This window comes from Curtobacterium flaccumfaciens pv. betae (assembly GCF_026241855.1).
Classification (GTDB): domain Bacteria; phylum Actinomycetota; class Actinomycetes; order Actinomycetales; family Microbacteriaceae; genus Curtobacterium; species Curtobacterium flaccumfaciens.
Map to the genome: position 1 here is coordinate 909,606 of NZ_JAPJDC010000001.1, position 57,671 is coordinate 967,276.

Below are 57,671 nucleotides of genomic sequence, written 5' to 3' on the forward strand. Positions count from 1 at the left end.
CGCAGCGGCACGGACAGCGGCACGCTGCCGAGCACCGGGACGGGGTCGTCCTGCCCGCGGGAGAGCCGTGCGGCGGTCTCGGCGCCGCCACCCTCACCGAACAGGTGCAGCACCGAGCCGTCGGGCTGCACGAGCCCGGCCATGTTCTCGACCACGCCGATGACCCGCTGCCCGGTCTGCCGGGCGACGATCCCGCTGCGCTCGGCGACGTCGGCCGCGGCGGCCTGCGGGGTCGTGACGACCAGGACCTCGGCGTGCGGCAGCAGCTGCCCCACCGAGATCGCGACGTCGCCGGTGCCCGGGGGCAGGTCGAGCAGCAGGACGTCGAGGTCGCCGAAGAACACGTCGGTCAGGAACTGGTTCACGGTGCGGTGCAGCATCGGTCCGCGCCACGACACCGCGGTCGAGACGTCGTCGACGAACATGCCGATCGACACGACCTTCACGTCGTGCGCCACCGGCGGCAGGATCATGCTGTCCACCCGGGTCGGGCGGGGTGCGACCCCGTGCTCGTCGGTCAGGCCCATCAAGCCGGGGACGCTGAAGCCGTGCACGTCGACGTCGACGACCCCGACCCGCAAGCCCCGGCGGGCGAGCGCGACGGCGAGGTTCACGGTGACGGTGGACTTGCCGACGCCGCCCTTGCCGCTCGTGACGGCGATGACGCGCGTGAGCGAGTCCGCGGGGAACTGGACGCCCTTGGGGCGGCCGGCTCGCAGCCGCTCGGTCAGTGCGGCGCGCGTGGCCGGGTCCATCACGGACACGTCGACGTCGACTGCGGCGACCCCCGGGACGGACCCGGCGGCGACGCGGACGTCGCGCTCGATGGTGTCGGCGGCGGGGCACCCAACGATCGTGAGCTGCAGGTCGACGCGCACCGCGCCTCCTGGCTGCACGTCCACGCCGCGGATCATGTCGAGCTCCGTGACGGGGCGGCGGATCTCGGGGTCGATGACGCGGCCGAGCGCGGCGAGGACCGCCGTGCCGAGCTGTTCGTCGGTGGGGACGGCGTCAGCCACGGGTGGAGCTGTCGTGTTCGTCCGCGTAGCCGGCCTCGTCCGCGTCGCGGCGGTCGAGCTCCTCGAGCAGGGAACGGAGCTCGGCGCGGATGAAGTCCTTCGACGCCATGTCCCGCATCGCCAGGCGCAGGGCCACGACCTCGCGGGCCAGGTACTCGGTGTCGGCCAGGTTGCGTTCGGCGCGCTGGCGGTCCTGCTCGAACTGCACGCGGTCGCGGTCGTCCTGCCGGTTCTGCGCGAGCAGGATCAGCGGGGCGGCGTACGAGGCCTGCAGCGAGAGCACGAGCGTCAGAGCCGTGAAGCCGATGGCCGCCGAGTCGAACTGCCACGGCTTCGGCGCGAGGGTGTTGTAGCCCATCCAGACCACGCAGAACAGCGTGAGCCCGATGAGGAACCAGGGCGTGCCCATGCCGCGGGCGATGCCCTCGGTCGCGCGACCGAAGGTGTCCCCGCGACCACGGCGGCGGCTGGGGAGCACACGCGTGCGCATGCCCTTCGGGGAGTCGAGCCGGACCTCTTGCCGGTCACGGTCGCGACGGTTGTCATCCGTTCGGGCCACGGGTGGTCCTCCTTCCCGTCGTCACGGGTGTCCTGCGCGGGCGTTGGCGTGGAAGCGGTGAGGGTTCCCCCTCGCCCTGACTTCGCCAGTCGTCCGGCAGGACGTGGTCGAGGACATCGTCGATCGTCACCACCCCGACGAGACGGTGGGCGTCGTCGACCACGGGGACGGACAGCAGGTTGTAGGTCGCCATGATGCGGGTGACCTCGGCGGCGCTCGCGTCGACCCGGACCGGTTCGGTCTGCTGGTCGATGAGCGTGCCGAGCCGCTCGTTCGGCGGGTAGCGGAGCATCCGCTGGAAGTGCACGAGCCCGAGGAACCGGCCGGTCGGCGGCTCGTACGGCGGCAGGGTGACGCAGACGGCGGCGCCGAGCACCGGCGCGAGCTCGTGGCGGCGGACCAGCGCGAGGCCCTCGGCCACGGTGGCGTCAGCCGAGACGATCACCGGTTCGGTGGTCATCAGACCACCGGCGGTGTCCGGCTCGTACTCCAGGAGCATGCGGACGTCCTGCGCCTCCTCCGGCTCCATGAGCTGCAGGAGGGCTTCACTCCGCTCGTCGGAGAACTGGGCGAGGACGTCGGCCGCGTCGTCCGGCTGCATCTGGTCGAGGACGTCGGCGGCGCGGGCGTCGACCAGCCGGGTGAGGATCTCGATGCGCTCCTGGTCGGGCATCTCCTCGAGCACGTCGGCGAGGCGGTCGTCCGGAAGTTCCTCGGCGACCTCGAACCGGCGCTCGGCGGGCAGGTCGAGCAGCGTCGACGCGAGGTCGGCGGGCAGCAGGTCGGAGTAGGCGGCGATGACGTGCTCGGCGGACTGGGCCTCGCCGGGGAGCTCGTCCTCGGTGACCTCGTTCCACGTCGCGAACGTCGTCGGGCCCTTGCCGAACGGCGACGGCGTGGTCTTCGGCTTGCGGAGGAAGAGCTGCGCGACCTCCCAGTCGCCCTGCCCGCGGTCCTCGATCGCGACGTCCTCGATGGTGGCGCGGATCCGCTGGTTCTTGATGAGCACCTTGCGGCCGAGCATCTCGGCGATGACGCGGACCTCGCCGCCGCGCTGCTCGAAGCGGCGCATGTTCACGAGGCCGGTCGTGATGACCTGCCCGGCACCGATGGAGGTGATGCGGCCGATGCTCACGAAGATGCGGCGCTTGCCGGGCACCTCGACGATGAGCCCGACGACGTGCGGGGGATCGGCCCGGCGGTAGACGACCAGGACGTCCCGGACCCTGCCGACGCGGTCGCCCGCGGGGTCGAAGACGGAGCACCCGGCGAGGCGGGCGACGAAGACCTTCGTGGCGCTCACCCGACCCAGCGTAGTCGCTCGGGTGTGGGCGTTCGCCCGCGCCGGTCGGCTGCTTCCCTGAGAGTGCACGTGCGATTGCAAGGTGTGCGGTGAATGATGGCTGTGTGAGCAATCAGAGCCCCTTCGCCGGCAGGACCGCCCAGGCGTTCCCGACGCTGCCCAAGGGCGACGTCCTGGGAACGTACGACAGCTACCCCGACGCGCAGCGCGTGGTGGCGAAGCTGGCCGAGGCCGACTTCCCCGTCAACCAGCTCTCGATCGTCGGCAACGACCTGAAGACGGTCGAACGGGTCACCGGCAAGATGACCTACGGCCGTGCCGCCATCGCCGGCGCGCTGTCCGGCCTGTGGCTCGGCATCTTCTTCGGCATCGTGCTCACGCTGTTCTCACCGAGCGCCGGCGGCCTGATCCTGGCGGCCGCGATCATCGGTGCCGCGTTCGGCATGCTCTACGGCATCGTCTCGTTCGCGATCACGAAGCGACAGCGTGACTTCACGAGCGTGCACCAGGTGCTCGCCACGAACTACCAGATCGTCGTCAACCCGCAGCTGACCGGGCAGGCGCAGCGGATCCTCGGCGAGCACGGGGCGACCCCGTCCACGCACTGGAACGACGCTCCCCAGCAGCAGCAGCAGCAGCAGCAGCAGTGGCGTCCGGGCCCCGGTGGGGTCCCGCCGCAGCAGCAGTCGCCGTACGGCGGGCACGCCACGCCGCACCAGCAGCCGGGAGGCCCGCAACACCCCGGCACGTCGGCCCCCGGCACGCAGATGGGTGCGCCTTCGGGCCCGCCGCGCTACGGCACGAACGACGGACCCCGGTACGGGGAGACCCCCGAAACGGCCGCCGCCCCCGCGGCCCCTCCGGTGCCGGAGCGTCGACCCGAGGAGCCGCCGCGCTACGGCGAGCGAGTCGTCGGTGCCACGCCGCCGGAGCCCTCGTCCTCGCCGGACGCCCAGCGTGACGGCGACGGGGACAGCGACCGCCGCTAGTCGCGCTCCGGCTGCTGCGCTCGGGCCCCGGCGCGTGTGCTCCTCGGTCGGTGATGCGGTGGGGCGCCAGGTCGTTCGACACGCCGCTCACGTCCGCCGAGGTCCCACGAAGTGTCGCCGCCGAGCACCGCGGGCGGCACTTCGGGCGACCGCAGCGGCAGAGTCCGGGCGGTGCGGGCGGTGCGGGCGGTCCGGGCGGTGCTGGCGGTGCGGGCGGTCCGGGTGGTCGCAACACCCCGCGCGCCCGGCGTCGAGCGGTCAGAGATCGTCGTTCGGCGCCGGCCCAGACGACGGTTCGTGACCGCTCGGCCTCGGGCAAACGGCACGTCGTGACCGGGAGCCGTGCGGGCTCCGGGGGCGGCGGCACGGCACGGCGCCGTGCGGCATCGCTCGGCAGCGCACGGCTCCGCACCGGACGGCAGCGCACGGCACCGCATGGCACGGCATGGCACGGCACGGCACCGCACGGCACCGCCCGGTCTCGCCGGGCAGGCTCGGTCCGGCTAGAGGACCTTCGAGTAGCAGACCGACAGGGGCGCCCCGACGTAGGGCCCGAAGTTCGCGATCCGCCGGAACCCCTCGCGCTGGTAGAAGCCGACGGCACGCTGCTGCGCTGTGCCCGTCTCGAGGACGAGCGCCGGGGACCCGAGGTCGAGCGCGGCCTCTTCCAGCCGTCGCAGCAACGCAGCCGCGACGCCGGACCCGCGGGACTCCGGTCGGACGTACATCCGCTTGATCTCCGCGATGCCGTCGTCGACGATGCGCAGGCCCCCGCAGCCCAGGGGAGTACCGGACTCGTCCCGCGCGACGAAGAACACCGCGATCGACTCGGCGGTCGGCTTCTCACCCGGCTCGGTGTCGCCGCCGTGCGCCCGGTCGATCTCCAGTCGCTGTGCGGCGCGGAGTCGCTGGGCGTCGGGGGAGTCGAAGTGCTCGACCTCGATCGCGAAGGTGTTCGGGGAGGCCTCGGGCATGGTCACCCGATCAGGCTAGCGGCCCGAGCGGGCGATCCACCCCTCCACTTCCGAGGGGGTCCGGGGGATGCCGACGGACAGGTTCTCGGCGCCGTCCTCGGTCACCAGGATGTCGTCCTCGATGCGGACACCGATGCCACGGAACTCCTCCGGCACGGTCAGGTCGTCCTGCTGGAAGTACAGCCCGGGCTCGATCGTGAAGACCATGCCGGCCTGCACGGTGCCGTCGAGGTACATCTCGCGGCGGGCCTTCGCGCAGTCGTGCACGTCGAGCCCGAGGTGGTGGCTCGTGCCGTGCACCATGTAGCGGCGGTGGAACTGGTTGTCCGGCTCGAGCGACTCGGCGGCCGAGACCGGCAGGAAGCCCCACTCGGCGGTCTTCCGCGCGATGACCTCCATCGCGGTGGCGTGCACCTGGCGGAACGTGATGCCCGGCTTGACGATCGCGAACGCGGCGTCGGCGGCTTCGAGCACGGCTTCGTAGACCATGCGCTGCACGGGCGAGAACGTGCCGCTCACCGGGAGCGTGCGGGTGATGTCGGCGGTGTAGAACGAGTCGACCTCGACCCCGGCGTCGATGAGGATGAGGTCGCCCGGCTGCACGGCGCCGTCGTTGCGGGTCCAGTGCAGGATGCAGGCGTGGTGGCCCGAGGCGGCGATGGTGTCGTAGCCCACGGTGTTGCCGTCCGCGCGCGCCCGGCGGTTGAACGTGCCCTCGACGATGCGCTCACCGCGCGGGTGCGCGAGCACGGCGTCGAAGTCGCCGATGACGTCGTCGAACCCGTGCTTCGTGGCGTCGACGGCCTTGCGGAGCTCACGGACCTCGTACGCGTCCTTGACGAGTCGCAGCTCGGACAGGTCACGGGAGAGCAGGTCGTCGGTGGCCGGCGACCCCTCGGTCTCGTCCGCGCCACCGATCGCCGCGCCGATGCGGGCGTCGAGGGAACGGGTCAGGTCGTCGTCGGCTTCACGCACGAGCAGCGCCGACGCGTCGAGTGCATCGGCGACGGCCGTGAACGCCCCGAGGTCGGCGGTGGCCAGCCCGAGGTCGGCGGCGACGGCGTCGAGCGAGGGGCGCGGACCGACCCAGAACTCCCCGATCTCGGGGTTGGCGTAGAACTCTTCCGAGTCGCGGCCTGCGGTGGCGCGGAAGTACAGCGTGGCGTCGTGCCCGGAGCCGTTCGGCGTCATCACGAGCACGGAGCCGACGACGGTGTCCGTGCCCCAACCGGTCAGGTGGGCGAAGGTGGAGTGCGGGCGGAACGGGTAGTCGCAGTCGTTCGAGCGGACCTTGGCCTGCCCGGCCGGCACCACGATCGTGCGGCCCGGGTGCAGCTCGGAGATGCGCGCGCGACGCTCGGCGGCGAACGCGGCCTGCTCGCGGGGCTCGGGCTGCGCCTCCGAGCGCTCGGCCCACTGCGACCCGATGAAGTCCTTGAAGGTCGAGGACCCGGGGGTCGTGGATCGGTTGCTCGTCGCGCGGGGAGTCGTGTCGGCCATGCGTCCATCATCGCACCGCCCGGGGACACCCGGCCTGTGCGGCCGCTCACCTGTGGATAGCATTGGCCACGTGCCCGACCCGTTCATCGACCTGCACGCGCACTCCAGTGTCTCCGACGGCACCGAGCGTCCCGCGGAGCTCGTCCGAGCGGCCGCGGCCGCCGGACTCGACGCCGTCGCGCTGACCGACCACGACACGACCGCGGGGTGGGCGGACGCCACGGCCGCGGCGCACGAGCTGCCCCTGACCCTGCTGCCGGGCCTCGAGCTGAGCACCCGGATCGGCTACCGCAGCGTGCACGTGCTCGGCTACCTGGTGGACCCCGAGCACCCCGGACTGGTCGAGGAGACGACCCGGATCCGCGACGGCCGGCTCTCCCGCGCGCACCGCATGGTCGACCGCATCGCCGAGGACCACCCCATCACCTGGGCGGACGTCCTGGCCCAGTCCAGCCCCGGGGCCACGATCGGCCGTCCGCACATCGCCGACGCCCTGGTCGCCCGGGGGCTCGAGTCCGACCGGTCCGCGGCGTTCCGCGGCATCCTGCACCCGGCGTCCGGCTACTACGAACCCCACGAGGCACCGTCGCCCCTGCGCGGCGTCGAACTCATCCGGCAGGCGGGCGGCGTGCCCGTCATCGCGCACCCCGCGGCGTCCTCGCGCGGGATCGTCATCGACGAGCCGATGCTCCGCGACCTGGTCGACGCCGGGCTCGGCGGGCTCGAGGTCGACCACCGCGAGAACCTGGCACACGGCAAGCGCACCCTGCTCGACTGGGCGACGCGCTACGGCCTGTTCGTCACCGGCTCGAGCGACTACCACGGCACCGGCAAGCCGAACCGGCTGGGGGAGCACCGCACCGCACGCGTCTCGTTCGACGCGATCGTGTCCGAGGCCACCGGCAGCGCCCCGGTCGTCGGCCCCGGTTCGCGTCTGGCCTGACGGCCGACCGAACGGCTGGCCACTGAGTCTTCGGCCTGGCCGACAGTCCACGCGTCGGCGTCCGCGTGAACTGTCGCTGCGCGCGTGACGCCGGTCCGCGGGTGGAGACGACGAAGGGCCCGTCGCGTCAGCGACGGACCCTTCGGTCTGGAGGCGCTACTCGCCGTCCGACGTACCCTGCGGTGCCGAGGCGGTCGCCGAGGCATCGCCGGTGCCGGCTCCGCGACGGCGGCGACGACGGCGACGCTTCGCGGCGCCGTCGGTGGTGGAACCACCTTCGACAGCCGAGCCGTCCTCGGTGCCCGCCGCGGCGGTGGGGGCGACCGACTCGGTGGCCGGAGCCTGCGGGGCGGACTGCTCCGAGCCTCCTGACCGGGTGCGGCTGCGCGACCGCGAACGCGACGCGTCACGCGAACCCGAGGCCGGGCGGTCGCTGCTGCGCTTCTCGACGGGAGCGCCGGCCGAGGCGGCGTGCGACGACGAGCCGGGCAGGCGGCCCTTGGTGCCCTTGGGGATGTCGAGTTCCTCGAACAGGTGGGGCGACGACGAGTAGGTCTCGACGGGCTCGGGGATGCCGAACTCGAGGGCCTTGTCGATCAGCGTCCACTTGTGCAGGTCGTCCCAGTCGACGAACGTGACCGCGATGCCGGTCTTGCCGGCGCGGCCCGTGCGTCCGGCACGGTGCAGGTACGTGTCCGGGTCGTCCGGGATCGTGTGGTTGATCACGTGCGTGACGTCGTCCACGTCGATGCCGCGGGCAGCGACGTCGGTGGCGATGAGCACGTCACGCTTGCCGGCCTTGAACGCCGCCATCGCGCGCTCGCGCTGCTCCTGGTTGAGGTCGCCGTGCACCGCTGCGGCGTTGAACCCGCGGTCCTTCAGCTCCTCGACGAGCTTCGCCGCGGCACGCTTGGTGCGGGTGAAGATCACGGTCTTGCCGCGGCCCTCGGCCTGGAGGATGCGGGCGATGACCTCGTCCTTGTCCAGGGAGTGCGCACGGTAGATGAGGTGCTTGATGTTGGCCTGCATGAGGCCCTCGTCAGGGTCGGTCGCCCGGATGTGCACCGGACGGCTCATGAACCGGCGGGCGAGGGCGACGATCGGCGCGGGCATCGTCGCCGAGAACAGCATCGTGTGACGCACCTCGGGGACGGCCTGGAAGATGCGCTCGATGTCCGACAGGAACCCGAGGTCGAGCATCCGGTCGGCCTCGTCGAGCACGACCTCTTGCACGTGGGAGAGGTCGAGCAGACGCTGCCGCTGCAAGTCGATGAGCCGCCCGGGCGTGCCGACGACGATCTGGGCACCGGCCTTGAGCTGCTCGACCTGGCCCTCGTAGGCCTTGCCGCCGTAGATCGAGACGACCGTGGTCGGACGGTTCGAGGCCGCGAGCTCGAGGTCCTCGGTGACCTGGACCGCGAGTTCACGGGTCGGGACGACGACGAGCGCCTTCACGCCGTGCGCCGGGTCGGCACCGAGTCGCTGGATCAGCGGCAGGCCGAAGCCGAGCGTCTTGCCGGTACCCGTCTTGGCCTGGCCGATGATGTCCTGGCCGGTCAGGCCGAGCGGGATGGTCTGTTCCTGGATCGGGAAGGGCTCGATGATGCCCTTGCCGGCCAGTGCATCGACGATGTCCTGGTCGATGTTGAGGTCTGAGAAAGTCAAAGAATCACCTTAGTTCTGGTGGAAGTCCCGGCCAGTCTACCGACGGGCGCGTGGTCCGGGGCGCTCCGGGGTGCGTCGGGGCGTCCGGGCGGGCGACCGGCGGGTGCCACGGGACTCGCCCTCTATGCTGGTCGGGTGGTCTCGTGGTGGAACCGGAAGCGCGCGGCGCAGCTCGCTGCAGCATGGCTCGCGTCGCGGAACCCGCGCGGAGCCGCGCAGGTCAAGCGGCTCGCGCTCGACGACGTCACCCCGGAGCTCGACGTCTACCTGGGGCAGGCCGCGTACCTGCAGCTCTCCGTCTACGAGACGATGGGACGAGCCGGTGCTTCGGCACCGACGCTCTCCGGCCGTCTGGTCACCGGGGTCCTCGCGACCACGGCGCTCGAGCGGCACCGCACGATCGTGGCCGAGATCGAACGCAGCGGCGGAGACCCGGCGGCGCTGATGGCCCCGCACCGCGAGGCGATCGACCTGTTCCTCGAACGGACGAGCGGTGCCGACTGGTACGAGTCGATGCTGACCGGCTACGTGACGGCCGGCATCCTGAACGACCTGTTCGGCAACCTGCTCCGCTCCCTGCCGACGGACGTGCGGCAGCGGCTGCGTTCGGTGTTCGACGCGCGCGAGGAAGCAGCGGTCGTCGAAGAACTGGCGGCCCACATCGAGAACGACCCGCGGATCGGTTCTCGCCTGGCGATGTGGGGACGGCGCCTGGTGGGCGACACCCTGCTGGTCGCCCGGTCGGCGCTGGCGTCGCACGCCCGCGAGGACCAGGAGCGGCTCGAGCCGGTCTGGACCGAACTCATCGCCGCGCACACCCGACGGATGGACGCGCTCGGTCTGACGGCCTGAGCGGTCGAGCTGCTCGAGCGTCAGGATTGCTCGAGGGTCAGGATTGCTCGTGGGTCAGGCGCCGCGCGTCTTGAGCTGCTCGTAGTACTCGGCGTCGCGCTTGTCGCGCTGCGTGCCGAGGAGCCACTCGACGACGAGGACGACCACGCCGGACCCCACGAGGGCCACGACCCAGATCCAGGTGCCGTCGTACCGCCACCCGGCCCAGGTCAGCGCCTCCCAGAGGACGGCTGCGGCGATGCCGCCGACCGCGGGGCCGACGAGCACGCCGCGGTTCGACCGCCACGGCAGGATCACGTGCGCGACCGCGCCGATGATGACGCCGCCGAGGACGGCGAAGAGCAGTTCCACGTCGTCAGGCGACGAAGCCGATGCGCCGTGCCTCTTCCGCGCCGACCTCGACGTACGCCAGAGCCGAGACGGGGACGATGAAGCGACGGCCCTTGTCGTCCTGCAGCGACAGGTGCGTCGACTGCGCGGTGAGCGCCTCGGACACGGCCTTCTCGACCTGGTCCGCGGTCTGGGCGGTCTCGAAGGCGATCTCGCGGGGGCTGTTGATGATGCCGATCTTGATGTCCACGAGCACAGCGTATCCGAGCGGTCCCGTGCGGTATCGGGCGTTCGCCGCGGGCGCACTCGACGGCGCGACGACCGGTGCCCCGCGCGTCCGCAGCGGTGCTGTCGGCGGTCCTGGGTACCGTACGAGCGTGCCGCAGACCACGCTGATGCCCGCTCCCGAGGACACCGGGTTCGCGCGCGCACTGGTCGACGACCCCTCGCAGGCCGCGGTGCTCGCGCTGCCGGACGGCCGTCACGCCGCGGTGATCGGTGCGCCGGGCAGCGGCAAGACGACCACGCTCGCACGGCTCGTCGCCGACCGGCTGGCCCGACCTGGCGCGATCACGCCCGACGGCCACGCGACGGTCCTCGCCCTGACCTCGGCGCGGACGGCTGCAACGGCGCTGCGTGACCGGCTCGCGCGGGTGGTCGACCGGGTCGTGCCGGGTGCCCTCGCACGCACCGTGAACTCACTGGCGTTCCAGATCGTCACCCACGCGGCGTCGGTGCAGGGGCAGGAACCCCCGACGCTGCTGACCGGTGGGGAGCAGGACCGGATCATCGCCGACCTGCTCGCCGGGCACGAACTCGACGGAGCCGGACCGGCCTGGCCCGACCCGATCACCTCCGTGGTCCGGGAGCGAGCCGGGTTCCGCACCGCCCTGCGCGACGTCATGATGCGTGCGGTGGCCGCCGGCGTCGAGCCCGACGACATGCGGGAACTCGGCGACGAGCTCGGACGGCCCGAGTGGCGGGCCGTCGGCGACTTCGTGGACGACTACCGGGCATCGGTCACCGCGTTCCGGCCGACCGGGCTCGACTCCGGTGAACTCGTGGCGTACGCCACCGCCGCGGTGCTGCGGCACGAGCTCCCCGCCGGCATCGCCGCCCTGCGCCTGGTCGTGGTCGACGACACACAGGAACTGGTGGAGGGCGAGATCGCCCTGCTCGGGGCGCTCGCGCGCTCCGGCGTGCAGGTGGTGGCCTTCGGCGACCCGGACATCGCCGCCTCGGCGTTCCGCGGCGCCGAACCGGACGTGCTCGGTCGACTGGCCGTGCGACTCGGGGTCGACCGGGTCGACGAACTGTTCCTCGGCGCGGTGCACCGGCACCCCGCCCCGATCCGCGCCCTGGTCACCGGGGTCACGGGTCGCATCGGCACCGCGGCGGCCGGTCGGCAGCGCAGCGCGTCGGCGGGCGACCAGGATGCTCGGTCCGACGCCGTCGTGCACCTCGAGGCCGCCAGCCGGTCCGCGCTCGTCGTGGCGATCGCCCGTCGACTGCGCGAACACCGCCTGCTCGACGGTGTGCCGTGGCACCGGATGGCCGTGGTCACCCGCAGCGGTGCTGCCATCCCCGAACTCGTCCGGGCACTCTCCGTGGCCGAGGTCCCGGCGACCGCCGGTGCCGCGCCCGTCCGTCCGCGCGACGACTCCGCGGCGCGGGCGCTGCTGGACGCGGCTGCGGTGGCGCTCGACGTCCTGCCGCTCGACGCCGCCCTGGCCACCGCGTTCGCCACGGGGCCCCTCGGTGGCCTGGACACCCTGGCGATGCGTCGGCTCCGGCTCGCCCTGCGGCGCGAGGAGCTCGCGGGCGACGGTAGCCGCACCGCCGACGAACTGCTGGTCGATGCCCTGGGCGCACCGGAGCGTCTGGCGACGGTGGACGCCGGGTTCGCGCGACGAGCGACCCGGCTGGCCCGGAGCCTGGTGCAGGCGCGTGCCGACGCCCAGGCGGGATCGAGCATCGAGGAGATCCTCTGGGGCCTCTGGGAACGCAGCGGTCTCGCGAAGTCGTGGGGTGCCCAGTCCGCCGCCGGTGGGGTCGGCGCCGGGGAAGCCGACCGGCACCTGGACGCCGTCGTCGGCCTGTTCACCGCCGCCAAGCGCTTCGTCGAGCGCACGCCGGACGCCCCTGCGCGGGTCTTCGTCGACGACCTGCTCGGCGCCGACCTGCCAGAGGACTCGATCGGCCCCGACCGGACCGCCGGCCGGGTGCGGGTGCTGACGCCGTCGGCGACGATCGGACTCGAGTGCGACGTGGTCGTGGTGCTCGGTCTGCAGGACGGCGTCTGGCCCAACACCCGGGTGCGCGGCAGTCTGCTCGACCCGGACGGACTGGTCCGCGCTGCTGCCGGGGTCGAGCGTTCGCCCATCGACGACCGTGCCGCCGTGGTCGCCGACGAACTCCGGCTGTTCGCCCGGGCCGTCTCGCGCGCCACCACCCAGGTCGTCATCGGCACGGTCGCGAACGACGACGAGTCGCCGTCACCCTTCGTCCGACTCGTCCCGGTGCCGCCGGACCGTCAGCCGACCGTCCACCCGCTGTCCCTGCGTGGGCTCGCCGGGTCGTTGCGCCGCCGAGTGGTGGGCTCGGGCGATCACGAGGCCGCGTCCGCGCTGGCCCGCCTGGCCGAGGCCGAGGTACCCGGTGCGGCTCCGGACGAGTGGTACGGGCTCGCCGAACCGACCACGGACGACCCCCTGGTCGACCTCGACGCCGAGCCCGCGCCCGAGGTCGAGGGCGGCGAGCCGGTCGCTCCGGCCGTGTCGGTGTCGCCGTCGCGCATCGGCACCTTCGAGGAGTGCCCGGTGCACTGGTTCGCGCAGACCTTCGGCGGCGGTGCCCCGAGCCCGGCGATGGGCATCGGCACGATCGTGCACGAAGCGATGGAGCACGCCACCGAGATCGACGTCGAGTCGCTGTGGGAGCGGGTCGAGGCGCGGTGGGACGAGCTCACCTTCGAGTCGCCCTGGGTCGCCGACCGCGAACGCGCCCGGACCCGGCGGATGATCGAGGGGCTGAGCGACTACCTCCGCACCTTCGCCAGTGCCGGCCGTCGACTGCTCGGCGCCGAGACCTCGTTCGCGCTCGTGACCGGCCCCGCCCGCATCCGGGGGAGCATCGACCGCATCGAGGTCGACCCCGAGGGCCGTGTCAGCGTCGTCGACCTGAAGACGGGCCGTTCGATGCCCAGCGAGAAGAACGACATGCCGGAACACCCGCAGCTCGGCGCCTACCAACTCGCGGTCGAGGACGGCGCGGTCGAGGGCGTGCCGGCGGGGTCTCCGATGACGGACGCCCGGCTGGTGTTCGTCCAGAACCCTCGCGGCGGACAGGCGTACTCCGAGCGGACGCAGCACGCGTTCGACGCCGAGGCGCGGGAGGCCTACCGCGAGCGGCTGCACGGGGTGGCACGGGGCATGGCCGGCCGGACGTTCGTGGCGAACGTGGACGACCACTGCGAGAAGGCCCGGACCGGGGTCGAGTGCCGGATCCACGTGGTGGCGGAGGTGACCTGGTGAGCGACACCGCGGACACGACCGACACGACCGGCACAGCTACTGCGGCCGACACGGCTGCCGCTGCTCCGCCCGTCATCCGGCACGGCGCCGACGCCATCGCCGACGCCCTCGGTCGCCCCCGTCCCACCGCCCAGCAGCGTGCCGTCATCGAGTCGCCGCTCGTGCCGGCGCTGGTCGTCGCCGGTGCCGGCAGCGGGAAGACCGAGACGATGGCCTCGCGCGTCGTCTGGCTGCTGGCCAACGGGCTCGTCCGACCCGACGAGGTCCTCGGGCTGACCTTCACCCGCAAGGCCGCCGGCGAACTCTCCGTCCGCATCAACGACCGCATCCGCGCGCTCGAGGACGTCGGGCTGATCACCCCCGGGGACGCCTTCGAAGCGCCCACCGTCTCGACGTACAACGCCTTCGCCAACGCGGTCTTCCGCGAGAACGCCCTGCTCGTCGGGCGTGACGGCGAGTCCCAGGTGCTGACCGAACCCTCGGCCTGGCAGCTCGCCCGTCGGGTCGTGGTGGCCGCCCGCGACGACCGGCTCGCGGGACTCGACCGCGACGTCGACACCCTGACCGCAGCCGTGGTGGCGCTCGCCGGTGCTACCTCCGAACACCTCGTCGAGCCGGAGGACCTCCGCCGGTTCGCGATCGAGTTCTCGGAGCTGCTCGAACTCCCCGGCAACCGCGGCAAGCCGTACAAGGCGATCACCGACGCGGTCACCGCGATCGGCGCCCTCGAACCCCTGGCCGACCTGGTCGCCGAGTTCCGGCGGCAGAAGGTCGACCGCGGGTTCGTGGAGTTCTCCGACCAGATCGCCCTCGCGCTCGCCGCGGCCGAGTCGGCCCCTCGCGTCGTCACGGACCTGCGGAGCCGGTACGGGGTGGTGCTCCTCGACGAGTACCAGGACACCTCGGTGGTGCAGACCCGGTTCCTCGCCCGGCTGTTCCGCGGGCACTCGGTGATGGCGGTCGGCGACCCGCACCAGTCGATCTACGGGTTCCGCGGTGCGAGTGCCGCGAACCTCGCCCGGTTCCCGCACGACTTCGGCGGCGACGAACCCGGGGTGGCCGAACCCGTGACCTTCGCGCTGTCGACCAGCTGGCGGAACCCGGTGGACGTGCTCGCGGGGGCGAACGCGATCGTGGCACCGCTGTCCGAGGCGTCCGAGGTCGACGTCGAACGGCTCTCGCCCCGGCCGGGCGCGGACACCGGCACCGTACGGGTGGTGTTCCCCGAGACCCTGCCGGAAGAGGCCGACGAGGTCGCGGCGTGGTTCCAGGACCACCGCCGTCAGGACCCGACGGGCTCGATGGCGCTGCTGCTGCGCGCGCGGAAGGACCTCGCGGCGTTCACGGCGGCGCTCGGTGCCCGCGGGGTGCCGTACCACGTGCTCGGCACCGGCGGACTGCTCCAGCGCCCGGAGATCGTCGACCTGGTGGCGTGCCTGCGGGTGCTGCACGACCCGGCGGCCGGCAACGACCTGATCCGGCTGCTCGCGGGTGCACGGTGGCGGGTCGGTGCGGCGGACATCGTCGCCCTGCACCAGCTCGCCCGGTGGCTGTTCCAGCGCGACCACACCCAGCAGCGGCTCGACGACGACCTGACCGCGGCGTTCCGGGCCTCCGTTGCCGCCGGGGAGCACGGGTCGATCGTCGATGCGCTCGACTTCGTGGCGACCGCGCCCGACGAGCACGGCGCGCTCGAGGGCATCACCGCCGCGGGTCGCAGCCGGATGCGTGCGCTCGGCGGCCAGCTCGCGATGCTCCGGTCACGCGCGGGGAGCGACCTGGTCGACTTCGTGACGCTCGTCGTGCAGGAGATGCGGCTCGACATCGAGGTCGCCGCGCACGAACAGGGGAGCGGCGCCTACCTCGACGCCTTCATCGACGAACTCGCCGGCTTCGTCTCGACCGACGACCGCGCCGACCTCGGTTCGTTCCTCGGGTGGATCGACGCCGCAGCCCGGCGTGACGACATGGGTCCGCGTTCCGAGGAGCCCGAGGCCGGCACCGTGCAGATCCTGACGATCCACGGGTCCAAGGGACTGGAGTGGGACGCCGTCGCGGTGCCCCGGATGGTCGAGGGCGGCCTGCCGGCACGCCCGCAGGAGGGCTCGTCCGGCTGGCTGGGGTTCGGCCGGCTGCCGTACGAGTTCCGCGGGGACGCCGCCGAGCTGCCACGACTCGCATGGCGCGGGCAGGAGACCCAGAAGGACGTCACCACTGCGATCGACGCCTTCAAGGAACAGGTGAAGGCCCGCAACGAGGACGAGGAACGCCGGCTCACCTACGTCGCCCTGACCCGTGCCAAGCACGACCTGCTGGTGTCCGGCTCGTTCTGGGCCGGCGGGGTCCGACCCACCGAGCCGAGCCGTTACCTGCGCGACCTGGTGGACGCAGGCGTCATCGACGGTGCGGCGATCCCGGAGACGACGGTGCACGACGAGAACCCGATGGGGGAGAGCGGCGCGACCCAGACCTGGCCGCACGTGCCGTTCGGGCAGCGTGCGCCGCGGGTCCTGGCCGCCGCGGAGCGGGTGCGGAACGCGAACCCCGGAGCGGCGGGGCGCTTCGCCGCCGACATCGACCTGCTGCTCGCCGAGCGGCACGCCACCCGGAACGCGAAGCACGCGGTCGCCGTCCCGCACCGGGTGCCGGCGTCGGGCTTCAAGGACTACCTGACCGAACCTGACTCCGTCGCCGAGCGGCTCCGCCGGCCGATGCCGGAGCGACCGTACCGCGCGACCCGGCTCGGCACGCTCTTCCACCAGTGGGTGGAACAGCGGGCGCGCAGCGGTGGCGCGCTCGAGACCCTCGACGTGTGGGACGGGGAGCTCGACCTCGATGCCGATGACCTCGCCGATGCGTCGCCGGACGCCGTGGTCACCGACGACGACGCCCGTCGACTGGCGGACTTCCAAGCGACGTTCGCCCGCTCCCGCTGGGCCGGGCTGACGCCGATCGAGGTCGAGCGCGAGATCCACATCCCGTTCCTCGGGCACAGCGTCGTCTGCAAGCTCGACGCCGTGTACGAGATCGACGGGCGTGCCGAGGTGGTGGACTGGAAGACGGGCAAGGCACCGTCCGGTGCGGACGACCTGGCCCGACGCACGCTGCAGCTCGCGCTGTACCGCGTCGCCTACGCCGAGTTCACCGGGCGGCCGCTCGACCAGGTCGACGCGGTGTTCTACTTCGTCGCCGACGACCTCGAGGTCCGTCCGACCGAGCTGCTCGACCGCGCCGGACTCGAGCGTGCGTGGTCCGAGGCCATCGGCAGCTGACGTCCCGCGGAAGGCGCGTCGCGCTCGTCGCGCGCTGCGCCCTGTCGCGCTGAGCCCGTGTCGGGCTCCGCCCGTGTGGAGCTCCGCCCTGGAGGCCCGGTGCCGGTCCGCCGGGCCTCCAGGCGGTCGCGCCAGGTGCCCGGGCGGCGGCCGGGACCGGTCACGACACCCCGCAGGACGCACAGCGAGTGGTCACGGACCGTCGGGTGGCCGCGCTGCGATCGACAGGTCGTGACCGCTCGGCGGAACTGAGCGGGGAGTCGTGACCACCGTGGGCCGTGTGGAACGAGACGGTGTGGACGAGAAGTGTGGAACGAAACGGTGCGGAACGAGGCGGCGTCAGCCGTGGCGGCGTTCGGTGGAGGACAACAGCTGCTCCACCTCGCCGATCTCCATCGTCTCGGGTGACACGGACTGCAGCGGTTCCGCACTCGGGGCGTGCACCGCGTCGACCAGGCGGTGCATCATCGAGACGGCATCGTCGACGACCTCGGTGCTCTTCGCCTGCACGCCGTGCAGCAGCCAGTGCGCCGTCTCGAGCTCGTGGTGCACGCGCGCACGCTGAGCGAGCTGGCGGTCGCGTCCGCCGCCGTTCGCCTCGTAGGCGCTGAGGACGGTGTCGAAGGCGTCGCGGCGGCCGGCGAGCACCCATGCGAGGTCCTTCGCCGGGTCGCCGAGCCGCAGCTCGCCCCAGTCGAGGACCCCCGTCACCGCATCGCCGTCGGCGAGCAGGGCGCCGGTGCCGAGCGAGCCGTGCACGACGGTCGGTGTGAACTGCCAGAGCTGCTGGTCCCGAGCGGCACCCTCCCAGCGTTCGACGAGCGCGGCGGGGACGAGCTTGGTCGCCACGGCGCGGTCCATCACCGAGACTGCGGACCGGAGCACCTCGAACGGCGTGAGCGAGGGCAGCCCGGCGTCGGAGACGAAGCTCGTCGGCAGCTGGTGGATCGAGGCGACGGCACGGCCGACACTGGTGGCGAGGTTGGGGCGCTCGACGAGCGACGCGAGGGTCGGGTGGGTCCCGGCAAGTCGGGTCGTGACGATGGCGCGCGTCGACCCGATCGGTGCCTGGCCGCGGTACTCGGCGACGCCGAACGGCAGTCGCGTGCGGATGCCGGCGCTCAGTGCACGGATGGCGACGAGGTCGGCTGACTGCCGGGCCTCGGCGCGCTGGTTCCGGGGGCGGCGGATGACGATCTCGGTGCCGTCGGCGTCGCGGAGGAGCGCCGACTCGTAGTCGCCGGCCGCGGCCGAGCCGAGCGTGCGCGTGCCCGTGACGAGGAGACCTGGAACGGCCGTCGTCGCCAACGCGGCTAGAGTGAACTGGGATCCCGCCATGCCCCTCAGGGTAGGCGCGTGACGCGTGCACGGCTGCACGCCACGCTGTTCGGCGGCCCGTACGCCCACCGCACGTCTCCTGCACGTCCGCACCCGATCCGAGGAGCTCTCCCGCCGTGACCGTCGAGTTCGCCGCCCGGCTCCCGCTCTCCCGCAACGAACTCGACCGCGACGCCGAGTTCCGCACGACCGACGACGTCGAGCGTGTCCTGCGCGAGGACGAGCACACCCGGTACCTACCGGTGCGTGGTGCTGAGATGCTCCGGAACGCCGACGGCACCCTGCGCTTCGTGGCCGCGTCGGAGATCCCGGTCGACACCGTGACCCTGTACCTGGGCCGTGCGGTGTCGGACGCAGCCGACGCCCCGGCGGGTACCCGCTTCGTCGCCGCCCTGATCGACAGCGCGACGGCCACCGCCATCGAACCCGACGACGCCGCCTGGCAGAGCCTCCGGATGTTCGGCACCGAGCTCTCGCCCCGCGACCAGGGCCTGGCGGTCGAAGCCGTGGCGATGGCCAACTGGCACGCCGTGCACGGCTTCTCGCCGCGCACCGGGTCACCCACGGCCGTCGTGAGCGGCGGATGGGTCCGCCGCGACCCCGAGGGGCACGACCTCTTCCCGCGCACGGACGCGGCGATCATCGTCGGGGTCGTCGACGCCGACGACCGGATCCTGCTCGGTTCCAACGCCGCGTGGGACGCCGACCGGTACTCGCTGCTGGCCGGGTTCGTCGAGCCGGGGGAGTCGCTCGAGGACGCCGTCCGCCGCGAGGTCTGGGAGGAGTCCGGCGTCCGCGTCGAGGAGCCCGAGTACCTCGGCTCGCAGCCGTGGCCGTTCCCCGCGTCGCTGATGGTGGGCTTCCGTGCCCGTGCAGCCGGCGGTGACCCGACGACCGCACGCCCCGACGGCGTGGAGATCCTGGACGTCCGGTGGTTCTCGCGCGACGAGATCCGCGAGCGCGCCGGCGACACCCTGCTGCTGCCGGGACGCACCTCGATCGCCCGCGCCATCATCGAGGAGTGGTACGGCGGGCCGCTGGACCTGCCGTGAGCGTCACCGGTCCGCGCGGCGCAACGGGCGCAGGGGCAGTCGAGCCCCGGCCGCCGTCGCCCGACGAACTGCTCGCCGCGCTCGACGCCGAGCAGCGGACGGTCGCCCGCACCCTGCTCGGTCCCGTCGCGGTGCTGGCCGGTGCCGGGACGGGCAAGACCCGGGCGATCACGCACCGGATTGCCTACGGGGTCGCCACCGGGACCTACGCCCCGAACCACGTCCTCGCGCTGACCTTCACGACCCGTGCCGCCGGCGAACTGCGGTCGCGCCTGCGGGCCCTCGGGGCCGGGACGGTCCAGGCGCGCACCTTCCACGCCGCCGCGATGGCGCAGCTCAGCTACTTCTGGCCGGACACCGTCGGCGGGCACGCCCCCAAGATCGTCGAGTCCAAGGGTCGGATGATCGCCCACGCCGCGGACACCGTCGGCATGCACGTCGACACCCCGGTGCTCCGCGACCTGGCCGCCGAGGTCGAGTGGCGCAAGGTGCAGATGCTCTCGCTCGACGAGTACGAGGCCGCCGCCGCGGACCGGGTGATGCCGCGGGACACCACACCGCGCCGGGTCATCGACCTGATGAAGGCGTACGAGCGGCTGAAGGACGACCGGCGGCAGCTCGACTTCGAGGACGTCCTGCTGGCGACCCTCGGCATGGTCGAGTCCGAGCCCCGCGTGGCGTCGTACGTGCGGCAGCAGTACCGGTTCTTCGTGGTCGACGAGTACCAGGACGTCTCGCCGGTGCAGCACGACCTGCTGCGGGCCTGGCTGGGCGGGCGTGACGACCTGTGCGTCGTCGGCGACGCAAGTCAGACCATCTACTCGTTCGCCGGAGCCTCGAGCGACTACCTGCTCGGGTTCGGGTCGGAGTTCCCCCGCGGGTCGGTCCTGCGCCTCGAGCGGAACTACCGCTCCACCCGCGAGGTCGTGTCCGCGGCCAACACGCTGATGCGCGGCCAGCCCGGGGCACTCGACCTGGTGGCCCAGAGCCAGGAACCGGGCCCGGAACCGGTCGTGCTGGCCTGTGTCCACGACGGCGACGAGGCGCAGACCATCGCCCGCCGCATCGCCGAGCTCGTCGGGGCCGGAGCGTCCTACGGGGAATGCGCCGTGCTCTTCCGCGTCGGGGCGCAGTCCGCAGCGCTCGAGTCCGCGCTCGGCCGGAACGGCATCCCGTACCGCGTGCAGGGAGGCACCCGCTTCTTCAACCGCCCGGAGGTCAAGCTCGCTGTCCACCACATGCGCGGTGAGGCGATCCGGCAGACCGACGACGAGCTGACCCGACGGGTCCGGCTGGTGCTGCAGGTCAGCGGCTGGACGGAGACGCCGCCGGAGGGCACCGGTGCAGTGCGCGAGCAGTGGGAAGCGCTGCAGGCGATCATGGGCCTGGCCGAGGACGCCCCTGCCGGCACGACGATGCAGCAGTTCACCCAGGACCTGGTGGACCGGGCGGCGACGCACCACGAGCCCGAGGTCGACGCCGTCACGCTCGCGACGCTGCACTCGTCGAAGGGTCTGGAGTGGCCGCACGTGGTCATCGCCGGCGCCGCCGAGGGTCTCCTGCCGATCTCGCACGCGTCGACCGACACCGAGGTGGACGAGGAGCGACGCCTGTTCTACGTCGGGCTGACCCGAGCCCGCCGATCCGTCACGATCACGTGGTCGCAACAGGGCTCCACGCGTGGGGGAGCCCGGGCTCCGAGTCGGTTCCTGGCAGCGCTCGGCACGCGCACCGCGGATGGGGTCGGACCGGCGAACGGCTGACCGTCAGGTCGTCGCGCTCGAAGACGAGCTGGTCGGGCTCGGCTCGTTGCGTCCGGAGCGGGAGCCGTTCCAGCAGCATCCGTGTCGTGGCGGCGGCCACCGCCGCTGCCCGCCACGGTGAGAGCGGTGCCGGGTGCCGGCCCCACACCTGGGCGGCGATGGCCGGCCAGGCCGGGTCGTCGTCGACGCGCGCGTACTCAGCGCACTGGAGGCACGGCCCGGCTCCCGGCACGACGAACGGACCGAGACGGATGCGTCCGTCCCCGACGACGACCGCCAGGTGCGGCACACCCCGGCGGGTCCACGCGGCGCGGAGCGCCGGGTCGACGACGTGGTCGGCCACCACCACGGCGAGGCGTGGTTCGGGCTCGGGCAGCACGATCGGCCCCCCGGCGGGCGCGGCGGTGCGGCTGACCGTCACGCCCTCGCCGGACAGGAACGTCGCCACGGTGTCGGCGAGGAGACCGGCGCCGTGCACCTCGATGCGTTCGATCGGCTCGGGCAGGACCTCGACCACCGCGGGCGACGCGGCACCGAGCACCCCGGCAGCACGTTCCGGGGAGCACCCCGACGCGGCCGCGAGGCCGGACAGCACGTCGTGCCCGGTCTCTCGTCGGAGGCCGTTGAGGAACCGTTCTTCCCCCGCGGTGGGCACCGCGACGACCGCGCGCGGGGGATCGACCCCGAGCTGGACCGTGGCGGGGTCACGCCAGACGAACTCGAGCGTCGGATCGATGCGGATGCCCATGACCCCACGGTGCCGGAGTGCGCGGCACGCGTGGGGTCACAAGAGGGATCTGTGGAGAACTCAGCGGGGCTGGTCGCCCGTGTCGTTCCCGGGCTCGTCGCCCGCTCCACCCTCGGGGTCGTCGGCCACGCGGCCGGACTCGTCCTCGTGCGGGCGCGCGCCGGTCGAGTCGTTCAGCAGGTCCTCGAGGGCCTTGTCGAACGCGTCGTCCTCGTCGGTCTGGGACGGGTTCCGCAGCCGTGCGACGAGGGCGTCGGGTGCGTCGACGTCGTCCGAGGTCGGCACGAGGTCGAAGTGCGACCAGAGGGCGTCGCGCTGCTCGGCACCGAGCTCGTCGGTCACCCGCTGCCACATCGCCGCGGCCTCACGCAGACGGCGCGGCCGCAGCTCGAGGCCGACGAGTGTGGCGAACGCCGACTCGGCGGGGCCACCCGCGGCACGGCGACGGCGCACCATCTCGGCGATCGCCCCGGCCTTGGGGAGACGGACGGTGGCAGCAGCGGTGACCGTGTCCACCCAGCCCTCGACCAGCGCGAGCATCGTCTCGAGCCGGGCGAGGGCGGCGTCCTGCTCGGCGGTGCGCGGCGGGATGAGGGCACCCGACGCGAGTGCGTCGCGCAGCTGCTCCTGGTTGGTCGGGTCGATGTCGGCCGCGAGTTCCTCGACGCGGTCGAAGGGGATGTGGATGCCCCGTGCGTAGTCCGTGATCGACGAGATGATGTGCAGCCGGAGCCACCGTGCCGACCGGAAGAGCCGGGCGTGCGCGAGTTCGCGGACCGCGAGGTAGATGCGGACCTCGTCCTCGGAGACGTCGAGGCCCTCGGCGAACTCGGCGACGTTCTGGGGCAGGAGCGCTGCGACCTGCTCGTCGAGGAGCGGCACGCCGACGTCGCCGCCGGACACGACCTCCTTCGAGAGCTGCCCGACGACCTGACCGAGCTGGATCGCGAACAACGCCCCGCCGATGCCGCGCATCGCCTTCGAGACGTCACCGAGCATCGCCTTGAGCTGCTCGGGAGCACGCTGGTCGATCGCCTCGGTCAGGGCATCGGCGATGCTGAAGGCCACGGGCTCGGCGATCTGCGTCCACACCGGGACGGTCGCCTTGGCCCACTGTTCACGCGTGTAGAGACTCGGGGTCGCGGTCAGTTCGGCGACCGTCGTGACCTCGTCGAGCCACAGCGCGGCGACCTGGAACGCCTGGTCGGCCGCCTGCGAGGTGGCCGGGTCGACGGGGTGGCCGCCGTCCCGAGCGATCGCGGTGGCGCGTTCGGCGGTGGCGGAGAAATCGATGCCGTCTCCGCCGGACTGGGCGGCGCGCTGGAGCTGGCTCATCAGGTTCGCCACGGAGGCCGGGTCGTTCGGCAGACCGGCGGCACCGGCGAGCTGCGACGGGTCGATCTGCCCCTCGCCCGAGAGCAGCTTGCGCAGCATCTCCTGGAAGTCGTCGTCCGGCCCCGGCTGTGGTTCATCAGGCATGCCGACTACGCTAATCGCTGCTCACGGGGCCGCACCTGGGATGCCCCCGTGGGAACGCCCGAAGCGCTGCGCCCAGGGCGAACAGCCCCGTCGCGAGACGTGGGCGACCACCCTGCCGCCAGGCGCGGGTGCCCACCTCGGAAGGACCCCGCGTGACCCTCTTCGCCCCCGCGCCCCGTCGTCGCTCGCGTGCCCGGACCGTCGGGTGGGCGTTCCTGATCGGCGCGGTCGTCCTGGGCCTGTTGGCGAGCCTGCTGCCCAGCCCGTACCTCATCGAGGTCCCCGGGCCGGTCTACAACACCATCGGCACGCAGAAGCAGGGGACGGGCAAGGACGCGAAGGACGTCAAGCTCATCCAGGTGTCCGGCCACGAGACGTACCCGACGGCCGGTGCCCTCGACATGCTCACCGTCGGGATCCAGGGCGACGCCACGAACCGCCCGTCCTGGACCAGCGTCATCCGCGCGATCTTCACCAGATCACAGGCGGTCATCCCGGTCGAGGCGATCTACCCGAGCGGCACCACGACCGAGCAGGTGAACGAGCGGGACTCCGCCGACATGCAGGCATCGCAGCAGTCGGCCGTCGCCGCCGCGCTCATCCAACAGGGGAACGACCTGCCGACGGAACTCGAGGTCAGCGCCGTGCAGGAGGGCTCGGCGGCCGACGGCGCGATCGAGAAGGGCGACGTCATCACGGCGTTCGACGGCAGGTCGCTCACGACCAACGCCGACGCCTCGAGCCTCCGCGAGCTCGTTGCGAAGCACGGCACCTCGCGCCCCGCGACCGTCACCGTCGAACGGGACGGCGCGACCGAGGACGTCAGGGTGACGCCGCGCAGCGAGCAGGGCACGGCGCTGCTCGGGGTCGGTGTCACCGAGCGCTACGAGTTCCCCTTCAAGGTGTCGATCCGGCTGCAGGACGTCGGCGGTCCGTCCGCCGGCATGATGTTCGCGCTCGGGATCATCGACGAGATCACGCCGGGCAAGCTCAACGGCGGCAAGCACGTCGCGGGCACCGGCACGATCACGGCAGACGGCGAGGTCGGGCCCATCGGTGGGATCCGCCAGAAGCTCTACGGGGCGGCGGACGCGGGTGCCACGGTGTTCCTCGCCCCCGCGGACAACTGCGACGAGGTCGTCGGGCACGTGCCGGACGGACTCGACGTCTACAGCGTCTCCACGCTCGACCAGGCCGTCACCGACCTGCAGACGATCGCCGACGGCGGGAGCACCGCGAAGCTCGCCCGCTGCGGTTCCTGACCCGGTCCTGAGTCCCCGTACAGGTTCACGTCCGGTCGGGTCCCATAGGATCAGTGTCACTGACGGCCCGCCGCGAGCCGGGCCCGCCGGTCCGACACGTCTGGAGCACATCAAGTGACGACAACCTCGTCCACCTCGGGGCGGCGTTCGCCGCGGGTCCCCATCGTGGTCACGATCATCGTGCTGGCCGCACTGGTGATCGCCTTCTTCATCTTCGCCAGCCTGTACACCGACTACGCGTGGTTCGCGCAGCTCGGGTTCCAGCAGGTCCTCACGACCCGGTGGATCGCCGGGACGCTGATGTTCCTGGCGGGCTTCCTCGGCATGGCGGTCCCGGTCTTCGTGAGCATCGCGCTCGCGTTCCGGTTCCGGCCCGTCTACGCGAAGCTCAACTCGCAGCTCGACCGCTACCAGCAGGTCATCGAGCCCCTGCGGCGCGCCGTGATGATCGGCATCCCCGTGGTCCTCGGCATCTTCGCCGGGCTCTCGACGGCGGGGCGCTGGAGCATGGTCCTCGAGTACTTCAACCGCACGCCGTTCGGCAAGACCGACCCGCAGTTCGGACTGGACATCGGGTTCTACGTGTTCGAGCTGCCGTTCTGGCGCTCGATCGTGGCCTACTCGTCGGCCGTCGTCCTCATCGCCGGTCTCGCCGCACTCGCGGCGAGCTACCTCTACGGCGCGCTCCGCTTCGGTGGTCGTGAGGTCCGGATCTCCCGCGCCGCGCGCATCCAGCTCGCGGTCACGGCGGCGCTCTACATCGCGCTGCAGGCCGTCAGCCTCTGGCTCGACCAGTACGCGGCCCTGACGAAGTCAAACTCGCTCATCACCGGTGCCCAGTACACCGACGTCAACGCGGTGATCCCGGGCCGCGAGATCATGGCCGGCATCGCGGCGATCGTCGCGTTGCTCTTCATCGTCACGGCGGTCATCGGCCGCTGGCGCATCTCGATCGTCGGGACAGGACTGCTGCTCGTCGCCGCGATCGTCGTCGGGGGCATCTACCCGTGGGTCGTCCAGCGTCTGCAGGTGAAGCCCTCGGAGCGCACGTTCGAGTCCGCCTACATCGAGCGGAACATCAAGGCCACGCGTGACGCCTACGGTGTCGCCGGCGTCGAAGAGCAGAACTACGACGCCACGACCGAGACGAGCTCGGGTGCGCTCGCGAAGGACGCGCAGACCACGGCCAACATCCGTCTCATCGACCCGAAGATCGTCTCCGACACGTTCAGCCAGCTGCAGCAGTACCGGCAGTACTACCAGTTCCCGAAGGAGCTGGACGTCGACCGCTACGACGTCAAGGGCGAGACCGAGGACACCGTGATCGCGGTCCGCGACATCGACCTCGCCGGGCTCAGCTCGGCCGCGAACACGCAGTACAACCGGGCGTTCGTCTACACACACGGCTACGGCGTCACCGCGGCCTACGGCAACCAGCGCGCGAGCGACGGCAAGCCGGTGTTCCTCGAGTCCGGGATCCCGTCGAACGGTGCCCTGGGTGACTTCCAGCAGCGCGTGTACTTCGGTGAGACCTCGCCGCCCTACTCGATCGTGGGTGCCCCGAAGGGCACGAAGGACGTCGAGCTCGACTACCCGTCCGGCTCCGACGACGACAACGGTGGCAACGCGACCACCACGTACGCCGGCGACGGCGGTCCGAGCCTCGGCAACTTCTTCAACCGGCTCGTCTACGCCGCGAAGTTCCAGTCGGAGCAGATCCTGCTCTCGAACGCGGTGAACAAGGACTCGCAGATCCTCTACGACCGCGACCCGATCACCCGCGTGCAGAAGGCCGCGCCGTACCTGACCGTCGACAGCGACGCGTACCCGGCGATCGTCGACCACCGCATCCAGTGGGTGGTGGACGGCTACACCACGAGCGACGCGTACCCGTACTCGCAGAGCCAGAGCCTGTCGGACAGCATCGCCGGCGCCGAGTCCTCGACGTACCGCACCGACCAGGTGAACTACATCCGGAACTCGGTGAAGGCCACGGTCGACGCGTACACGGGCAAGGTGACGCTGTACACGTGGGACACGAAGGACCCGGTCCTCAAGACGTGGCAGAAGATCTTCCCGACGTCGATGAAGCCGGTGTCGAGCATGAGCGCGGAACTCCTCGACCACGTGCGGTACCCGACGGACCTGTTCAAGGTGCAGCGCTCGATCCTCGGCACCTACCACGTGACCAACGCCAACTCGTTCTACTCGGGTGACGACGCGTGGAACACCCCGCAGGAACCGACGAGCACGGCGACGTCGGACAGTGACGCCGACACCGCGGCGACGTCGACGAACGCGCTCGGCGCGCAGACGACGACGACGGCCAACAGGGCGAACCTGCAGGACCCGTACTACCTGACGATGAAGGTGCCGGGTCAGGGGACCGCGTACTCGCTGTACACGACCTACATCCCGCAGCAGTCGGCCGGGGCGAACAACCGCAACGTGCTGACCGGCTACCTGGCGGTGAACTCCGACGCGGGTGGTGCCGGCAAGGGCGAGAAGGCGTCGGGCTACGGCAAACTCACGCTGTTGACGATGCCGAAGACCGACAACATCCCGGGCCCCGGACAGGTGCAGAGCCTCTTCAACGGTGACTCGACCGTGTCGCAGGAGCTCAACATCCTGAAGCGCGGCAACTCGACCGTGAAGCAGGGCAACCTGCTCACGCTCCCGGTCGGCGGCGGGTTCCTCTACGTGCAGCCCGTCTACGTCCAGTCGACCTCGAGTGGTTCGTACCCGCTGCTGCAGAAGGTCCTCGTGGCCTTCGGCGACAAGATCGCGTTCGAGGACACGCTCGACGAGGCCCTGAACTCGCTGTTCGGCGGGGACTCCGGTGCGGCGGCTGGCGACTCCGGCGCGAGCGGCGGCGACAGCGGCAGCGACAGCGGTTCCGGTTCCGACAGCGGGTCTGGCTCGGACACGGGTTCCGGCTCCGACACGGGCTCCAGCTCGACCGGCTCGACGGGTTCCGGCTCGGCCGACAACGACGCCCTGCAGAAGGCCCTGGCCGACGCCAAGGCAGCCCTGCAGGACCGCCAGGAGGCCTACGCCGACAACGACCTGGTCGCTGCGGCGGAAGCCGACCAGCGCCTCCAGGACGCGATCGAGGCCGCCACGGCAGCCGAGAACGGCAGCTGACACACCGTGGCGGGGCACTCGATTTGTGTCCCGCCACGGCCCCGTGTAGGCTTCTAAACGTGCCGCGGGGTGGAGCAGTTCGGTAGCTCGCTGGGCTCATAACCCAGAGGTCGTAGGTTCAAATCCTGCCCCCGCAACCAAGCGTCACATGAAGGCCCCGGTCCAACAGGACCGGGGCTTTCTTCGTGTCCCCGAACGCCGCCCCGAACGCAGTCCGGCCCGCAGGACGACCGCCCGCAGTCCCGCCCGCAGGACGACCGCCCGCAGTCCCGCCCGCAGGACGACCGAACGCAGGCCCCCGGGTACGCTCACCGCATGGCCACCCTCACGATCGCGGCGGCGCAGTTCGCCCCCGTGGACGACCCCGTCGCCAACCTCGACACCGTGCGCACCGCCGCCGTCGACGCGGCCGCCCGGGGTGCGGACCTCCTCGTCACGCCGGAGTACACCTCGTACTTCACCGCCGACATCGACGATCGGTTCGTCGCCGCGGCGCAGCCCCTGGACGGTCCGTTCGTCTCGGGCCTCCGCGACGTCGCTCGCGAGACCGGCATCGCCCTGGTCGTCGGGGTCGCCGAGTCAGCGGACACGCCGGAGCGCTTCCGGAACACCCTGGTTGCGGTGCTCCCGTCGGGCGACGTGGCCACGACGTACCGGAAGGTCCACCTCTACGACGCCTTCGGCTCGCGGGAGTCGGACCGAATCGAGTCCGGCGACCCGGAGCAGCTGCCGGTCTTCGAGCTCGGCGGAGTCCGCGTCGGGCTCGAGACCTGCTACGACCTGCGCTTCCCCGAGGTCACCCGGCGCCTCGCCGCTCCCGAGACCGGCGCGGCCGACGTCGTCGTCCTCCCGGCGGAGTGGGTGCGCGGGCCCGGCAAGGAGCACCACTGGCGCACGCTCCTCACGGCCCGCGCGATCGAGAACACCGTCTGGGTCGTCGGGGTCGGCCAGACGCCGCCCATCGGGATCGGTGGCTCGGTCGTCCTCGACCCGTCCGGCGTCGCCGTGGCCTCGGCGGGTGCCTCGCCGGGCACGCTCACCGCCACGATCGACACCACCGTCACGGACGCCGTCCGTCGGGTGAACCCGTCGTTGTCGCTGCGGCGGTACGACGTCGCACTGCGCACCCCGCCTGGAGGCCCGGGGCAGCGCTGACGCGTCCGTCGCGTCCCCGACGCGGTCGCGGCTCAGGCGCGGGGGCGCGTTCCGAGGGTCGCCAGGCGTGCGGCGGCGTCCTCCAGGACGCTCCGGCGCTTGCAGAAGGCGAAGCGCACCAGGGACCGGTAGCCGGCGACACGGTCCGGGCGGACGAACGCCGACACCGGGACCCCGGCGACCCCGGCCAGAGCCGGCAGTTCGAGGCAGAACGCGCGGGCGTCGTCGTACCCGAGCGGCGCGGCGTCGGCGAGCACGAAGTAGCCGCCGTCGGGGCGCATCACGTCGAAGCCCGCAGCCGTCAGTCCGTTCGCGAGCAGTTCGTGCTTCGCGCGCAGGTCGGCGGCGATGCCGGTGAACACCGCGTCGGGCAGGCGGAGTCCCACGGCGACGGCCGGTTGGAAGGGTGCGCCGTTCACGAACGTCAGGTACTGCTTGACCGTCGTGATCGCGTCGACGAGCGCCGGGGGAGCGGTGAGCCAGCCGACCTTCCACCCGGTGGTGTTGAAGGTCTTGCCGGCGCTCGACACCGACACCGTCCGTTCCGCGGCACCCGGCAGGGTCGCGATGGGCGTGTGCGGGACGTCGAAGGTCAGGTGCTCGTAGACCTCGTCCGTGATGATCACCGCATCGCGCTCGGTGGCCAGGTCGACGATCGTCTGCAGCACGTCGGTGGGCAGGACCCGGCCCGTCGGGTTGTGCGGGGTGTTCACGAGCACGGCGCGGGTGCGGTCGGTGAAGGCCGCACGCAGCGTGCGCTCGTCCGGCAGGAAGTCGGGTGCGGTGAGCGGGACCGTGACGTGCACCCCGCCGGCCAGCCGGATGAGCGCCCCGTAGGCGTCGTAGAACGGCTCGAAGGTGATCACCTCGTCGCCGGGTTCGACCAGCGCGAGGATCGTCGCGGCCAGCCCCTCGGTGGCACCGGCGGTGACGAGGACCTCGCGGTCGGGGTCGACGTCGAGTCCGTACCACCGCTCCTGGTGCTCGGCGATCGCCGCCCGCAGGTCGGGGGTGCCCCGGCCCGGCGGGTACTGGTTCGCGCCGTCGCGGATCGCCTGCACCGCGGCCTCGAGCACCTCGGCCGGCCCGTCCTCGTCGGGGAACCCCTGCCCCAGGTTGACCGCGCCGGTGCTGGCGGCGAGGGCGCTCATCTCGGCGAACACCGTCGGTGCGGGGACTCCGTCCGGTCCGAGCAGCATCGCTCCGTCGGCGGCTCGCAGCCACGGTCCTGCCTGGCGCATGTGGTTCCCTCCCGTGCGGGCGACGACGTGTCGCGCTGAACGGACCCCAACCTAGCTGTCCGTCCCGCGGCGGACCGGGGCACCGTGTACAGCGCACGCATAAGATCGCCAGGGGTGGCTCGCAGCCTCGCCAGAAGGACCGCTCAGGTGCTTGCGACAGACTGCACGAGCTTGAAAGGAGCACGTCCAGCATGACCGACACCACGCCCGACGGGCAGGGCGACGACCGCCGTCCGGACGATGCGGCTCCGCCTGCCGCCAGTGAGGACGCCGCAGCAGCGGCCACGAGAGGGAACACGTCGATGCCGAACGACTCCGACCAGCCGGACGAGACTCCTCGCCCGAACCAGAACGACGAGACGACCCCGGACCACACGGACGTGATCCCGTCGTCGACGGACCACCCGACCGACCGCTACACCGCGCCGTACCCGGCCGTCTCCGGTGACTCCCCGCGCGCGCAGCAGGGCGGCTACGGCCAGCAGACGTCGCCGTACGGCCAGCAGGCACCGCAGGCCCAGAACCCGTACGGCCAGCAGCCGCAGCAGAGCCAGAACCCGTACGGCCAGCAGTCGCAGTACGGCCAGCAGGCGCCGCAGGCCCAGAACCCGTACGGCCAGCAGTCGCAGTACGGCCAGCAGGCCCAGAACCCGTACGGCCAGCAGTCCCAGTACGGCCAGCCGGGCGCCGAACGCCCCCGCTACGGCGAGTACGCCCAGCCGACGTCCTCGTCCGCTCCGAGCTCGTCCTCCGAGTACGCGAACGCATCCGCGCAGGCCCCGCAGTCCGCCACGAGCGCCTTCGGCGACGTCGACGGCGCGAACCAGCGCAACGGGCACTACTTCAGCGACGACGCCTCGGGTGCCGCGGCGACCACGACGACCAAGGAGCGCTCGGGCCGCAACAAGCTGCTCCTGCCGATCATCGCCGGTCTCGTCGTGGCCGGGCTCGTGGGTGGCGGTGCTGGGTGGCTCGCATCGTCGGCGGCGAACGACGGTGGCAGCGTGGTGTCCTCCGGTTCGTCGCAGGGCGGCAACCTGACCGTCAACGACTACGACTCCGCCACCGTCGTCACGGCCGTCGCAGCACAGGCGACCCCGTCCGTGGTCACGATCAACGTGTCGGCGAGCAACGAGGCCGGCACCGGTTCCGGTGTCGTGATGAGCAAGGACGGCTACATCGTCACGAACACCCACGTGGTCACCCTCGACGGCGACAGCTCGAACGGCCGGATCACGGTGACGACCTCGAACGGCAAGATCTACGCGGGCAAGCTCATCGGCACCGACCCGACGGTCGACCTCGCGGTCATCAAGATCGATGCGACCGACCTCAAGCCGATGGAGTTCGCGGACTCGTCCAAGCTCAACGTCGGGGACACCGCGGTCGCGATCGGTGCGCCGCTGGGCCTGTCGAACACCGTCACCGACGGCATCGTCTCGACCCTGAACCGCAGCATCCAGGTCACCTCGAGCGCCCCCACCGAGGGCGGCGACTCGAACGAGGGCGGCAACGGCGGCTCGGGTCCCTTCGACTTCTGGGGCAACGGGGACAACGGCAGCAGCTCGTCCGCGAACACCACCGTCTCGCTCCCGGTCATCCAGACCGACGCCTCGATCAACCCGGGCAACTCCGGCGGTGCGCTGCTCGACTCGAAGGGCCGACTGATCGGCATCAACGTGGCCATCGCCTCGGCTGGCAGCTCGTCGTCGTCGGAGTCGGCCGCCGGCAGCATCGGCGTCGGCTTCTCGATCCCGGCCAACCTGGTCAAGCGGGTCGCGAACGAGATCAAGGACAACGGCTCGGCGACCCACGGGCTCCTCGGCGCAACGGTCGGCGACGCCACCGAGGACGCCAGCGCCACCCAGGTCGGCGCCCTCATCAAGTCGGTGTCCAACGGCGGTGCCGCGGCGAAGGCCGGTCTGCAGAAGGGCGACGTCGTCACGAAGATCGGCTCGGCGTCGGTCTCCGACGCCACCGACCTGACCGCGCAGGTGCGCTTCTTCGCGGGTGGCGCCTCGACGACGATCAGCTACGTCCGCGACGGCCAGACCCGCCAGGCCGACGTGAAGCTCGGAACGTACGACAGCAAGGGCTGACGCCACCACACGACGGACAGGAGGCCCGGGGCACGACGTGCGCCGGGCCTCCAGTCCGTCACGGGGGCGCGTCCCGCGCCGACGCAGGTGGGCGGTTCGGCCTCTTGATAGGCTCATGGTCGCTCTGCGGGGCGGCACCGCCCCGGTGCGTCCCGTGCCGCCAAGCCAGCACCCCGAGGTACGCATGCAGTCAGACGGACAGCCCCTGCCGGGCGTCTCGTACGTGATGCCCGTGCTGAACGAGGTCACCGAGGTCCGGGCCGCCGTCGGCAGTCTGCTCGACCAGGACTACGCGGGCCCGTTCGAGGTCATCCTCGCGCTCGGGCCGTCGATCGACGGCACGAACGAACTCGTCGCCGAGATGAGCGCTGCCGACCCACGGATCCGCGCGATCGACAACCCCGTCGGCTCGACGCCCGCCGGGCTGAACGTCGCGATCCGTGCGTCCGTGCACCCCGTCGTCATCCGCGTCGACGCGCACTCGGTCCTGCCCACCGACTACACGCGCATCGCGGTGCGCACGCTCCTGGAATCCGGAGCGGACAACGTCGGCGGCATCATGCGCGCCGAGGGCCGGACCCCCTTCGAGCGGGCCGTCGCCCTGGCCTACGGCAGCCGTGTCGGCCTCGGCGGCACGCCGCACCACGTGGGCGGCACAGCCGGCCCGGCCGAGACCGCCTACCTCGGCGTGTTCCGACGTGAGCGGCTGTTCGACGTCGGCCTCTTCGACGAGGGCATCAAGCGCGGCCAGGACTGGGAACTCAACCGTCGGCTGCGCCAGACCGGCGGGACCGTCTGGTTCACGCCGGAACTCGTCGTCACCTACCGCCCGCGGCCGAGCCTGAAGCGCCTGGTGCGGCAGTTCGTCGCCACCGGGCTCTGGCGCGGCGAGCTCGCGCGTCGGTTCCCGGCGAACAACGGCCTGCGCTACTTCGTGCCGCCGGCGATGGTCGCGGCGATGGCGCTGGGCGTCGTCGCCGGACTCGTCGGCATCGTCGGCGCGGCGCTCGGCACCCCGCTCGCCTGGGCGCTGCTCGGGTTCGTCGTGCCCGTCGTCTACCTGCTCTTCGTCGTCCTGGGGTCGATCGCGGTGGCGCGCCGCTCCGGGCTGCCGACGCTCCTCTGGTTGCTCGTCGTGCTGCCCTGCATCCACGTGGGCTGGGGGCTCGGGTTCATCATCGGGTTCCTGACCCGCACGTCCGAGCTGACCACCCACACGGGACGGTGACCGAATGACCGACCACCCCACGACCGGCCGCGGATCCGCACGGCCGACCTCGATCGCCGAACTCCGGGCCGTCGCCCAGCCGGACGAGGTCCGTGCGCGCGCCAACGCCGAGCACTGGACGGCCTCGCTGTACCTGCGCGACGTCTCGCCGTACCTGACCTGGGTACTCCTGAAGACCCGCGTCAGCGCGAACCAGGTCACCGGCCTGATGATCCTGGTCGGCTGGAGCGTCGCCGCCGCCCTGCTCATCCCCGGCATCTGGGGCGCCGCCCTGGCACTGGTCCTCGGCCAGCTGCAGATGCTCGTCGACTGCTCCGACGGCGAGGTCGCCCGGTGGCGCGGCACCAAGTCGCCCGCCGGGGTGTTCCTGGACAAGGTGGGGCACTACACGACCGAGGGACTGATCCCGGTCGCGCTCGGCATCCGCGCGGCCACCTGGCCCATCCACGGCGCCGACTGGATGTGGACCACGATCGGGTGCGCACTCGGCCTGGTCATCGTGCTCAACAAGGCCCTGAACGACATGGTGCACGTGGCCCGCGCGAACGCCGGGCTCGACAAGCTGGTCGACCGACGGGATGCGTCCACCGCCCCGTCCGGCCGCAGGCTCGCCTCGCTCCGCCGCGTGGCACGGTTCCTGCCGTTCCACCGCCTGTACCACTCGGTCGAGCTGAGCATGCTCGCGTTCGTCTTCGCCCTGCTCGCCCTGGTGATCGGTGACCCGCTCGCCAGCCGGATCCTGGTCGGCGCGCTGTTGCCGCTCGCCGTGCTCGCGACGATCGGGCACTTCCTGGCGATCATCGCCTCGAAGCGGGTCAAGGCGTGACCGAGGACACGACCGTGCCCGGAACCCTGCGTCGGCACGCGGTGGTGCACCGCGGACGACCGCGCGTCGCCGTGGTGAGCCTGTCGCAGGGCACCCGGCCGGAGGACCTGCGCCGCGGCCTCGACAGCGTGCTCGCCCAGCAGGACGTCGAGCTCGACGTCGTCTGCGTCGGCAACGGCTGGGCACCCACGGGCCTGCCGGACGGTGTGCGAGCCATGGCCCTGCCCGAGAACGTCGGGATCCCGGCCGGTCGGAACGCCGGGGCCGAGGTCGTCGACGGTGACTACGTGTTCTTCCTCGACGACGATGCGTCGGTGCCGTCGCCGACCTTCCTGCGCGACGCGATCGCGCTGTTCGAGCACGATCCGTCGCTCGGCCTCGTGCAGCCCCGGGTCGTCGACCCGACCGGTGCCGCGAACCCCCGCCGATGGGTGCCGCGGATCCGGAAGGGCGAGCCGGACCACTCGTCGCCGGTGTTCTCGGTCTGGGAAGGCGCCGTCGTGCTGCCGATGGACGTCTACCGTGCCGTCGGCGGCTGGGGGGCCGAGTACTTCTACGCCCACGAGGGCATCGAGCTCGCCTGGCGCGTCTGGGATGCCGGCCGTCGGACCTGGTACGCCGGCGACCTCGTGGCGCACCACCCCGCGATCGACCCGGCGCGGCACACCGAGTACTACCGGTTGAACGCCCGGAACCGGGTGTGGCTGGCTCGACGCAACCTGCCCGCGGTGCTGCGCCCGGTGTACGTGGGGTCGTGGGCCGCGATCCAGATCACGCGCTGGTGGCGTCACCCCCGCCGACTGGCCACCTGGTTCGGTGGGATCCGTGAAGGATGGACGACCGACTGCGGTCCGGTCCGCCCGATGGGCTGGCTCACAGTCGCACGGATGACCATCGCAGGGCGGCCGCCGGTCGTCTGACCCGCACGCCTCGTCCCACCAGAGCAGACCCGGAGAAGGACCATGTCGATCATCAGCGACCTGCGGACCGCGCTGCGGCTCGTCGAGCGACTCCTGACGTCCCGCCGCAGCCGGCAGCAGCTCGCACGGCGACTGCCGTCCGCGCCGAAGCCGGCGCCCGGTTCGGTCGAGATCGCCGTGTACTTCGCCGACGGTCCGGTCAACATGTACCAGGTGCGCCAGTGGTACGCACCGCTGGCCGAACTCGCGAAGACGCACCCGGTGGCGATCATCTCGCGGAGCCCGGGCACCATGCTGACCCTGCTCGAGGAGTCGCCCGTGCCCGCGGTCTACGCCCGGCAGGTGGTCGACCTCGAACACTTCGTCGACACGCAGGCGCCGAAGGTGGTGCTGTACGTCAACCAGAACGCCCGCAACTTCCAGATGATGCGGTACGGGCGGATGTGGCACGTCTTCGTCAACCACGGCGAGAGCGACAAGATGTACATGACGACGAACCAGTTCAAGGCGTACGACTACGCCCTGATCGCGGGGGACGCGGCACGTGACCGTCTGGCCGAGGCGCTGTGGGACTACGACCTGGACGCCCGGACCATCGCGATCGGACGCCCGCAGGCCGACCACTTCGCCGGAGCGGCCCCGTACCCCGACGACGACCGGACCGTCGTGCTCTACGCCCCGACGTGGGAGGGTGACCGCGGTGCCGCGGCGTACGGGTCGATCGCGTCGCACGGCACGGTCATCGCCGAGCAGGTGCTCGCATCGCCCCGTCACCGTCTGGTGTACCGCCCGCACCCGCGCAGCGGTGTGCTCGACCCCACCTACCGCGCGGCGCACGAGCGGATCGTCGCGGCGATCAGCGCGGCCAACGCCGCCGACCCGGCCGCGCACCACCTGTACGACGACGGCGGTGACCTCGGCTGGCAGCTGGCGGACGCGGACGTGGCGATCACCGACATCAGCGCGATGATCTACGACCGACTGGCGGTGGGCAAGCCGCTCATCGTCACGCGGCCGGTGTCGCCCGAGGCCGACGTCGACGAGCGGGGCTACCTGAGCGACGCGAACTGGCTGACCGCGGCGGACGCCCCGTCGGTGCTCGCCCGGGTCGACGCGGCCGCGAGCGACGCCGAGGAGCTCGCACGCCTGCAGCACTGGGTCGCCCGGTACTTCGGCGACACCACCCCGGGTGCGGCCACGGCGCGGTTCCACGCGGCAGTGGAGTGGTTGCTCGAGCGGTGGCGGACCGTCGCCGCCGAACGCGACGGGCGCTGACGGGCGATCGTCACCCCGCGGGCTCCGTGCCGGAGGCCGGTGCCGCGTCACGGCTGCATCCCCGGCCCGACGAGTGACATCCGCCAGAGGTACTCGGACCGGTCGGGCCGACGCCACCGGACGATGACGACCCCCGTGTCCTCGGGGTCGGCGCCGAAGACCGCCAGGGACAGCGATCGGCCGGGGTCGAGGCGGCGCACTGCGAGCGGCGGGCAGTACCCGTTGCCCAGGTGGGTGAGCGTGAGCCCGTCGACCGGCTCGGGGCCGGTGTTGACGAGGTCGTACCGACGCGGTGCGTGCGATCGGTCGACGGCGAACGGGACGGCGTACGCGGTTGGTGGGTGGTGCATGGGGGGAACGCTAGGGGGAGGGTCCGACGGCGGGACCCCGGGGGGCGGCCACGAGGGCCCGGGCTGTGGAGGGAGCCACAGACGCCCGTGTTGGTGCAGGGGGAGTACCCCGGCCGGTCAGGAGCCGTAGTCGGCCGCGTACCGGGCCAGCGCGGCCTCGATGGTGCCGTCGAGCTGCAGACGACCCTTGTCGAGGTAGAGCCCCCGGTCGCAGAAGCGGCGCAGGTCCTTGTCGCTGTGGGAGACGAAGAACAGCGTCCGGCCGCCGGCCAGGAGTTGCTCGATCCGCTTGTAGCACTTCTCGCGGAAGGCCTTGTCGCCCACCGCCAGCACCTCGTCGACCAGGATGACCGGCTCGTCGAGCCGCGAGATCACCGCGAACGCGATGCGGACCTTCATGCCGCTCGACAGGTGCTTGTAGGGGGTGTCCACGAAGTCGGCGATCTCGGCGAAGTCGATGATCTCGTCGAAGGCGTCGCGGATCTCGGCCCGGGACATGCCGTGCAGGCCCGCCGTCAGGTACACGTTGTCGCGCACGGTGAGGTCACCGACGAAACCACCCGTGATCTCGATGAGCGGGGCGACGCCGGCACCGACGTCGACGCGGCCCTCGTCGGGCAGCATCACCTGGGCCACGAGCTTCAGCAGGGTCGACTTGCCCTGTCCGTTCCGCCCCACGACCCCGATCGCCTCGCCTGGGCGGACGTCGAACGACACGTTGCGGAGCGCCCAGAACTCATCGGCACGCTTGCGGCGCCCGCGTCCGGCGAACAGGTCCTTGAAGTTCCGGCTCGCGCGACGGTTCCGTTTGAAGCAGATGCCGGCGTCGCGCACCGAGATGACCGGGGTGACGGTCTCGATGCGTCGGGTCTGGTCGGTCGCGGTCATCACAGCTCCTTCAGCACGCGGTGCTCGCTGCGGCGGAACACCGCGAAGCCGATCACCAGGACGATGCCGGTCACGACCACCGAGGCGCCGACCTCGAGCCAGTCGAGCTGGCCGGGGAAGAACGCCGCACGGTACATGCCGAAGATGCCGGTGAGCGGGTTGATCGCGGCGATGTCCCGCAGGGCGGGCGGCAGTGCGTGCGTGCCGTAGATGATCGGCGACGCGTAGAACAGGAACCGCAGCACGAGCTTGGTGGCGCGCTCCAGGTCACGGAAGAAGACCACGAGCGGGGCGACGATGAGCCCCAGGCCGTAGACCAGTGCGCACTGCAGCACGATCGCCAGCGGGAAGAACACGACCTGCCAGTGCAGGTGGGCACCCGTCGCGATCGCGAAGGCGGCCAGGACCGGCAGGCTCAGCAGGAACTCGATGCCCTTCGACGCATCGATCCGTGCCACCCAGATCGTGCGGGGGATGGTGGTCGAGCGGATGAGCTTCGATTCCTTGATGAACGCCCGGGTGGAGTCCGAGACGCCACCGGTGAACCACATCCACGGCAGCAGCGCGGACAGCAGGAACACGATGTACGGATCTTCACCGACCGAGCCGCGGTGGAAGACCTGCGTGAAGACGAACCAGTAGATCCCCGACATCACGAGCGGGTCGAGGATCGACCACACGTAGCCGAGCGCCGACGTCGAGTAGCGGACCCGCAGGTCGCGGACGGTCAGCAACCAGAGGGCCTGACGATAGCGCCGACCGGCGCTCCGGGCCTTCGCGGGTGCGGGAGCCACGGGCACGGTCGGCGCACTCGCTGTGGTCACGGTTTCCCTTCGGGCGGAACCGCCGAGGGGTCCTGACGGTGGTTCAGGCGAACAGGTTGTTCGCGCGCTCGAGGTCCTCGGCGAAGTCGATCTCGACCGCGTACAGGTCAGAGATGTCGATCGGCGTCCAGCGTAGCCCGTCCTCGGCGATGGCAGCCTCGATGCCGCCCTCGAAGTACTCCTGGTCGTCGACGCGACCGAGCTGCCGGATGAGGGCCTGCTTGTCGGCGGCGGAGACGTAGTTGATCCCGACGGCTTCGCCGAGACCCCCGACGACCTGCTTGGAGAGCTTGTGGATGAAGCCCTCGGCGTCGACGGTGTACTTGACCTCTTCGTCGGAGACCTTGTCGGTGTTGACGCTGACGAAGGAACGGCCCTCGTCGATCATGTCGGCCGCACGGACGAGCGCCATCGGGTCGAAGACCACGTCGCCGTTCATCCAGAGGACACCGCTCTTGCCGGTGGCCTTGAGGGCACGCAGCAGGCTCTTCGAGGTGTTGGTGGAGTCGTACGACTCGTTGTAGACGAAGTTCGCGTCGGGGAACGCCTCGACGATGTGCTCCGACTTGTAGCCGACGACGATCGTCACGCGGGCGCTCGAACCGAACGCGGCGCGGATGTTGTCGAACTGCTGCTGCATGATGGTGCGGCCGTCACTGAGCTCCGTGAGCGGCTTCGGCAGGCTGCGGCCGAGACGGCTGCCCATCCCCGCTGCGAGGATCACGATCTGCGTGGTCATGCTGGTCCCTTCTGGTGTCCGCCCGCGCACCCTGGGGTACGGGCGGGCCTCGTCGAGTCTGCGCTTCCAACGTCCGAGTTGCCCGAGAACCGTTCGTGTCGACGTGGTCGTCGCTGCGAAGAGGCCGCCGGGATCGCCTGCTGGAGCAGGTTTCCAAGTGGTGAACACTCCTTCGTGCCCTGGTGAATGATACGGAAACACCCCCTCGCGGGGTACGGCTCTGCGCGCTTCGTACTCAATTCGTGACCCGGGCCGCGACGGTTCCCGACGGTCGGAGAGCGTTGGTACGGTGGGTCGATGCCAGCGCGAGCAGAGAACGAGGACGTGTACGCCACGGCCGACGCTGCCTGGATGACCGAGGCGGGGGACGCCGACGAAGCGGACACCGCCGCGGCTGCTGAGGGCGACGCAGCCGACGACGACACGGGGGACACTGATGCGGACGACGCCGCCACTGATGACGCGATGACCGACGCGACGACGGACACCCGTACCGACGCGACGACGGACACCCGTACCGACGGCGCCACGACGGACACCCGCGCCGACGCGACGACGGACACCCGCACGGACGCGTCGACGGATGACCGCATCGACGACGCGGCCGCCGCCGCGCCGCGCCCCGCGAAGGCGCGCAACGGCAAGGGGCGCACCAAGCGCCCGACGAAGGCCGCCCCGCGGACCGACGCCGAGCCTCCCGTCCCGACCGACGCGGACGACGTGACGGACGACGCCGGCCGGGCGACCACCGCCACCCCGCCCGCGACGAAGAAGCGTGCGCCGCGCAGCGCCGCACCGAAACAGCCGCAGACGCTCCAGCCCGTCGTGCTCGCAGCGAGCGGCCTGGTCAAGCGGTACGGGCAGACCCTGGCCGTCGACGAGGTCGACCTCGAGATCCGGCAGGGCTCGATCTTCGGCGTGGTCGGCCCGAACGGCGCCGGCAAGACGACGACCCTTTCCATGATCACCGGACTGCTGCGCCCCGACGCCGGCTCGGTGACGGTGCTCGACCACGACGTCTGGGCAGACCCGACGGCGGCGAAGCGCAGTCTCGGCGTCCTGCCGGACCGGCTCCGGCTGTTCGACCGGCTGACCGGTGCGCAGCTCCTGTACTACTCGGCCACGCTCCGCGGGCTCGACGGTGCCACCGCACGGAAGCGCAGCGCCGATCTCGCCGAGGCCTTCGGGCTGGGCGAGGCGCTCGGCCGCCAGGTCGCCGACTACTCGGTCGGCATGGCGAAGAAGATCGCCCTGGCCGCCACCCTGATCCACTCGCCGCGGGTGCTCGTGCTCGACGAGCCCTTCGAGTCGGTCGACCCGGTGAGTGCGGCGACGATCACGGACATCCTGCGCCGGTACACCCGGGGCGGCGGCACGGTCGTGCTCTCGAGTCACTCGATGGAGCTCGTGCAGCGCACCTGTGACTCGGTCGCCATCATCGTCGGCGGCAAGGTCCTGGCGTCCGGCACCATGGCCCAGGTCCGCGGGCGCAAGAGCCTCGAGGACAAGTTCGTCGAACTCGCCGGCGGTCGTGTCGTCGCGGAGAGCATGGAATGGTTGCACAGCTTCTCCGGCTGAGGGCGGACCTGCTCGCGGGCGAGGTCCGGGGCACCGCCCGCCGGTCCGTCGCCGTCGTGCTCGCCAGCCTCGTCGGACTCCTCGCCGCCGTGTTCGTCGCGTCGCGGACCATCGCCCTCGGTGACGCCGACCCGGACCTCGCCCGTGCGGTCATCGTGCCCGTCGGCACCCTGATCACCTTCGGGTTCACGGTCGTGCCACTCGTCGTCGGCCGGAGCGACCAGCTCGACCCGCGGCGCTTCGCGGTGTTCGGCATCGAGCGCCGTCGCCTGGCGATCGGGCTCGTCGTCGCCGGACTCGTCGGCATCCCGGTGATCGGCCTGGTCGTCGTCGCGATCGGACAGGTCGTCGCCTGGGCGCGCGATCCCGGTCTCGGCCTGCTCGCGGTCCTCGGCGGGCTGCTCGGCGTCGCGACCTGCGCGCTCCTGATCCGCGTCTGCTGCACCGTCGGCTCCCGGCTGATCGGGCCGCAGCGCTCCCGCGACGCCGGGTGGCTGGTGGCCCTCGTCATCATCGCGCTCTCGATCCCGACGGTGGCGCTGCTGCTCCGCGTCGACTGGCTGGACCCACAGGGCACCGAGATGCAGCGCGTCGCGGACATCGCCGGCTGGACCCCCTGGGGTGCCGCGTGGGCCGTGCCCGCCGAGGTCGCGAGCGGCCACGTCGGCACGGGTGTCGCGAAGCTCCTCGTCGCGGTCGCCGTCGTCGTGCTCCTCGCCTGGGCATGGTGGGCGCTCGTCGGCCGTGCGCTCGAGACCGTCGACGACCGCGCCCGCACCCGCCGCTACCAGGGCCTGGGCTGGTTCGACCGGTTCGGCTCGGCCCCGGTGTCAGCCGTCGCTGCCCGGGCGCTCACCTACTGGGTGCGCGACCCGCGGTACCGCACGTCGTACCTGATCATCCTGCTCGTGCCGATCGTCGTCATCCCGCTCGGCGTCGCCGGGGTGCCGTGGCAGTGGACCGCCCTCGTACCGCTGCCGCTGATGGCCCTGATCGCCGGGTTCCTGCCGCACAACGACGTCTCGTACGACAACACCGCCGTGTGGCTGCACGTCGCGTCCGGTGCGCCCGGGTGGAGTGACCGGCTCGGTCGTGTCGTTCCCGTGCTGGTCGTGGGGGCGCCCGCGATCGTCGCCGGGGCCGCGCTGTCCGCGTGGCTGTTCGGCGACTGGGCCGCCTTCCCGCTGCTCATCGGCGTCAGCGCGAGCGCCCTGCTGTCCGGGCTCGGGTTGTCGAGCGTCCTGTCCGTGCTCATGCCCTACCCGACGGTGCGCCCGGGCGACCATCCCTTCCAGCAGCCGCAGGCCGCCGGCGTCACCGCCACGGTCGCGCAGGCGACCATGGTGATCGGCATCGTGCTCTGCACGGTCCCCGCTGTCGGCCTCGCGGTGCTCGCCGCCGTGCAGGGACCGGAGCCGTGGTCGGTGCTGACGCTCCTGGTGGGCATCGGGGTCGGTGCCGTCGTGCTCGTGATCGGTGTGTCCGCGGGCGGACGCCTGTTCGACCGCCACGGCCCTGACCTGCTCGCCGCGGCGCAGCGCAACTAGCGGTGCAGCGCAGCGCAACGAGCGGCGCAGCGCAACGAGCGGCGCGCCCGAGGGCGGACCGTCGTACCCTGGACGCATGAGCATGACGGAACCAAGCGGCGGCCTCGACGTGATGGACCGGGAGCTCGAGAAGCTCCTCGAAGACGAAGCGATCGAACCCGGTGACCACGAGCGGTTCTCGCACTACGTGAAGAAGGACAAGATCTTGCAGTCGGCCATGTCCGGCAAGCCGGTGAAGGCCCTGTGCGGCAAGAAGTGGATCCCGGGTCGCGACCCGGAGAAGTTCCCGGTCTGCCCGGACTGCAAGGCCATCTACGAGAAGATGAAGGCCGAGTAGACGCGACCAGCAGACGGACGGGAGGCCCGTGGCGACGCCGCCACGGGCCTCCCGTCCGTCGTCTGCGTCAGCTGACCGCACATCGTGAGCAGCAGAGGTCGGGTCGCCCTCGGACACCCGACCATTTCTGCTCACGAAGCGGCGACGCGAACGCGATGCACGTCGTGCGTGGGTGTGTGCGTGCGGGCCCTAGATCACCAGGGTGGGGATGGCCGGGTCGCCGCGCCCGATGCGTGACGCGTCGGCGGGCAGCTCCGCCTTCGCGCGCTTGTGGTGCGCGCGTGCGGCCTCGACGCCCTGCGTGCCGAGGAACGCCGGGTCGACCTCGCCGCCGCTGACGACGGGGACCAGCAGCGACCGCTCGTCCGGGCCGACCTGCGCACCCGTGAGCACGATCTCGGCGGTCGCGACGCCGTTGCGGAGTCGTCGGCCCGCCTCCTTCCGGCCGCCGATCGACGCCTTGTCGGCCGACTTCTTGGCGACGGGGACCCAGTCGCCGCCGTCCGCGTCCCGGTGCGCGACGAGCTTGAACACCATGCCGGCGGCCGGGTGCCCGGAGCCGGAGACGACCGAGGTACCGACGCCGTACGAGTCGACCGGGGCGGCTCGGAGCGCGGCGATCGTGTACTCGTCGAGGTCGTTCGTCACCGTGATCTTCGTGCCCGTCGCGCCGAGGCGGTCGAGCTGCGCACGCACGGCGGCGACGACGGACGGCAGGTCGCCGCTGTCGATCCGGACGCCGCCGAGCTTGCCGTCGGTGAGGCGGACGGCCGTCTCGACCGCGGCCTCGATGTCGTAGGTGTCGACGAGCAGGGTCGTGCCGCTGCCGAGCGCGTCGAGCTGCGAACGGAACGCCTGCTCCTCGGAGTCGTGCAGCAGCGTGAAGGCGTGCGCGGCGGTGCCCATCGTGGGGATGCCCCAGGTGCGGCCGGCCTCGAGGTTGCTCGTCGCACCGAAGCCGGCGATGTACGCGGCACGGGCGGCGGCCACGGCGTTCCACTCACCGGTGCGGCGGGAGCCCATCTCGGCGAGCGGGCGGCCGTCGGCGGCGGACACCATGCGGGCGGCGGCCGAGGCGATCGCGGAGTCCGCGTTGAAGATGCTCAGGGCGAGGGTCTCGAGCACGACGGCCTCGGCGAAGGTGCCCTCGATCTGCAGGATGGGGGAGTTCGGGAAGTAGACCTCGCCCTCCCGGTAGGCGCGGACGTCGCCGCTGAACCGGTAGTCGGCGAGCCACGAGGCGGTGCCGGCGTCGATGACGCCGCGGTCGCGCAGGAACCCGATCTCCTCGTCGCCGAAGCGGAAGTCGCCGAGGGCGGTGAGGAAGCGTCCGAGTCCGGCCGCCACACCGTAGCGGCGGCCGTCCGGCAGCCGCCGGGCGAACACCTCGAAGACGCATCGGCGGTCGGCGGTGCCGTCCTTCAGGGCGGCGTCCACCATGGTGAGCTCGTACTGGTCGGTGAGGAGCGCGCTGGTCACGTCTCCGACACTAGTGACGTGACCCTCGGGAGGCCCGGATCACCCCCGGCGCCCGGCGTCACGGTTCGGTCCGTGCGAGGTTCCGTACTCGGTGGTACCCGCCGAGGGTCGCACCGAGTCCGGAACCTCGCACGGCGCGTGGGCGGACCTCGCACGGTGCGAGGGTCCGGGGCGGGCGTCGGTACGCTGGTGCCGTGACGGATGCACCGATCGGAGTCTTCGACAGCGGGGTCGGCGGTCTCACCGTGGCCCGCGCCATCATCGACCAGCTCCCGCGCGAGAGCATCCGGTACGTCGGCGACACCCTGCACTCGCCCTACGGCCCGAAGCCCATCGCCGACGTCCGCCGCTACGCGCTCGAGGTCATGGACGACCTGGTCGAGCAGGGCGTGAAGGCCCTGGTGATCGCGTGCAACACGGCCTCGTCCGCCGTGCTCCGCGACGCCCGCGAACGGTACGAGCAGGCGTACGGCATCCCCGTGGTCGAGGTCATCCAGCCCGCGGCCCGCGCCGCCGTCAAGCAGACCCGCACGGGCCGCATCGGGGTCATCGGCACCGTCGGCACCATCGCGTCGCGCGCTTACGAGGACGCCTTCGCGGTCGCCGCCGACGTCACGCTGACCACCGCCGCGTGCCCCCGGTTCGTCGAGTTCGTCGAAGCGGGGGACACCTCGTCGCCGTCGCTGCGCGAGATCGCGGCCGGGTACCTCGACCCGATCCGTGCCGCCGACGTGGACACCCTCGTGCTCGGCTGCACCCACTACCCGCTCATGTCCGCCGCGATCCAGTTCGTCATGGGTCCGGAGGTCACGCTCGTCTCCAGCGCCGAGGAGACCGCGAACGACGTCTACCGCCGGCTCGTGGAGCACGGGCTCGAGCGCACCGCGACCACCGCCCCGACCTACTCGTTCGAGGCGACGGGCGACGACAAGAACGGCTTCATCCGGCTCGCCCGGCGCTTCCTCGGTCCCGAGGTCTCGAGCGTCGGCCACCTCCAGACGGGGGCCATCACGCTGCCCCGCACCGAAAGGACCCCATGACCGACAACCTCCGCGTCGACGGCCGTACCGCCACCGACCACCGTCCCGTCACCATCGAGCGGGGGTGGAGCACGCAGGCCGAGGGCAGCGCGCTCATCTCCTTCGGCAACACCAAGGTGCTCTGCACCGCGTCGTTCACCAACGGCGTGCCCCGCTGGCTCGCCGGCAAGGGCACCGGGTGGGTCACCGCCGAGTACTCGATGCTGCCGCGGTCGACCAACGAGCGCATGCAGCGCGAGTCCATCAAGGGCAAGGTCGGCGGCCGCACGCACGAGATCTCCCGCCTGATCGGGCGTTCGCTCCGCGCCGTCGTCGACACGAAGGCCCTGGGCGAGAACACCCTCGTCATCGACTGCGACGTGCTGCAGGCCGACGGCGGCACCCGCACGGCGTCGATCACGGGCGCGTACGTCGCGATGGCCGACGCGATCGAGTGGGGCCGCGCCAAGGGCTTCATCGCGAAGAAGGCCACCCCGCTCACCGACAGCGTGCAGGCGATCTCGGTCGGCATCGTCAAGGGGGAGCCGATGCTCGACCTGGCCTACACCGAGGACTCCGCCGCGGACACCGACATGAACATCGTCACGACGGGGTCGGGCAAGTTCATCGAGGTGCAGGGCACCGCCGAGCACGCGCCGTTCGACCGAGACGAGCTGAACGTCCTGCTCGACCTCGGCCTGGCCGGCAACCAGTCGCTCGCGGCGATCCAGCGTTCGGTCCTGGGTCTGGCGTGACGTCCCGCGAGGTGGTGCTGGCCACCCACAACCAGGGCAAGGTCGTCGAACTGCGCGAGATCCTCGGGTCGGCGCTCGGCGAGGGTGTCGAACTCGTCGGGTACGACGGTCCCGAGCCGGTCGAGGACGGCGACAGCTACGCGGCGAACGCCCTGATCAAGGCGCGTGCCGCGGTCGCACACACGGGGCTGCCGGCGCTCGCCGACGACTCCGGGATCGCGGTCGACGCCCTCGGGGGCGCACCGGGCATCCACTCGGCCCGCTACGCCGGCACCCGCTCGGACGCCGACAACATCGCGCTGCTGCTCACGAACCTGCAGGGTGTCGTCGAGCGGACCGCCGCGTTCGTGTGCGCAGCGGCCTTCGTGACGCCCGACGGTCAGGAGCACGTCGTCGAGGCGGTCTGGAACGGCGAGGTGCTGACCGAGCCCGTCGGTGACGGCGGGCACGGCTACGACCCGGTGTTCCGGCCGGACGACGCCGACCGCTCGTCGGCGGAGCTCACCCGCGACGAGAAGAACGCCCTGTCGCACCGCAGCAAGGCGTTCCGGGGCATCGCGCCGATCGTGCGGGAGCACTTCGGCGTCTGAGCGCCCGCGCTCTTTCCGTTCCGCACGACCGAAGTCGCCCCGAACCACGTGATCACGTGGTTCGGGGCGACTTCGGTTGTGCGCGGTGCGGGGTGCGCGGTGCGCCAGCCCTGCGGCTAGAGCGTCGGGTCGACCGTCGGGGCCGTGGTGGCCTCGGCATCGTTCGTGTGCTTCGCCTTGCGGGCGTTGCGCAGGTACGTCAGCGCCATCGGCACGACGGTCACGACGACCGCGGCGAGCAGGATGATGTCGATGTACTCGCGGACGATGTGCGCCACGAAGGGGATGTGCCCGATGAAGTACCCGAGGAACGTCACGCCGACGCCCCAGACCACGGCGCCGATCGCGTTGTAGAGCGAGTACTTCTTGTAGTCCATCCGGCCGACGCCCGCGGCGATCGGGGCGAAGGTGCGGACGACCGGCACGAAGCGCGCCAGGATCACGGCGAGGGGGCCGAAACGGTGGAAGAACGCGTTGGTGCGCTCGACGTTCGCCTTCGAGAAGAGCCCGCTGTCCTTGCGTTCGAAGATCGGTGGCCCGGCCTTCTTGCCGATGTAGTACCCGAGCTCACCGCCGAGGAACGCGGCGGCGCCGATCATCAGCGCCGCGACCCAGATCGGGATGCCGCCGATCTCGCCACCGCGGTCGAAGGCGAACAGGCCGGTGATGACCAGCAGGCTGTCGCCCGGGAAGATGAAGCCGATGAGGAGACCGGTCTCGGCGAACACGATCGCGCAGACCACGAGCACGGCGATGGCCCCGAAGTGGTCGAGGATGTACTGCGGATCGAGCCACGGGATCAGGGCGAGTGCGACGGAGTGCATGGTTCTTCCGGTCGTGGAGGCGGGAGTCACGGGGAGGACTCCCGCGGGATGAGGGTACCGCCCGGAAGTGACCGGGCCATCCCTCGCAGGGTTGACCTGCTCGAGGCGTGCGGATGACCGCAACGGTGCGCCTGGGGGGACTCGGTGCGGAAGGAGGGACTCGAACCCTCACGCCTGGGGCACAGGAACCTAAATCCTGCGTGTCTACCGATTCCACCACTCCCGCGAGCAGCGGCAGTCTACCGAGCGCGGCGTGCGGGGCGGACGTGCGCCGGGCCTCCAGGCCGTGGGACGCACCGTGCGCGGGACGTGACGTGGTGCGAGGAACCGGACGTGGTGCGGGGCGGGGCGAGTACCACCGAGTGCGGAACCTCGCACGGGACGACAGCGCGGCAGCGCGTCAGCGCAGCGGGCGCGGCAGGTACCGGGGGACGTACCGGAGCAGGATGCCCGCGCCGACCAGGCCGAGCACCCCCATCACCCCGCTCGCGACCGCGATGGACGCGACGGCGGTCACGCCGGAGATGAGGAGCGGTGCCGCCGCCGACCCGAAGTCGCCGGTGAACCGCCAGGCCCCCAGGAACGGTGCCGGGGCGTCGCGCGGTGCGAGGTCCGCGCCGAGCGTCATGAGGATGCCGGAACCGACGCCGTTGGCCAGGGACATGCCCATCGCGATCGCGACGAACCAGCCGACCCGGGCGTCCAGGTGGCCGCTCCAGGCGAGCAGGAAGTAGCTGATGCTCAGGCCGAGCATGCAGGGCAGGGCGCTCGCGAGCCGTCCCCACCGGTCCATGATCTGCCCGCTCGTGTAGAACAGCGCGAAGTCGACGGCTCCGGCGATGCCGATCACGAGGGCCGCGGTCGAGTCGTCGAGGCCGACGCTCACCGCCCAGAGCGGCAGGATCACCTGCCGTCCGGCGCGCATCGCGCCGATCAGGCCGGCACCACTGCCGAGTCGCAGCAGGACCGCCCCGTTCGCGCGGATGGTGCGGAAGAGGCCCTGCGCCTCCTGCTGGACGAACTGCGCACCGGTGTCGGCGGGCGGTTCGGTCGCGTGGTCGCTCGCGTCGGTCGCGTGGTCGGCCGAGTGCCGGGAGGCCCGTGGCGGCAACCGCAGGCCACGTGTGCCCGTCGCCGGGTCGCGCAGCACCAGGAGCACGGTCGCCGCCGCCAGGCAGCAGACGACGTGGATCCAGAAGGCGCTGCTCGTGGTGCCGGTCAGGTGGATGACGCCGGCGGCGATGAAGGGGCCGACGAAGTAGCCGAAGCGGAAGACGCCGCCCAGGCTCGACAGCGCCCGGGCCCGGATCCGCAGGGGGATCGCGGTGGTCATGTAGGCGTGCCGGGCGAGCGCGAACACCGCGGTGGAGACGCCGACCAGGAACACCCCGAGCGCCAGGACCCAGGCGTTCGCGGCCGTCGTGGCGACGACGAGCCCGACCACCGAGACGAGCGCGGCGCCGATCATCGCGTTCCGCTCACCGATGCGGGCGACGACGATGCCGGACGGCACGTCGCCGATGAGCTCGCCGACCAGGATGAGCGAGGCGACGAAGCCCGCGAACGCCAGGCTGGCGCCGAGGGAGTCGGCGGCGATCGGGATGATCGGGATGATCGCGCCCTCGCCGATCGCGAAGAGCGCGGCGGGCAGGAACCCGGACAGCAGGACGGACCGGAAGTCGAATGAGTCGTTCCCCGTCGTGGCCATCGCCCGACCAACCGTACGCCAGCGGTACCGCTTCGTCGGCGGGTTACCCTGGACGCATGCGTGTTCTTGCGGCGATGAGCGGTGGTGTCGACTCGGCGGTGGCCGCAGCCCGGGCGGTCGACGCCGGCCACGACGTGGTGGGCGTGCACCTGGCCCTGAGCCGGATGCCCGGCACCCTGCGTACCGGCAGCCGCGGATGCTGCACCATCGAGGACTCGATGGACGCCCAGCGCGCCGCGTCGGCCCTCGGGATCCCGTACTACGTGTGGGACTTCTCGGCCCGGTTCAAGGAGGACGTCGTCGACGACTTCGTGGCCGAGTACCAGGCCGGCCGCACCCCGAACCCCTGCATGCGCTGCAACGAGCGGATCAAGTTCGCGGCGCTGCTCGAGAAGGCACTCGCCCTGGGCTTCGACGCCGTCGCGACCGGGCACTACGCCTCGATCGTCACCGGTCCGGACGGCTCCCGTGAACTGCACCGGTCGGCCGCGTGGGCGAAGGACCAGTCGTACGTGCTCGGCGTCCTGACCGCCGAGCAGCTGCAGCACGCGATGTTCCCGCTCGGAGCCACCCCGTCGAAGGACGAGGTCCGGGCCGAGGCCGCCGAGCGCGGGCTGACGGTCGCCCAGAAGCCGGACTCGTACGACATCTGCTTCATCCCGGACGGCGACACCCGCGGCTGGCTGGCGGACCGCGTCGGCACCGCCCCCGGCGACGTCGTCGAGCGTGACGGCACGGTCGTCGGCTCGCACGAGGGTGCCACCGGCTACACCGTCGGACAGCGCCGCGGCCTGGCCCTCGGCCGCCCGGCACCGGACGGCAAGCCCCGGTTCGTGCTCGAGATCCGCCCGAAGGACAACACCGTCGTCGTCGGCCCGAAGGAAGCCCTCGCCGTCACCTCGATGTCCGGCTCGCGGTTCACCTGGGCGGGCACGGCCCCGGCCGACCCCGCGACGCCGTTCGCCTGCGACGTGCAGATCCGCGCGCACGCCGACCCGGTGCCCGCGACCGCCCGGGTGCAGGACGACGTGCTCGTGATCGACGTCGACGAGCCGCTGCACGGGGTCGCTCCCGGGCAGACCGCCGTGGTCTACGTCGGCACGCGCGTGCTCGGCCAGTGCACGATCGACACCACGGTCAGCGCCGTCCCCGTCGACGCCTGACCCCGCCGCTCCCGGGGCGCACGCTCGCTGCACGCCGCGTCGGTGGTGCACGGTAGAACTGATGCCATGAGCGAGACCGACGCGACGTTCGAGACCATCGACCCCGACGGGCTCGACGCCGCCCAGGCCGCGCGCGAGGTCGACCGGTTGCGCGCCCGCGTCAACGAGCTGCGCCACGACTACTACGAGGGCAACGCCTCGCCCCTGTCGGACGCCGACTACGACGCCCTGGTGCACCGCCTCGACGCGATCGAACGGCGGTTCCCGGAACTCCTGACGCCCGACAGCCCGACGCAGACCGTGGGCGGGCAGGCGCAGACGACGCAGTTCGCGCCGGTCGAGCACGCCGAGCGCATGCTCTCGCTCGACAACGTCTTCAGCCCCGACGAGCTCACCGAGTGGGCCCTCAAGGTGCAGCGTGACGCCGGCGCCGAGCGGGTGCGGTTCCTGACCGAGCTGAAGATCGACGGCCTGGCCATCAACCTGCGGTACGAGCACGGTCGGCTCGTCTCGGCCGCCACCCGCGGTGACGGCGTGGTCGGCGAGGACGTCACCGGCAACGTCCGCACGATGGGCACGATCCCGGACCGCCTGTCGGGCACCGGCCACCCGCCCCTGGTCGAGGTCCGGGGCGAGATCTTCTTCCCGGTCGCCGAGTTCGACGAGCTCAACGCCAACCAGCGCGAGGCGGGGGAGCGCGTGTTCGCCAACCCGCGCAACGCCGCCGCCGGGTCCCTCCGCCAGAAGGAAGAGGGCAAGTCCGAGGCGAAGCGTGCCCTGATGGTCGACCGGCTGCGGCGTCTGCGGATGCTCGTGCACGGCATCGGCGCGTGGCCCGTCCGCGAACTCGAGCAGGGCACCGACGTCCGCAGCCAGTCCGAGGTGTACGAGCTGCTGCAGACCTGGGGCCTGCCGACGAGCAGCCACTACCGGGTGTTCGACACCATCGACGAGGTCAACGGCTTCGTCCGGACCACGGGGGAGCGCCGCTCGGCCGTCGAGCACCAGATCGACGGCGTCGTGGTGAAGGTCGACGACCTCGCCCTGCACGAGGAACTCGGGTCGACGTCGCGGGCGCCGCGGTGGGCGATCGCCTACAAGTACCCGCCGGAAGAAGTGCACACGACGCTCACCGACATCGTGGTCAGTGTCGGCCGCACCGGCCGCGCCACCCCGTTCGCGGTGATGGCCCCGGCCGAGGTCGCCGGGTCCGTCGTCCGCCAGGCCACGCTGCACAACCAGCAGGTCGTCAAGGCGAAGGGCGTGCTGATCGGCGACACCGTCGTGCTGCGGAAGGCCGGCGACGTCATCCCCGAGGTGCTCGGCCCGGTGGTCGAGCTCCGTGACGGCTCCGAGCGCGAGTTCGTGATGCCGACGAACTGCCCCGAGTGCGGCACCGAGCTCGCCCCCGCGAAGGAAGGCGACATCGACCTGCGCTGCCCGAACGCGAAGAGCTGCCCGGCGCAGGTGCGCGGCCGGGTCGAGCACATCGCCTCGCGCGGGTCGCTCGACATCGAGGGGCTCGGCGAGGTCGCGGCCGCGGCGCTCACGCAGCCGCTCCGCCCGGAGACCCCGCCGCTCGTCACCGAGGCCGGACTGTTCGACCTGACGATGCAGGACATCGTCCCGATCGAGGTCATCGTCCGCGACGCCGAGACCGGCATGGAGAAGGTCGACGACGACGGCACCCCGAAGCGCGTCACACCGTTCAGCCGGGCGCGCAAGAAGACCGACCCGCCGTTCGACCCCGAGGCACGGGGCGCCGACTACACCGGTGAGCCGAGCCGCTACCCGTCGAAGAACGCGTTCGAGATGCTCGCGAACATCGACGCCGCGAAGACGAAGCCCCTGTGGCGGATCCTGGTCGGCCTGAGCATCCGCCACGTCGGACCGGTCGCCGCCCGAGCCCTGGCGAACCACTTCGGCTCCCTCGACGCGATCCGGTCGGCTTCGCGCGAGGACCTCGCGGCCGTCGACGGGGTGGGCGGCATCATCGCCGACGCCCTGCTCGCCTGGTTCGACGTCGACTGGCACCGCGAGATCATCGACCGCTGGACCGCGGCCGGCGTGCAGTTCACCACCCCGGGCCACCCCGGCCCGGGCGGTGCCGACGTCGAGGGCGGCGTGCTGAGCGGCGTCACCGTCGTCGCGACCGGGTCACTCGAGGGCTACACGCGCGAAGGTGCGCTGGAGGCGATCATCACCGCCGGCGGCAAGGCGGCGTCGAGCGTGAGCAAGAAGACCGACTTCGTGGCCGCCGGTCCGGGTGCCGGTTCGAAGCTCACGAAGGCCGAGCAGCTGGGCGTCCGGATCATCGACGCCGAGCAGTTCCACCTGCTCGTGACCGAGGGGCCGGCGGCGCTCGCCGAACCGGAAGCGCCGACGACCGAGGGCTGAGGCCCGAGGACCGAGCCGGGATGCCCAGCACGCCCGGTCGCATCCGCTGAGCGCGGCGCGCCGTCGAGCGCGCCCAGTTCGGGGGACAAGTTGCATCGCGCATGGATGATCCGCGGACATCTCCATAGACTCGACCGAGCATCACCCGTCGTCTGCAGGGGGACGTCGGGACGGCCTTCCCGGGGGAGACCCGAATGCTGCTCATCGCTGCGGCTCTGCTCACCGCCTCGGTGCACTCGCTCGGAGTGATCGAGGTCCCAGGCATGCCCCCGACGCACCAGGTCACGGTCACCAGCACCGCCGCGACACGCATCGTCCCGGTCGTGGACCCCGCCGTCGCCACGCTCCCGGCGGCACCGGCGGCACCGGCGGTACCAGCGGCGTCGACATCGACATCGACGACGGGGGTGGGGGTCGACGACCTCGCCGCCGCGCACGGACGAGCCTTCGTGGAGGACCTCGGTGCACTCGGCGCCGCCGACCTGCGAAGCGCGGCCACCGACCGTCGTGTCGTGGCGACGGTGCAGGACGACCCGCCGCCCGCGCAGACCGTCGCGCAGTGGTGGTCGCACCTGCCGGCCGACGAGCAGGACCGGCTCCGGGTGCACGCACCCGCCCTGGTGGGGAACCTCGAGGGCGTGCCGTACGCAGTCCGCGACCAGGCCAACCGCGCGACGCTGACCGCCGGCCTCGCCGACGCCGACCTCGGTGCAGCCCGGGCCGCGATGCTCGGGCAGGTCCGCGACTCCCTGGTGCAGGAGCCGGGCGACCCGCGGCGCTTCCTGGTGGCGCTCGACACCCGGGGTTCCGGGCGTGCGGCGATCAGCATCGGCGACCTCGACACCGCGGCCGACGTCACCGTCGTGGTGCCGGGCATGTTCTTCACGGTCACCGGGCAGATGACCGACTTCACCAACACCGCCAACGACCTGTCCCGCGAGCAGGCCACCCTGGCGCCGCTCGCCGCCACCGGCAACGGGTCGGGCGTCGCCGTCGTCGCGTGGATGGGGTACCGCACTCCGGACCTGTCGAACATCCTGTCGCTCGGGCTCGCACGGACCGGGGCGGAGCGGCTCGAACGGACCGTCGCAGGGCTGCGCGTGATCCGCGCAGGCGACCAACCGCGGGTGAACATCGTCGCGCACTCGTACGGGTCGACCACGGCGATGACGGCCCTGGCGTCGGGGCGCATGACCGCCGACACCCTGACCGTGCTCGGGTCGCCGGGCAGCGACGTCCGGACGGCGGACGACCTCGCCGTCGCCACCGGACAGGTCTTCGTCGGCGGTGCGCACAGCGACCCCATCGCGGGCTCCGGGTACTTCGGCACCGACCCGGGTGGGGCGTCGTTCGGCTCGACCGTGCTCGACCTGGCCGGGGGCGCCGACGCGCTGTCGGCCGGTGACGTGTTCCGGCGTCCCGTGGGGCACAACGACTACCTCAAACCGGGCACGGCATCGCTGCACGACGTCGCCCTGATCGGCATCGGACGCGGCGACCTGGTGCGCGAGCAGGTCCGACGCGGGAAGTCGGGTGGCGACGGCATCGTCGGCGCCTCGCCGGACATGTACCTCGTGCGCCCGCAGGATCTGCAGCCCCGTGACTGACCGGCCGTGCCCGACCGCCGACCGGGTGGACCCGCCGGTCGTGGCGACGCGGTGGGCGTGACCCGATCGTGACCGGCGGCCGACGTGCCGGAGCCGACGCGGGCCTCCCGGCCGGATCGGTGCGCCCGCGCGGATCGCGACCCGTCCTCGGAACGGGCTGGGTGGCAACCTGAACGCGACCGCAGCCTGCACTCGTTCCGGGGCAGAACCAGTACAGCCCTGCTGTCTACGGTGCCGTCATGCGTGTGGTGCGATGGCCTGGTGCTCTCCTGATGTTCGTGGTGATGTCCGTGCTCGCCGGCATGCTCGTCGCCGTCGCGGTGACCCCGGCGGTCGCCGTCGCGGGAGAGGGGACCTCCGGGGCGGTCTCGTTCTTCGAGGACCTGCCGACCTACCTCGACGTGCAGACCCCGCAGCAGGTGTCGTCCATGTACGCGGAGCAGGGCGGGAAGCAGGTCAAGATCGCCTCGTTCTACGCCGAGAACCGCACGAACGTCACGGCCGACCAGATGGCGGACACGCTCAAGCAGGCGGCGATCGACACCGAGGACCCGCGCTACTACGACGAGGGCGGCATCGACGTGCTCGGCACGCTCCGCGGCGTCGCCGCGACCGTCGTCGGCGGCGATGTGCAGGGCGGCTCGAGCATCACGCAGCAGTACGTCAAGAACGTCCTGGTGCAGCAGTGCGAGGAGCTCACCGGCGCGGACCAGGCCGCCACCGAGAAGAAGGTCGAAGCCTGCTACGAGGATGCGGCCGGCGTCACGCCGCAGCGCAAACTGCAGGAGATGCGGTACGCCATCGCGGTGAACAAGAAGTACTCGAAGGACGAGATCCTGACCGGGTACCTCAACATCGTCGGGCTCGGCGGGCGGGTCTACGGCGCCGAGGCCGGGGCCGAGCACTACTTCGGCGTGCACGCGAAGGACCTGTCGCTCGTGCAGTCGGCCACGCTCGTCGCGATCCTCAACAACCCGTCGAACCTGCGCATCGACGTGCCGAGCGACAAGGACAACGGCAAGGCCAACGGGTACGAGCTGACGAAGGAGCGCCGTGACTACGTGCTCCGCCGGATGCAGGCGCACGGGTCGATCACGAAGGCACAGATGACGAAGGCGATCGCGACGCCGGTCACGCCGAAGATCACCGAGACCGCCAACGGGTGCTCGACCGCCGCGACGAACCACGACGCCGGCTACTTCTGCGACTACGTCCGCGACCAGGTGCTGCAGGACCCCGCGTTCGGCAAGACCGCGGCGGCACGCATCGCCACGCTCGACACCAAGGGCCTGCAGATCCACACCTCGCTCGACCTCGACCTGCAGGGTCAGGCACAGTCCGCCCTGTCCACCTACGTGCCGGCCACCATGGCCGGCGTCGACGTCGGCGGCTCGAACGTCACCGTGGAGCCCGGCACCGGCCGGATCATGTCGATGGTCCAGAACACCACCTACACGCAGGGGGACCACGCCGGGGCCGGTGCCACGGCGGTGAACTACAGCGCCGACTCCGGGTACGGCAACTCGGGCGGGTTCCAGACCGGCTCGACCTACAAGGTGTTCACCCTGGCCGAGTGGCTCGCCAGCGGGCACACCCTGTCCGACTCGGTCACCACCTCGGAGCACCAGTTCGAGAACGCCGAGTTCACCAACACCTGCCAGAACGTCGCGGGCGGCACCTGGAACGTCGCCAACGCCGAGAGGGTGCCGTCGTCGATGTCGGTCGAGGCGGCGACGGTCGAGTCGATCAACACCGCGTACGCCCAGATGGGCAAGCAGCTCGACCTGTGCAAGATCGCCCAGCTCGCGCAGTCGATGGGCATCCACCGCGCCGACGGCGGTGACCTGACGCAGACGCCGTCCTCGATCCTCGGCGTGAACGAGCTGTCGCCGATCGACCTGGCCGAGGCGTACGCGGGCTTCGCCAACGGCGGCATCGTGTGCACGCCCACCGCGATCGACTCGGTGACCGAGGCAGACGGCACGAAGATCACCCCGACGCCGTCGTCCTGCACGCAGGGCGTCTCGGCGGACGTCGCGGGCACGGTCGACTACGCGCTGCAGGGCGTGCTGTCCGGGTCGGGGACGGCCGCGAGTGCGAACCCCGGGGACAGCGTGGCGAAGTTCGCGAAGACCGGCACCACCGACGGTGACGTGCAGAACTGGCTGGTCGCGTCGTCGACGAAGTACACGAACGCCACCTGGGTCGGCAACGTGCAGGGGAACGTGAGCCTGGCGAACTGGCCGTTCCTGCAGGGCACCACCGGGTACAGCGCGAAGTTCGGGGTCGGGAAGTCGATGATGGCGTACCTGGACCAGACCGTCGGCGGGGGAGCGCTGCCCGCGCCGAGCCAGGCGATGATCGGGCAGGCGAGCAAGTCGTCGTCGTCATCGTCGTCATCGTCGTCAGGGTCCTCGTCCGGGCAGGGGACGGCGCAGGACGACCAGACGACGCCGACGACCGCGCCAGCCGCTCCGGCTGCACCCGCTGGTCCGGCTGCTCCGGCGCCCGCCGCGACGGTGGCCCCGGCGGCGCCGGCTGCGAGGGACCAGAACGGGAAGTGACCCGACAACCCCCGCAAGGCCCGGTGCCGGTCCGGCGGACCGGCACCGGGCCCCGCGGGGCGTTGTCCACAGCCGCGCCTGCGCGCCCGACGCAGCCAATAGACTGTGGGGCATTCCACGAACCGATCGACGGAGCACCATGCCTGACATCACGAGCGAGCAGGTCGCGCACCTGGCGAACCTCGCACGTATCGCACTCACGCCCGACGAGATCGAGAAGCTGACCGGGGAGCTGTCGCACATCGTCGAGAGCGTCGCCAAGGTCGCCGAGGTCGCGACCGACGACGTCCCGGCGACGAGCCACCCCGTGCCGCTCGGCAACGTCACCCGACCCGACGTGGTCGGCACGACGCTGACGCAGGAGCAGGCGCTCTCCGGGGCGCCCGACTCCGACGGCGAACGGTTCCGCGTGACCGCCATCCTCGGCGAAGAACAGTAGGGCGAAGAACAGTGACTGACGACATCACGAAGCTGAGCGCCGCGGCGCTCGCCGACGCCCTCGTGGCGCGCGACGTCTCGAGCGTCGAGGCCACCCAGGCCCACCTCGACCGGATCGCCGCCGTCGACGGCGACGTGCACGCGTTCCTGCACGTCAACCAGAACGCCCTGGCAGTGGCGAAGTCGATCGACTCCCGCCGTGCCGCCGGTGACGACCTCGGGCCCCTCGCCGGTGTGCCGATCGCCGTCAAGGACGTCCTGTGCACGCAGGACATGCCCACGACCGCCGGGTCCAGGATCCTCGAGGGCTGGGTGCCGCCGTACGACGCCACCCCCGTCGCGAAGCTCCGCGCCGCCGGCCTCGTGCCGCTCGGCAAGACCAACATGGACGAGTT

The 57,671-nt window shown here is 71.7% G+C and carries 46 protein-coding genes and 2 tRNA genes (2 of these 48 cut by a window edge); 28 read left to right on the top strand and 20 right to left on the bottom strand.

All coding sequences use genetic code 11. From position 1 onward, the window contains the following. The 3 genes in view from ORG17_RS04350 to ORG17_RS04360 are tightly spaced (at most 52 nt apart) and all read right to left on the bottom strand, a layout consistent with a single transcriptional unit that may run on beyond the window. Positions 1-1,019, bottom strand: the 5' portion of a protein-coding gene (locus ORG17_RS04350; protein WP_214527114.1) for a P-loop NTPase. Its footprint begins 142 nt before the window's first position; 1,019 of the gene's 1,161 nt are visible here — the first part of the coding sequence; its start codon is at positions 1,017-1,019; its stop codon lies off the left edge, out of view. Beyond that, positions 1,012-1,509 (bottom strand): DUF1003 domain-containing protein, encoded by a 498-nt coding sequence (locus tag ORG17_RS04355; RefSeq protein WP_042539423.1) that lies wholly within the window; start codon positions 1,507-1,509, stop codon positions 1,012-1,014. The genes ORG17_RS04350 and ORG17_RS04355 overlap by 8 nt, the downstream gene beginning before the upstream one ends. 52 nt (positions 1,510-1,561) lie before the next feature. After that, on the bottom strand, positions 1,562-2,881 hold the full coding sequence (locus ORG17_RS04360; RefSeq protein WP_027464574.1) for a magnesium transporter MgtE N-terminal domain-containing protein: 1,320 nt from the start codon (positions 2,879-2,881) through the stop codon (positions 1,562-1,564). A 104-nt stretch (positions 2,882-2,985) separates the two neighbouring features. On the opposite strand from ORG17_RS04360, the gene ORG17_RS04365 reads away from it, so the two are divergent. Next, positions 2,986-3,870, top strand: a complete 885-nt coding sequence (locus ORG17_RS04365) for a YflT domain-containing protein (protein ID WP_214527115.1) — start codon at positions 2,986-2,988, stop codon at positions 3,868-3,870. A 503-nt stretch (positions 3,871-4,373) separates the two neighbouring features. Here the strand turns inward: ORG17_RS04365 and ORG17_RS04370 are convergent. Continuing rightward, positions 4,374-4,844 carry a GNAT family N-acetyltransferase gene (locus ORG17_RS04370; RefSeq protein ID WP_250892385.1) on the bottom strand — a complete coding sequence of 157 codons (471 nt, stop codon included), beginning with the start codon at positions 4,842-4,844 and terminating at the stop codon, positions 4,374-4,376. A 15-nt stretch (positions 4,845-4,859) separates the two neighbouring features. Further along, positions 4,860-6,344 (bottom strand): aminopeptidase P family protein, encoded by a 1,485-nt coding sequence (locus ORG17_RS04375; protein ID WP_214527118.1) that lies wholly within the window; start codon positions 6,342-6,344, stop codon positions 4,860-4,862. 70 nt (positions 6,345-6,414) lie between these two features. On the opposite strand from ORG17_RS04375, the gene ORG17_RS04380 reads away from it, so the two are divergent. Further along, on the top strand, positions 6,415-7,287 hold the full coding sequence (locus ORG17_RS04380; RefSeq protein ID WP_027464577.1) for a PHP domain-containing protein: 873 nt from the start codon (positions 6,415-6,417) through the stop codon (positions 7,285-7,287). A gap of 156 nt (positions 7,288-7,443) precedes the next feature. Here ORG17_RS04380 and ORG17_RS04385 read toward each other — a convergent pair whose 3' ends face one another. After that, the gene (locus ORG17_RS04385) at positions 7,444-8,952 is read right to left on the bottom strand and encodes a DEAD/DEAH box helicase (protein ID WP_071246524.1); all 1,509 of its coding nucleotides are present in this window, start codon (positions 8,950-8,952) and stop codon (positions 7,444-7,446) included. Between the two features lie 135 nt (positions 8,953-9,087). Between ORG17_RS04385 and ORG17_RS04390 the strand changes: the two genes are divergently transcribed. After that, entirely contained in the window at positions 9,088-9,804 is a 717-nt protein-coding gene (locus ORG17_RS04390) for a ferritin-like domain-containing protein (protein ID WP_301565272.1), read from the top strand. Between the two features lie 54 nt (positions 9,805-9,858). On the opposite strand, the gene ORG17_RS04395 is transcribed toward ORG17_RS04390, so the two are convergent. Together ORG17_RS04395 and ORG17_RS04400 are read right to left on the bottom strand one after the other, a co-directional pair. Further along, entirely contained in the window at positions 9,859-10,155 is a 297-nt protein-coding gene (locus ORG17_RS04395; RefSeq protein WP_027464580.1) for a hypothetical protein, read from the bottom strand. A gap of 4 nt (positions 10,156-10,159) precedes the next feature. Beyond that, positions 10,160-10,384 carry a DUF3107 domain-containing protein gene (locus ORG17_RS04400; RefSeq protein ID WP_027464581.1) on the bottom strand — a complete coding sequence of 75 codons (225 nt, stop codon included), beginning with the start codon at positions 10,382-10,384 and terminating at the stop codon, positions 10,160-10,162. Between the two features lie 127 nt (positions 10,385-10,511). Here ORG17_RS04400 and ORG17_RS04405 point away from each other — a divergent pair, with 127 nt between their 5' ends. Next, positions 10,512-13,667 (top strand): UrvD/REP family ATP-dependent DNA helicase, encoded by a 3,156-nt coding sequence (locus ORG17_RS04405; RefSeq protein WP_214527119.1) that lies wholly within the window; start codon positions 10,512-10,514, stop codon positions 13,665-13,667. Beyond that, the gene (locus tag ORG17_RS04410) at positions 13,664-16,939 is read left to right on the top strand and encodes an ATP-dependent DNA helicase (RefSeq protein WP_214527121.1); all 3,276 of its coding nucleotides are present in this window, start codon (positions 13,664-13,666) and stop codon (positions 16,937-16,939) included. Before ORG17_RS04405 ends, ORG17_RS04410 begins: the two co-directional genes overlap by 4 nt. Positions 16,940-17,278: 339 nt before the next feature. On the opposite strand, the gene ORG17_RS04415 is transcribed toward ORG17_RS04410, so the two are convergent. Next, positions 17,279-18,277, bottom strand: coding sequence for a phosphotransferase (locus ORG17_RS04415; RefSeq protein WP_214527123.1), 999 nt, complete (start codon positions 18,275-18,277; stop codon positions 17,279-17,281). Positions 18,278-18,393: 116 nt separating this feature from the next. On the opposite strand from ORG17_RS04415, the gene nudC reads away from it, so the two are divergent. Both nudC and ORG17_RS04425 read left to right on the top strand, forming a co-directional pair. Beyond that, complete coding sequence (gene nudC / locus ORG17_RS04420; protein ID WP_071246528.1) at positions 18,394-19,329, top strand: NAD(+) diphosphatase; 936 nt, start codon at positions 18,394-18,396, stop codon at positions 19,327-19,329. Continuing rightward, positions 19,326-21,092 carry an ATP-dependent helicase gene (locus ORG17_RS04425; protein ID WP_181440123.1) on the top strand — a complete coding sequence of 589 codons (1,767 nt, stop codon included), beginning with the start codon at positions 19,326-19,328 and terminating at the stop codon, positions 21,090-21,092. Before nudC ends, ORG17_RS04425 begins: the two co-directional genes overlap by 4 nt. Here ORG17_RS04425 and ORG17_RS04430 read toward each other — a convergent pair. Together ORG17_RS04430 and ORG17_RS04435 are read right to left on the bottom strand one after the other, a co-directional pair. Beyond that, positions 20,983-21,840 (bottom strand): TOMM precursor leader peptide-binding protein, encoded by an 858-nt coding sequence (locus ORG17_RS04430; RefSeq protein ID WP_214527124.1) that lies wholly within the window; start codon positions 21,838-21,840, stop codon positions 20,983-20,985. The genes ORG17_RS04425 and ORG17_RS04430 overlap by 110 nt on opposite strands. A 60-nt stretch (positions 21,841-21,900) precedes the next feature. Continuing rightward, positions 21,901-23,319: a zinc-dependent metalloprotease gene (locus ORG17_RS04435; RefSeq protein WP_071246537.1), complete on the bottom strand. Its 1,419-nt coding sequence runs from the start codon at positions 23,317-23,319 to the stop codon at positions 21,901-21,903. Between the two features lie 152 nt (positions 23,320-23,471). On the opposite strand from ORG17_RS04435, the gene ORG17_RS04440 reads away from it, so the two are divergent. From ORG17_RS04440 to ORG17_RS04455, 4 genes are all read left to right on the top strand, one after another. After that, on the top strand, positions 23,472-24,581 hold the full coding sequence (locus ORG17_RS04440; RefSeq protein ID WP_111057011.1) for a YlbL family protein: 1,110 nt from the start codon (positions 23,472-23,474) through the stop codon (positions 24,579-24,581). A 165-nt stretch (positions 24,582-24,746) separates the two neighbouring features. After that, positions 24,747-27,725: a UPF0182 family membrane protein gene (locus tag ORG17_RS04445; protein WP_214527127.1), complete on the top strand. Its 2,979-nt coding sequence runs from the start codon at positions 24,747-24,749 to the stop codon at positions 27,723-27,725. Between the two features lie 63 nt (positions 27,726-27,788). After that, positions 27,789-27,865, top strand: a tRNA-Met gene (locus ORG17_RS04450). 175 nt (positions 27,866-28,040) lie between these two features. Further along, a complete protein-coding gene (locus tag ORG17_RS04455; RefSeq protein WP_176708340.1) occupies positions 28,041-28,880 on the top strand; it encodes a carbon-nitrogen hydrolase family protein in 840 nt (279 codons plus the stop codon). A gap of 32 nt (positions 28,881-28,912) precedes the next feature. Here ORG17_RS04455 and ORG17_RS04460 read toward each other — a convergent pair whose 3' ends face one another. After that, the gene (locus tag ORG17_RS04460) at positions 28,913-30,121 is read right to left on the bottom strand and encodes an aminotransferase class I/II-fold pyridoxal phosphate-dependent enzyme (protein WP_214527129.1); all 1,209 of its coding nucleotides are present in this window, start codon (positions 30,119-30,121) and stop codon (positions 28,913-28,915) included. A gap of 191 nt (positions 30,122-30,312) precedes the next feature. Here ORG17_RS04460 and ORG17_RS04465 point away from each other — a divergent pair, with 191 nt between their 5' ends. From ORG17_RS04465 to ORG17_RS04485, 5 genes are all read left to right on the top strand, one after another. Next, the gene (locus ORG17_RS04465) at positions 30,313-32,220 is read left to right on the top strand and encodes a S1C family serine protease (protein ID WP_250892378.1); all 1,908 of its coding nucleotides are present in this window, start codon (positions 30,313-30,315) and stop codon (positions 32,218-32,220) included. Between the two features lie 184 nt (positions 32,221-32,404). Then, on the top strand, positions 32,405-33,448 hold the full coding sequence (locus tag ORG17_RS04470) for a glycosyltransferase family 2 protein (RefSeq protein ID WP_027464590.1): 1,044 nt from the start codon (positions 32,405-32,407) through the stop codon (positions 33,446-33,448). Between the two features lie 4 nt (positions 33,449-33,452). After that, entirely contained in the window at positions 33,453-34,274 is an 822-nt protein-coding gene (locus tag ORG17_RS04475; RefSeq protein WP_027464591.1) for a CDP-alcohol phosphatidyltransferase family protein, read from the top strand. Positions 34,275-34,318: 44 nt separating this feature from the next. Beyond that, a complete protein-coding gene (locus tag ORG17_RS04480; protein WP_301565282.1) occupies positions 34,319-35,194 on the top strand; it encodes a glycosyltransferase family 2 protein in 876 nt (291 codons plus the stop codon). Positions 35,195-35,236: 42 nt separating this feature from the next. Next, positions 35,237-36,469 carry a CDP-glycerol glycerophosphotransferase family protein gene (locus ORG17_RS04485; RefSeq protein ID WP_214527131.1) on the top strand — a complete coding sequence of 411 codons (1,233 nt, stop codon included), beginning with the start codon at positions 35,237-35,239 and terminating at the stop codon, positions 36,467-36,469. A 47-nt stretch (positions 36,470-36,516) separates the two neighbouring features. Here the strand turns inward: ORG17_RS04485 and ORG17_RS04490 are convergent, their stop codons facing one another. The 4 genes from ORG17_RS04490 to ORG17_RS04505 all read right to left on the bottom strand — a co-directional run bounded on the left by ORG17_RS04490 (position 36,517) and on the right by ORG17_RS04505 (position 39,270). Beyond that, positions 36,517-36,819 (bottom strand): hypothetical protein, encoded by a 303-nt coding sequence (locus ORG17_RS04490; protein WP_027464593.1) that lies wholly within the window; start codon positions 36,817-36,819, stop codon positions 36,517-36,519. 117 nt (positions 36,820-36,936) lie between these two features. Beyond that, positions 36,937-37,707 carry an ABC transporter ATP-binding protein gene (locus ORG17_RS04495; RefSeq protein WP_051596509.1) on the bottom strand — a complete coding sequence of 257 codons (771 nt, stop codon included), beginning with the start codon at positions 37,705-37,707 and terminating at the stop codon, positions 36,937-36,939. Next, positions 37,707-38,531 carry an ABC transporter permease gene (locus tag ORG17_RS04500; protein ID WP_301565274.1) on the bottom strand — a complete coding sequence of 275 codons (825 nt, stop codon included), beginning with the start codon at positions 38,529-38,531 and terminating at the stop codon, positions 37,707-37,709. Before ORG17_RS04500 ends, ORG17_RS04495 begins: the two co-directional genes overlap by 1 nt. Before the next feature lie 43 nt (positions 38,532-38,574). Further along, positions 38,575-39,270, bottom strand: coding sequence for a phosphocholine cytidylyltransferase family protein (locus tag ORG17_RS04505; RefSeq protein WP_110862735.1), 696 nt, complete (start codon positions 39,268-39,270; stop codon positions 38,575-38,577). Between the two features lie 297 nt (positions 39,271-39,567). Here ORG17_RS04505 and ORG17_RS04510 point away from each other — a divergent pair, with 297 nt between their 5' ends. The 3 genes from ORG17_RS04510 (at position 39,568) to ORG17_RS04520 (ending at position 42,732) form a co-directional block, all read left to right on the top strand. Next, complete coding sequence (locus ORG17_RS04510) at positions 39,568-40,848, top strand: ABC transporter ATP-binding protein (protein WP_250892626.1); 1,281 nt, start codon at positions 39,568-39,570, stop codon at positions 40,846-40,848. Next, positions 40,824-42,395: an ABC transporter permease gene (locus tag ORG17_RS04515; protein WP_214528008.1), complete on the top strand. Its 1,572-nt coding sequence runs from the start codon at positions 40,824-40,826 to the stop codon at positions 42,393-42,395. The genes ORG17_RS04510 and ORG17_RS04515 overlap by 25 nt, the downstream gene beginning before the upstream one ends. Before the next feature lie 76 nt (positions 42,396-42,471). Then, positions 42,472-42,732 (top strand): DUF3039 domain-containing protein, encoded by a 261-nt coding sequence (locus ORG17_RS04520; RefSeq protein ID WP_214528009.1) that lies wholly within the window; start codon positions 42,472-42,474, stop codon positions 42,730-42,732. A 189-nt stretch (positions 42,733-42,921) separates the two neighbouring features. On the opposite strand, the gene ORG17_RS04525 is transcribed toward ORG17_RS04520, so the two are convergent. Continuing rightward, complete coding sequence (locus ORG17_RS04525; protein ID WP_214528010.1) at positions 42,922-44,211, bottom strand: nicotinate phosphoribosyltransferase; 1,290 nt, start codon at positions 44,209-44,211, stop codon at positions 42,922-42,924. A gap of 194 nt (positions 44,212-44,405) precedes the next feature. Between ORG17_RS04525 and murI the strand changes: the two genes are divergently transcribed. Genes murI through rdgB form a run of 3 tightly spaced genes read left to right on the top strand, consistent with a single transcriptional unit; the run spans position 44,406 to position 46,575 of the window. After that, positions 44,406-45,251, top strand: coding sequence for a glutamate racemase (gene murI, locus ORG17_RS04530; RefSeq protein WP_214528011.1), 846 nt, complete (start codon positions 44,406-44,408; stop codon positions 45,249-45,251). After that, entirely contained in the window at positions 45,248-45,985 is a 738-nt protein-coding gene (rph, locus tag ORG17_RS04535) for a ribonuclease PH (protein WP_027464601.1), read from the top strand. Before murI ends, rph begins: the two co-directional genes overlap by 4 nt. Beyond that, positions 45,982-46,575, top strand: a complete 594-nt coding sequence (rdgB, locus tag ORG17_RS04540; protein ID WP_027464602.1) for an RdgB/HAM1 family non-canonical purine NTP pyrophosphatase — start codon at positions 45,982-45,984, stop codon at positions 46,573-46,575. The genes rph and rdgB overlap by 4 nt, the downstream gene beginning before the upstream one ends. Before the next feature lie 116 nt (positions 46,576-46,691). On the opposite strand, the gene ORG17_RS04545 is transcribed toward rdgB, so the two are convergent. The 3 genes from ORG17_RS04545 to ORG17_RS04555 all read right to left on the bottom strand — a co-directional run bounded on the left by ORG17_RS04545 (position 46,692) and on the right by ORG17_RS04555 (position 49,107). Then, complete coding sequence (locus ORG17_RS04545) at positions 46,692-47,399, bottom strand: DedA family protein (protein ID WP_173035738.1); 708 nt, start codon at positions 47,397-47,399, stop codon at positions 46,692-46,694. A gap of 145 nt (positions 47,400-47,544) precedes the next feature. Next, positions 47,545-47,625: transfer RNA gene (locus tag ORG17_RS04550), tRNA-Leu, on the bottom strand. A gap of 174 nt (positions 47,626-47,799) precedes the next feature. Continuing rightward, positions 47,800-49,107, bottom strand: coding sequence for an MFS transporter (locus ORG17_RS04555; protein WP_111057034.1), 1,308 nt, complete (start codon positions 49,105-49,107; stop codon positions 47,800-47,802). Positions 49,108-49,163: 56 nt separating this feature from the next. On the opposite strand from ORG17_RS04555, the gene mnmA reads away from it, so the two are divergent. From mnmA to gatA, 6 genes are all read left to right on the top strand, one after another. After that, positions 49,164-50,270, top strand: a complete 1,107-nt coding sequence (mnmA, locus tag ORG17_RS04560) for a tRNA 2-thiouridine(34) synthase MnmA (protein WP_027464605.1) — start codon at positions 49,164-49,166, stop codon at positions 50,268-50,270. A 66-nt stretch (positions 50,271-50,336) separates the two neighbouring features. Next, the gene (ligA, locus tag ORG17_RS04565) at positions 50,337-52,667 is read left to right on the top strand and encodes an NAD-dependent DNA ligase LigA (protein WP_214528012.1); all 2,331 of its coding nucleotides are present in this window, start codon (positions 50,337-50,339) and stop codon (positions 52,665-52,667) included. 194 nt (positions 52,668-52,861) lie between these two features. After that, the gene (locus ORG17_RS04570; RefSeq protein WP_214528013.1) at positions 52,862-54,274 is read left to right on the top strand and encodes an alpha/beta hydrolase; all 1,413 of its coding nucleotides are present in this window, start codon (positions 52,862-52,864) and stop codon (positions 54,272-54,274) included. A 239-nt stretch (positions 54,275-54,513) separates the two neighbouring features. Beyond that, on the top strand, positions 54,514-56,838 hold the full coding sequence (locus ORG17_RS04575) for a transglycosylase domain-containing protein (RefSeq protein ID WP_214528014.1): 2,325 nt from the start codon (positions 54,514-54,516) through the stop codon (positions 56,836-56,838). Positions 56,839-56,977: 139 nt separating this feature from the next. After that, the gene (gene gatC, locus ORG17_RS04580; protein WP_017887005.1) at positions 56,978-57,277 is read left to right on the top strand and encodes an Asp-tRNA(Asn)/Glu-tRNA(Gln) amidotransferase subunit GatC; all 300 of its coding nucleotides are present in this window, start codon (positions 56,978-56,980) and stop codon (positions 57,275-57,277) included. 11 nt (positions 57,278-57,288) lie between these two features. After that, a protein-coding gene (gene gatA / locus ORG17_RS04585) for an Asp-tRNA(Asn)/Glu-tRNA(Gln) amidotransferase subunit GatA (protein WP_027464607.1) crosses the window boundary here: on the top strand, positions 57,289-57,671 show its start. Its footprint extends 1,165 nt past the window's final position; only the first 383 of its 1,548 coding nucleotides appear in the window; the start codon lies at positions 57,289-57,291; the stop codon falls past the right edge of the window.

Bases quoted from the DNA above. Each gene is read 5' to 3' on its own strand.
- ORG17_RS04545 (WP_173035738.1), bottom strand. From the start codon at position 47,399: ATGCACTCCGTCGCACTCGCCCTGATCCCGTGGCTCGATCCGCAGTAC.
- ORG17_RS04520 (WP_214528009.1), top strand. From the start codon at position 42,472: ATGAGCATGACGGAACCAAGCGGCGGCCTCGACGTGATGGACCGGGAG.
- ligA (WP_214528012.1), top strand. From the start codon at position 50,337: ATGAGCGAGACCGACGCGACGTTCGAGACCATCGACCCCGACGGGCTC.
- ORG17_RS04485 (WP_214527131.1), top strand. From the start codon at position 35,237: ATGTCGATCATCAGCGACCTGCGGACCGCGCTGCGGCTCGTCGAGCGA.
- rph (WP_027464601.1), top strand. From the start codon at position 45,248: ATGACCGACAACCTCCGCGTCGACGGCCGTACCGCCACCGACCACCGT.
- ORG17_RS04460 (WP_214527129.1), bottom strand. From the start codon at position 30,121: ATGCGCCAGGCAGGACCGTGGCTGCGAGCCGCCGACGGAGCGATGCTG.
- ORG17_RS04555 (WP_111057034.1), bottom strand. From the start codon at position 49,107: ATGGCCACGACGGGGAACGACTCATTCGACTTCCGGTCCGTCCTGCTG.
- ORG17_RS04455 (WP_176708340.1), top strand. From the start codon at position 28,041: ATGGCCACCCTCACGATCGCGGCGGCGCAGTTCGCCCCCGTGGACGAC.
- ORG17_RS04505 (WP_110862735.1), bottom strand. From the start codon at position 39,270: ATGACCACGCAGATCGTGATCCTCGCAGCGGGGATGGGCAGCCGTCTC.
- ORG17_RS04510 (WP_250892626.1), top strand. From the start codon at position 39,568: ATGCCAGCGCGAGCAGAGAACGAGGACGTGTACGCCACGGCCGACGCT.
- ORG17_RS04495 (WP_051596509.1), bottom strand. From the start codon at position 37,707: ATGACCGCGACCGACCAGACCCGACGCATCGAGACCGTCACCCCGGTC.
- ORG17_RS04470 (WP_027464590.1), top strand. From the start codon at position 32,405: ATGCAGTCAGACGGACAGCCCCTGCCGGGCGTCTCGTACGTGATGCCC.
- ORG17_RS04430 (WP_214527124.1), bottom strand. From the start codon at position 21,840: ATGGGCATCCGCATCGATCCGACGCTCGAGTTCGTCTGGCGTGACCCC.
- ORG17_RS04435 (WP_071246537.1), bottom strand. From the start codon at position 23,319: ATGCCTGATGAACCACAGCCGGGGCCGGACGACGACTTCCAGGAGATG.
- ORG17_RS04465 (WP_250892378.1), top strand. From the start codon at position 30,313: ATGACCGACACCACGCCCGACGGGCAGGGCGACGACCGCCGTCCGGAC.
- ORG17_RS04355 (WP_042539423.1), bottom strand. From the start codon at position 1,509: ATGCGCACGCGTGTGCTCCCCAGCCGCCGCCGTGGTCGCGGGGACACC.
- ORG17_RS04570 (WP_214528013.1), top strand. From the start codon at position 52,862: ATGCTGCTCATCGCTGCGGCTCTGCTCACCGCCTCGGTGCACTCGCTC.
- ORG17_RS04370 (WP_250892385.1), bottom strand. From the start codon at position 4,844: ATGCCCGAGGCCTCCCCGAACACCTTCGCGATCGAGGTCGAGCACTTC.
- ORG17_RS04415 (WP_214527123.1), bottom strand. From the start codon at position 18,277: ATGGCGGGATCCCAGTTCACTCTAGCCGCGTTGGCGACGACGGCCGTT.
- ORG17_RS04375 (WP_214527118.1), bottom strand. From the start codon at position 6,344: ATGGCCGACACGACTCCCCGCGCGACGAGCAACCGATCCACGACCCCC.
- ORG17_RS04575 (WP_214528014.1), top strand. From the start codon at position 54,514: ATGCGTGTGGTGCGATGGCCTGGTGCTCTCCTGATGTTCGTGGTGATG.
- ORG17_RS04475 (WP_027464591.1), top strand. From the start codon at position 33,453: ATGACCGACCACCCCACGACCGGCCGCGGATCCGCACGGCCGACCTCG.
- gatC (WP_017887005.1), top strand. From the start codon at position 56,978: ATGCCTGACATCACGAGCGAGCAGGTCGCGCACCTGGCGAACCTCGCA.
- ORG17_RS04515 (WP_214528008.1), top strand. From the start codon at position 40,824: ATGGTTGCACAGCTTCTCCGGCTGAGGGCGGACCTGCTCGCGGGCGAG.
- mnmA (WP_027464605.1), top strand. From the start codon at position 49,164: ATGCGTGTTCTTGCGGCGATGAGCGGTGGTGTCGACTCGGCGGTGGCC.
- ORG17_RS04490 (WP_027464593.1), bottom strand. From the start codon at position 36,819: ATGCACCACCCACCAACCGCGTACGCCGTCCCGTTCGCCGTCGACCGA.